Annotated in this window: 49 protein-coding genes (1 of these 49 running past the window's edge); 31 read left to right on the forward strand and 18 right to left on the reverse strand. The window is 65.8% G+C overall.

Going from position 1 to position 57671, the window contains the following annotated elements; all coding sequences use genetic code 11:
• Window positions 1-68: 68 nt before the first annotated feature.
• The 7 genes from CSC94_RS06930 to ppsA all read left to right on the forward strand — a co-directional run bounded on the left by CSC94_RS06930 (window position 69) and on the right by ppsA (window position 8901).
• The gene (locus CSC94_RS06930; RefSeq protein ID WP_099305307.1) at window positions 69-827 is read left to right on the forward strand and encodes a flavoprotein; all 759 of its coding nucleotides are present in this window, start codon (window positions 69-71) and stop codon (window positions 825-827) included.
• Between the two features lie 631 nt (window positions 828-1458).
• Entirely contained in the window at window positions 1459-1668 is a 210-nt protein-coding gene (locus CSC94_RS25240) for a DUF3489 domain-containing protein (protein WP_425356511.1), read from the forward strand.
• 4 nt (window positions 1669-1672) lie between these two features.
• Window positions 1673-2122 (forward strand): DUF2924 domain-containing protein, encoded by a 450-nt coding sequence (locus CSC94_RS06940; RefSeq protein ID WP_133122840.1) that lies wholly within the window; start codon window positions 1673-1675, stop codon window positions 2120-2122.
• Between the two features lie 272 nt (window positions 2123-2394).
• Entirely contained in the window at window positions 2395-2748 is a 354-nt protein-coding gene (locus CSC94_RS06945) for a hypothetical protein (RefSeq protein WP_099305313.1), read from the forward strand.
• Between the two features lie 971 nt (window positions 2749-3719).
• A complete protein-coding gene (locus CSC94_RS06950) occupies window positions 3720-4181 on the forward strand; it encodes a (2Fe-2S)-binding protein (protein ID WP_099305315.1) in 462 nt (153 codons plus the stop codon).
• Window positions 4182-4184: 3 nt separating this feature from the next.
• On the forward strand, window positions 4185-6332 hold the full coding sequence (locus tag CSC94_RS06955; RefSeq protein ID WP_099305317.1) for a xanthine dehydrogenase family protein molybdopterin-binding subunit: 2148 nt from the start codon (window positions 4185-4187) through the stop codon (window positions 6330-6332).
• A 181-nt stretch (window positions 6333-6513) separates the two neighbouring features.
• Entirely contained in the window at window positions 6514-8901 is a 2388-nt protein-coding gene (gene ppsA, locus CSC94_RS06960; RefSeq protein ID WP_099305319.1) for a phosphoenolpyruvate synthase, read from the forward strand.
• An 85-nt stretch (window positions 8902-8986) separates the two neighbouring features.
• Here ppsA and CSC94_RS06965 read toward each other — a convergent pair whose 3' ends face one another.
• Window positions 8987-10774, reverse strand: coding sequence for a sugar transferase (locus tag CSC94_RS06965; RefSeq protein WP_099305321.1), 1788 nt, complete (start codon window positions 10772-10774; stop codon window positions 8987-8989).
• Window positions 10767-11831: a glycosyltransferase gene (locus tag CSC94_RS06970; protein ID WP_099305323.1), complete on the reverse strand. Its 1065-nt coding sequence runs from the start codon at window positions 11829-11831 to the stop codon at window positions 10767-10769. The genes CSC94_RS06965 and CSC94_RS06970 overlap by 8 nt, the downstream gene beginning before the upstream one ends.
• 229 nt (window positions 11832-12060) lie before the next feature.
• Between CSC94_RS06970 and CSC94_RS06975 the strand changes: the two genes are divergently transcribed.
• The 5 genes from CSC94_RS06975 to CSC94_RS06990 are packed head-to-tail and all read left to right on the forward strand — an operon-like array spanning window position 12061 to window position 16557.
• Window positions 12061-12348: an STAS domain-containing protein gene (locus CSC94_RS06975; RefSeq protein WP_099305325.1), complete on the forward strand. Its 288-nt coding sequence runs from the start codon at window positions 12061-12063 to the stop codon at window positions 12346-12348.
• Window positions 12345-12704, forward strand: a complete 360-nt coding sequence (locus CSC94_RS24580; RefSeq protein ID WP_165784356.1) for a hypothetical protein — start codon at window positions 12345-12347, stop codon at window positions 12702-12704. Before CSC94_RS06975 ends, CSC94_RS24580 begins: the two co-directional genes overlap by 4 nt.
• Window positions 12680-14827: an SLBB domain-containing protein gene (locus tag CSC94_RS06980; RefSeq protein WP_165784357.1), complete on the forward strand. Its 2148-nt coding sequence runs from the start codon at window positions 12680-12682 to the stop codon at window positions 14825-14827. Before CSC94_RS24580 ends, CSC94_RS06980 begins: the two co-directional genes overlap by 25 nt.
• 12 nt (window positions 14828-14839) lie before the next feature.
• Window positions 14840-15526, forward strand: a complete 687-nt coding sequence (locus CSC94_RS06985) for a P-loop NTPase family protein (protein WP_099305329.1) — start codon at window positions 14840-14842, stop codon at window positions 15524-15526.
• An 8-nt stretch (window positions 15527-15534) separates the two neighbouring features.
• A complete protein-coding gene (locus CSC94_RS06990) occupies window positions 15535-16557 on the forward strand; it encodes a glycosyltransferase family 4 protein (RefSeq protein WP_099305331.1) in 1023 nt (340 codons plus the stop codon).
• 53 nt (window positions 16558-16610) lie between these two features.
• Here the strand turns inward: CSC94_RS06990 and CSC94_RS06995 are convergent, their stop codons facing one another.
• Window positions 16611-18116 (reverse strand): SpoIIE family protein phosphatase, encoded by a 1506-nt coding sequence (locus CSC94_RS06995; RefSeq protein ID WP_099305334.1) that lies wholly within the window; start codon window positions 18114-18116, stop codon window positions 16611-16613.
• 2 nt (window positions 18117-18118) lie between these two features.
• Window positions 18119-19048, reverse strand: coding sequence for a glycosyltransferase family 2 protein (locus CSC94_RS07000; RefSeq protein ID WP_099305336.1), 930 nt, complete (start codon window positions 19046-19048; stop codon window positions 18119-18121).
• Between the two features lie 95 nt (window positions 19049-19143).
• Here CSC94_RS07000 and CSC94_RS07005 point away from each other — a divergent pair, with 95 nt between their 5' ends.
• From CSC94_RS07005 to CSC94_RS07040, 8 genes are all read left to right on the forward strand, one after another.
• Window positions 19144-20304, forward strand: a complete 1161-nt coding sequence (locus tag CSC94_RS07005; RefSeq protein ID WP_099305338.1) for a glycosyltransferase family 4 protein — start codon at window positions 19144-19146, stop codon at window positions 20302-20304.
• A 3-nt stretch (window positions 20305-20307) separates the two neighbouring features.
• Window positions 20308-21720 carry a lipopolysaccharide biosynthesis protein gene (locus tag CSC94_RS07010; protein WP_099305340.1) on the forward strand — a complete coding sequence of 471 codons (1413 nt, stop codon included), beginning with the start codon at window positions 20308-20310 and terminating at the stop codon, window positions 21718-21720.
• On the forward strand, window positions 21704-23215 hold the full coding sequence (locus tag CSC94_RS07015) for an O-antigen ligase family protein (protein ID WP_133122841.1): 1512 nt from the start codon (window positions 21704-21706) through the stop codon (window positions 23213-23215). The genes CSC94_RS07010 and CSC94_RS07015 overlap by 17 nt, the downstream gene beginning before the upstream one ends.
• A gap of 2 nt (window positions 23216-23217) precedes the next feature.
• Complete coding sequence (glmS, locus tag CSC94_RS07020; RefSeq protein ID WP_165784358.1) at window positions 23218-25029, forward strand: glutamine--fructose-6-phosphate transaminase (isomerizing); 1812 nt, start codon at window positions 23218-23220, stop codon at window positions 25027-25029.
• Between the two features lie 86 nt (window positions 25030-25115).
• Window positions 25116-25748 carry an acyltransferase gene (locus tag CSC94_RS25160; protein WP_280949979.1) on the forward strand — a complete coding sequence of 211 codons (633 nt, stop codon included), beginning with the start codon at window positions 25116-25118 and terminating at the stop codon, window positions 25746-25748.
• Window positions 25738-26871, forward strand: a complete 1134-nt coding sequence (locus CSC94_RS07030; protein ID WP_099305348.1) for a glycosyltransferase family protein — start codon at window positions 25738-25740, stop codon at window positions 26869-26871. Before CSC94_RS25160 ends, CSC94_RS07030 begins: the two co-directional genes overlap by 11 nt.
• A gap of 168 nt (window positions 26872-27039) precedes the next feature.
• Window positions 27040-27801, forward strand: a complete 762-nt coding sequence (locus CSC94_RS07035; protein WP_099305350.1) for a hypothetical protein — start codon at window positions 27040-27042, stop codon at window positions 27799-27801.
• A 2-nt stretch (window positions 27802-27803) separates the two neighbouring features.
• Window positions 27804-29231: a GumC family protein gene (locus CSC94_RS07040; protein ID WP_099305352.1), complete on the forward strand. Its 1428-nt coding sequence runs from the start codon at window positions 27804-27806 to the stop codon at window positions 29229-29231.
• Here CSC94_RS07040 and CSC94_RS07045 read toward each other — a convergent pair.
• The 6 genes from CSC94_RS07045 to CSC94_RS07070 all read right to left on the reverse strand — a co-directional run bounded on the left by CSC94_RS07045 (window position 29219) and on the right by CSC94_RS07070 (window position 35835).
• On the reverse strand, window positions 29219-30730 hold the full coding sequence (locus tag CSC94_RS07045; protein ID WP_099305354.1) for a sigma-54-dependent transcriptional regulator: 1512 nt from the start codon (window positions 30728-30730) through the stop codon (window positions 29219-29221). The two genes, CSC94_RS07040 and CSC94_RS07045, sit on opposite strands and share 13 nt — an antisense overlap.
• 89 nt (window positions 30731-30819) lie before the next feature.
• Window positions 30820-33087, reverse strand: coding sequence for an ATP-binding protein (locus CSC94_RS07050; protein WP_099305356.1), 2268 nt, complete (start codon window positions 33085-33087; stop codon window positions 30820-30822).
• On the reverse strand, window positions 33084-33545 hold the full coding sequence (locus CSC94_RS07055; RefSeq protein ID WP_099305358.1) for a putative pterin-binding protein: 462 nt from the start codon (window positions 33543-33545) through the stop codon (window positions 33084-33086). The genes CSC94_RS07050 and CSC94_RS07055 overlap by 4 nt, the downstream gene beginning before the upstream one ends.
• A gap of 200 nt (window positions 33546-33745) precedes the next feature.
• Window positions 33746-34165 carry a Fur family transcriptional regulator gene (locus CSC94_RS07060; protein ID WP_099305360.1) on the reverse strand — a complete coding sequence of 140 codons (420 nt, stop codon included), beginning with the start codon at window positions 34163-34165 and terminating at the stop codon, window positions 33746-33748.
• Window positions 34166-34169: 4 nt separating this feature from the next.
• Window positions 34170-34994, reverse strand: a complete 825-nt coding sequence (locus tag CSC94_RS07065; RefSeq protein ID WP_099305362.1) for a metal ABC transporter permease — start codon at window positions 34992-34994, stop codon at window positions 34170-34172.
• Window positions 34987-35835, reverse strand: coding sequence for an ATP-binding cassette domain-containing protein (locus CSC94_RS07070; RefSeq protein WP_099305364.1), 849 nt, complete (start codon window positions 35833-35835; stop codon window positions 34987-34989). Before CSC94_RS07070 ends, CSC94_RS07065 begins: the two co-directional genes overlap by 8 nt.
• Window positions 35836-35964: 129 nt before the next feature.
• Between CSC94_RS07070 and CSC94_RS07075 the strand changes: the two genes are divergently transcribed.
• Entirely contained in the window at window positions 35965-36930 is a 966-nt protein-coding gene (locus CSC94_RS07075) for a zinc ABC transporter substrate-binding protein (protein ID WP_099305366.1), read from the forward strand.
• Between the two features lie 34 nt (window positions 36931-36964).
• Window positions 36965-37420: an MgtC/SapB family protein gene (locus CSC94_RS07080; RefSeq protein ID WP_205853244.1), complete on the forward strand. Its 456-nt coding sequence runs from the start codon at window positions 36965-36967 to the stop codon at window positions 37418-37420.
• Between the two features lie 9 nt (window positions 37421-37429).
• On the opposite strand, the gene CSC94_RS07085 is transcribed toward CSC94_RS07080, so the two are convergent.
• Window positions 37430-38224, reverse strand: a complete 795-nt coding sequence (locus tag CSC94_RS07085) for an IclR family transcriptional regulator (RefSeq protein WP_099305368.1) — start codon at window positions 38222-38224, stop codon at window positions 37430-37432.
• Window positions 38225-38323: 99 nt separating this feature from the next.
• Here CSC94_RS07085 and CSC94_RS24855 point away from each other — a divergent pair, with 99 nt between their 5' ends.
• Window positions 38324-39466, forward strand: coding sequence for an FAD-dependent monooxygenase (locus tag CSC94_RS24855; RefSeq protein WP_205853245.1), 1143 nt, complete (start codon window positions 38324-38326; stop codon window positions 39464-39466).
• Entirely contained in the window at window positions 39463-41070 is a 1608-nt protein-coding gene (locus CSC94_RS24860; RefSeq protein WP_205853246.1) for a benzoate-CoA ligase family protein, read from the forward strand. The genes CSC94_RS24855 and CSC94_RS24860 overlap by 4 nt, the downstream gene beginning before the upstream one ends.
• 21 nt (window positions 41071-41091) lie before the next feature.
• Here the strand turns inward: CSC94_RS24860 and CSC94_RS07095 are convergent, their stop codons facing one another.
• The 3 genes from CSC94_RS07095 to CSC94_RS07105 form a co-directional block, all read right to left on the reverse strand.
• Window positions 41092-42234 carry an Mrp/NBP35 family ATP-binding protein gene (locus CSC94_RS07095; protein WP_099305370.1) on the reverse strand — a complete coding sequence of 381 codons (1143 nt, stop codon included), beginning with the start codon at window positions 42232-42234 and terminating at the stop codon, window positions 41092-41094.
• Between the two features lie 125 nt (window positions 42235-42359).
• Window positions 42360-43592 (reverse strand): NAD(P)/FAD-dependent oxidoreductase, encoded by a 1233-nt coding sequence (locus CSC94_RS07100; protein WP_099305372.1) that lies wholly within the window; start codon window positions 43590-43592, stop codon window positions 42360-42362.
• An 89-nt stretch (window positions 43593-43681) separates the two neighbouring features.
• Window positions 43682-44770 (reverse strand): CaiB/BaiF CoA transferase family protein, encoded by a 1089-nt coding sequence (locus tag CSC94_RS07105; RefSeq protein ID WP_099305374.1) that lies wholly within the window; start codon window positions 44768-44770, stop codon window positions 43682-43684.
• A 107-nt stretch (window positions 44771-44877) separates the two neighbouring features.
• Here CSC94_RS07105 and CSC94_RS07110 point away from each other — a divergent pair, with 107 nt between their 5' ends.
• Entirely contained in the window at window positions 44878-45753 is an 876-nt protein-coding gene (locus CSC94_RS07110; RefSeq protein WP_099305376.1) for an alpha/beta fold hydrolase, read from the forward strand.
• A 3-nt stretch (window positions 45754-45756) separates the two neighbouring features.
• Here the strand turns inward: CSC94_RS07110 and CSC94_RS07115 are convergent, their stop codons facing one another.
• Both CSC94_RS07115 and putA read right to left on the reverse strand, forming a co-directional pair.
• Window positions 45757-46491 (reverse strand): sulfite exporter TauE/SafE family protein, encoded by a 735-nt coding sequence (locus CSC94_RS07115; protein WP_099305378.1) that lies wholly within the window; start codon window positions 46489-46491, stop codon window positions 45757-45759.
• Between the two features lie 98 nt (window positions 46492-46589).
• Entirely contained in the window at window positions 46590-50210 is a 3621-nt protein-coding gene (putA, locus tag CSC94_RS07120; RefSeq protein ID WP_099305380.1) for a bifunctional proline dehydrogenase/L-glutamate gamma-semialdehyde dehydrogenase PutA, read from the reverse strand.
• Between the two features lie 130 nt (window positions 50211-50340).
• Here putA and CSC94_RS07125 point away from each other — a divergent pair, with 130 nt between their 5' ends.
• Both CSC94_RS07125 and CSC94_RS07130 read left to right on the forward strand, forming a co-directional pair.
• Window positions 50341-50793, forward strand: coding sequence for an Lrp/AsnC ligand binding domain-containing protein (locus tag CSC94_RS07125; RefSeq protein ID WP_099305382.1), 453 nt, complete (start codon window positions 50341-50343; stop codon window positions 50791-50793).
• A gap of 36 nt (window positions 50794-50829) precedes the next feature.
• On the forward strand, window positions 50830-51603 hold the full coding sequence (locus CSC94_RS07130) for a hypothetical protein (RefSeq protein ID WP_099305384.1): 774 nt from the start codon (window positions 50830-50832) through the stop codon (window positions 51601-51603).
• 4 nt (window positions 51604-51607) lie between these two features.
• Here the strand turns inward: CSC94_RS07130 and CSC94_RS07135 are convergent, their stop codons facing one another.
• A complete protein-coding gene (locus CSC94_RS07135; RefSeq protein WP_099305386.1) occupies window positions 51608-53065 on the reverse strand; it encodes an NAD-dependent succinate-semialdehyde dehydrogenase in 1458 nt (485 codons plus the stop codon).
• A 154-nt stretch (window positions 53066-53219) separates the two neighbouring features.
• Window positions 53220-54167, reverse strand: a complete 948-nt coding sequence (locus tag CSC94_RS07140) for an AEC family transporter (RefSeq protein WP_099305388.1) — start codon at window positions 54165-54167, stop codon at window positions 53220-53222.
• Window positions 54168-54326: 159 nt separating this feature from the next.
• Between CSC94_RS07140 and CSC94_RS07145 the strand changes: the two genes are divergently transcribed.
• The 4 genes from CSC94_RS07145 to CSC94_RS07160 form a co-directional block, all read left to right on the forward strand.
• Entirely contained in the window at window positions 54327-54608 is a 282-nt protein-coding gene (locus CSC94_RS07145; protein WP_099305390.1) for an acyl carrier protein, read from the forward strand.
• Between the two features lie 2 nt (window positions 54609-54610).
• Complete coding sequence (locus CSC94_RS07150; protein ID WP_099305392.1) at window positions 54611-55780, forward strand: beta-ketoacyl-ACP synthase; 1170 nt, start codon at window positions 54611-54613, stop codon at window positions 55778-55780.
• A gap of 12 nt (window positions 55781-55792) precedes the next feature.
• A complete protein-coding gene (locus tag CSC94_RS07155) occupies window positions 55793-57067 on the forward strand; it encodes a beta-ketoacyl-ACP synthase (protein WP_099305393.1) in 1275 nt (424 codons plus the stop codon).
• A gap of 121 nt (window positions 57068-57188) precedes the next feature.
• Window positions 57189-57671: the start of a zinc-binding dehydrogenase gene (locus CSC94_RS07160; RefSeq protein ID WP_099305394.1), read on the forward strand. It continues 546 nt past the right edge of the window; 483 of the gene's 1029 nt are visible here — the first part of the coding sequence; the start codon lies at window positions 57189-57191; the stop codon falls past the right edge of the window.

Below are 57671 nucleotides of genomic sequence, written 5' to 3' on the forward strand. Positions count from 1 at the left end.
GCGAAAGGACCATTGCGCGTCCTACGAAACGACCACGAGCATGGTCAGGTCTACTGCAGCGCCTCGTCATGCCACAGCAGATCGATGAAATCCTTGATAGCCAGATTCTGCACCATGAAGGCGATCACGAGGGGCTCGATGAGTTGATCGCGGCAGACCATTTGCTGGTAGCCGATGATGCGGCATCTCTTCTTGGACTGGCAGAAGTTGCACGGTCTTCGGCTCCCTCGTTTCACTTGCGTCCGGGCCAGCCGCAGTGCGGAAATCTCGTGGTCGGATGCACCGGAAGTGTCGTTACAGGATTAATGGCGCAGACGATTCTCAGCCTGCGTTTCAGCGGCTTCCAGGAGCAGCTTGACGTGATTTTGACGGACACAGCGACACGTTTCGTCACACGCGAATTCATAGAAGCCTACGGCATCCGGGTCTGGCGTGATGGCTTTGAGCAACAGGACAATCTGCGGGTGCCCCATGTAGCGCTGGCCTCGTCAGCCGATCTGATATGCGTAATCCCTGCCACGGCCGACGCCCTTGACCGCATCGCGCGAAGTGCCTGCAACGATTTGCTCTCTCTTACGATCACCGCAAGCAAGGCTCCGGTTGTGCTGGCTCCTGTCATGAACGGAACGATGTGGAACAACGCCGGCGTTCAGCGAAACATTGATCGGTTGCGTGCCGACGGACGCTACATCATCGAGCCGACACTGATATTCGGTGCAGCCGATTTCGGACGCGACGCACCTCCAATGTACGGTGGGCATGGTTTTCTGTGGTCGGGTCCGGCTGGACTCATGGACGCTTTGAGGACGGTTGCTTTAGCCGCCTAGCCATGGGATTTCCGGCGATCACATCTGATTGGCTTCAGCTGAGCGTGCCTGTAATTCTTAACGTGTACGACCAGCAGGTGATCCATCAGAGGAACGGCAGCTTTGGGTCGGCTCAAGACTGATCGCGTATGACCGCTTTGGAGCGCGAAGCGGACATTCGGTGTCACCCCGCCAAGCGGCGGTTTCTGGCTTTCAGCAACTCGCAGGCCGCAAATCCGAATGACCTTCCCCGAACGGCTTTCAGGCGCTTCATTCTCTCCCTGCCAAGGGCCAGCTTCTTTCACTTCCCCGTCTTCGCGACTGGACTTCTTCGCACATGAGAGCATTGCTGTCGGTGCGGCGTGACGCGGCAGAGTGACCGTGGCGGCTCCTGCCCTGCCCGGTCACGGGCTTTCGTCGGTACGTGCACCGGATGGTCCGGTGTCCGAACCGAAGGAGAAAGCCCATGGCAAGGAATGCAAGGAAAAACCAGATCGCCGGCGACACCGTCGCTGAAGGAACGTCCGAACGCCCTGTGTCGGCTCTAAAGGCCCCCCGCCGTGTCTCGGCGCCGCGGCAAAGGCGGATTGGAGGCCGATCCACAGGATCGGCGAAGCCATCCTCGAATGCGCCGTCACCAAAACGCGAACGTCTGGCGACCAAGGCCGACCAGGTGCTTCAAGCCCTGCGCAGCCGCAAGGGCGCATCGGTCGAAGATGTCATGAAGCTGACCGGATGGCAGGCCCATTCCGTGCGCGGGTTCCTGTCCGGGACCGTCAGGAAGAAACATGGTCTGGACCTGGTGAAGCGGACGGACAAGGCTGGGGTTGCCCGCTACTCGATTGCAGCCGAGCCGGTGTGATCCGATGGCCAGGTCAGACAGGATCGAGACGGAGGTGGCCGGGATCAGCCGCCTCCAGCGCGACGAGCTGGTCATGCTCTGGATCACCGCTCATGGCCATCCACCACCCAAGGGGGTGAAGCGGGGCTTGCTGGAACGCTCCGCCGCCTGGCACCTGCAGTCCCGTCGCCTCGGTGGCCATTCGAAAGCCGTGCGCCGGTTTCTGAGACAGGGCATCGCCTCCCTTGCGACGACTGACGCCGCGGTGTTGAAGCACACGGACAGTGGCGTGTCGGGGAACCCGGAACCGGCTGCCTCGGATCCAGTCGCACGCCCTGCACCGTCGGCACTAATGCCGACGCTGGCTTCCGGCACCCGGCTCGTCCGCACATGGAACGGACGACCCCATGTCGTCGATGTGGTCGAAGACGGCGGACACCGGAGTCAGCCGATTCGCGCATGGAGACGGCGCTGAGCCGCGCGAATAATACAGATCCGAAGCAGAGCGGAAAGTGCACTTGATATCCAGTACGTATCACGGCTTCTGGGAGCCGCGGCCGCACGGCGCTTCATGAATACCGGCTGAACATGAGCCTCAGATCCGGTTAACAGCAGAAAGCCCATTTTCGTGTCACGGTTGGCGGGGAATACAAAACAACTGCCGGCTTCCGATCTTGCCAAGTGAATTTGGCAAATCAAAACAGATGATTTCCATCATGGAAATATTAAAACAAAAGGAAAACGGTAATGAAAATTCTATCAGCAACAATGGTTTCCACAATATCCGCAGCACTCGCATTATTCGCCGCCACGGCGCACTCGGCCACTTTCAATCAAACGATCGGAGATCAGTGGAAACAGCAGTGCACAGGCCAAGGCCGATACACGTGCTGCAAGCGAAAGGAAAAGCAGTGCATCAACGATGGCATCAGCGATTCCAATTGCGGACAGCGCTACAAGCAATGCGTCAAGCTGTTCCGTCCGGGCCGTGACGCGTTTCAGAGCAAGGCACCCGGCAATATCGGTGTCATTGAGCCGCGCAGTTTTGCTCCGGGCATTCTGGTGCGCCCCATGCATTCCGGTCGCGTAATCCTGGAATGACGCCATCTGCGCGATCAGACATTCTTTGGTTTTCTAAAATGAATTTTGTGATTTGACAGGAAATAATGTCATGAAAACTCTCAGTATTATTACGATTTGTGCAGCCTTTGCGCTTGCGGGTGTTGCGGACGCCCGGCCCAGAGACCCGCGGCCAACACTGACCAACGGAGCCAAGGCCGTCATGCAATCCTGTATGCTCAAGAAGGATGCCCGGATCACGGAACGAAACGGCCGATGGATGTGCTGTTCGGTCCAGATGCAGGCTTGCCTTGTCTGCGCGCCAGGAGCCGCCGGGCCATGCAAGGTGGTCAAGACCGGCAGGCACCGGCGCTAGCATTATTCCACTTGCGGCGCCCTTTCCGCCGTTCGTGTGAAGTGCAGCGAAGGACAGCTTCCCGCCCTTTGGGGCATTCGAACCAATCGCGGCAAATGGCGGCTTTCAGGATTCTCACATCACCAGGCCAACGACTGTCGCGGGGGCGCAAACCAGCCGTATATCTGTGGGCTTGTGCCGCATTCGTAGCTTCATCGAAGCGAAGGCTGCCCATGTGCAATAGTTAGTCGAAAATCCATGTGGCGAGCGAGCCCGCCTTGCTAAAGTCTGTCGATACATATGGCAAAACACCCCGTCAGGACTTGCCAAATTCCGTCCAGTTCACGCATGTTTTTTCAGCTTCCGTGTGCATAAATTGCACACGCGTCCTTCCATTTAATTGAATAAAATCAACAGTATAGCCAATCCATCATCGGCGCGACGGCAAAGCGATTGGCGAAATAGGCGCGTGGGTCGGTCATGGCGCCCGCCATGCCACGAAACGCGGCGGGCTGCAAACCGGCACCTGTCTCCCCGGCGGTTGCCGGATGGCCGGGCGACCCTAGCTTGGTTGACGGGCGGTATGAAATTCGGCCCCGAACCATCGGTTCGCGGGCCGGAAGATGGGAGAAGCCGCCGCTACGAGGGAGGTAATCTGATGACAATCGATCTCAACATCAACGGCGCGACGGTCAGCGTCGACGCGCCGGATGACATGCCGCTGCTCTGGGTCATACGGGACCTCGCCGGCATGAAGGGCACGAAGTTCGGCTGCGGCGTGGCATCCTGCGGTGCCTGTACCGTCCACGTGGACGGCAAGCCGGTTCGCTCCTGCCAGACCTTCGTCGGCGATGTCGGCGACGCCAAGGTCACCACCATCGAAGGGCTGTCTGGCCCCGTGGCGGAGGCGGTGCAAGGCGCCTGGCACGATCTCGACGTGGTCCAGTGCGGCTATTGCCAGTCCGGCCAGATCATGCAGGCGGTAGGCCTGCTGAGCGGCAACAGCAAGCCGACAGACGATGACATCGACGAACACATGAGCGGCAACGTCTGCCGCTGCGCGACCTATGTCCGCATCCGCGCCGCCATCCACGAAGCCGCGAACCGGATGGAGGGCTGAACCATGACCATCAGCGCCAATCGCCGCTCTTTCCTCAAGGGCGCCGCCACGCTGTCGGCGGCCCTCGTGATCGGACTGGATACCCGTGGCCAGTGGGCGGCTGCCGCGGAAACCGGTTTCATGCCCAATCCCTTCGTGCGGATTGCGCCCGACGGGACCGTCACCGTCATCCTCAAGCATTTCGAGATGGGCCAGGGCACGACCACCGGCCTGGCGACCCTCGTTGTCGAGGAGCTTGATGCCGACTGGGCGACCGTCGTAACCGAATTCGCACCGGCCGATACGAGCAAGTACGTGAACAAGGCCCTGGGCGTTCAGGGAACGGGCGGCTCCACCGCCATCGCCAATTCCTTCCAGCAGTATCGCGAGGCCGGCGCGGCGGCGAAGTCGCTGCTCGTCCAGGCCGCGGCGAAGGAGTGGAATGTGCCGCCGGACGAGATCGTGGTCTCGGGCGGCAGCCTCAGCCATGGCACCAACACCGCCAGGTTCGGCGACCTGGTCGGCAAGGTGCCGGCCGACGCGACGCCCGACGTCAAGCTCAAGACGCCGGACCAGTTCAGTCTGATCGGAAAGGACCGCCTGCCACGCAAGGACACGCCGGCCAAGATCAATGGCACGGCCCAATTCGCGATGGACACGGCGCCCGAAGGCACGGTGTACGCCGTCGTGCTGCATGCGCCGAAATTCGGCGGGACGGTCAAGTCCGTCGACGATGCGGAAGCCCGCAAGGTCCGCGGCGTCCTCGATGTGCGCCAGGTGCCCACGGGTGTCGCCGTGTATGCCGAACATACCTGGGCCGCGATGCAGGGCCGGGATGCGCTGAAGGTCGAGTGGGATTTCTCCAAGGCCGAAACGCGGTCCTCCGACGCCATGGAAGCCGAATATGCCAGGTCGCTGGACGAGGATGGCCTGGTGGCGAGGAATGACGGTGACGTCGCCTCTGCCCTGGCGTCGGCCGACAAGACCATCGAGGCGGAATTCCACTTCCCCTTCCTCGCCCATGCACCGATGGAGCCGCAGAACTGCGTCGTCCAGATCAAGGACGGCAAAACGACGCTTTGGGACGGAAACCAGTTCCAGACGGTGACCCAGGCGGTGGTTGGCGCCATTTCCGGCGTCGGCGCCGAGAACACGGCCATCCACACCCTTTACGCAGGTGGCTCCTTCGGCCGCCGGGCCAACGCCAATGCCGACTACCAGGCCGAGGCAACCATGGTCGCCAAGGCGCTTGGCAGCGACAGTCCGGTCAAGCTGGTCTGGACCCGCGAGGATGACATTCGCGGCGGCTACTATCGCCCGATGACCAGGCACCGCATCCGCGCGGGCGTCGACAAGGACGGCAAGGTCGTGGCCTGGCACTCGAGCCTGGCCAACAAGTCGATCTTCACCGGCACGCCGATGGAGAAAGTCGCCGTGCACGATGGGGTCGACCATTTCTCCGTCGAGGGGGCAGTCGATACGGCCTATGCCATTCCCAACCTCAGGGTCGATGTCCGCAACATGCAGACCGAGGTGCCGGTCCTGTGGTGGCGCTCGGTAGGCCACAGCCACTCCGGCTACGCCATGGAGGTGGCGATGGACATGCTGGCCGAAGCCGCAGGCCGGGACCCGGTCGAACTGCGCGAGGAGCTGCTCGCGGGCGATCTGCGCCGCCTCGGCGTGTTGCGCCTGGCCGCCGACAAGGCCCGTTGGGGCAGTACCCTGCCCGAGGGCTGGGGCCGCGGCATTGCCGTCCACAAGTCGTTCGACACCTGTGTCGCCGAGGTGGCCGAGGTCTCGGTCAAGGATGGCAAGGTGAAGCTGGAACGGGTGGTCGCAGCCGTGGATGTCGGCATTGCCGTCAACCCGGATGTCATCCGCGCGCAGGTCGAAGGCGCCATCGGTTATGGCCTCGGCCATGTCATGCGGGACAAGATCACCTTCACCGACGGTATGGTCGACCAGTCGAATTTCCCCGACTACATGCCGCTGCGCATGTCCGATATGCCGAAGATCGAGGTGCATATCGTCGAGTCGACCGAGGCGCCGACGGGCATCGGCGAACCGGGCCTGCCGCCGGCCGGTCCGGCTGTCGCCAATGCGATCTTTGCCGCCACGGGCAAGCGGGTCATGCACCTGCCCATGATCGACGACGGCATCGATTTCGCCTGACCGGGAAAAATCGCTGGCTTCCAGTCGCAAGGGCGCGCCTCGAACGGCGCGCCCTTTTTCCGTCCTGCCGGTCGCCCGGGTTTCTGGCATTTGCCCCGGCACGATTGATACGAGTCATGGCGCCACGTGGCGGGATCTGCGGATATGATATTGCAACACCGTCCGCAGGAGACCGATTGCCATGCTCAACCAGGAAACTGAACTCGTCCTTCCGCTGGAAGACGTTCGCCGTACAGACGTCGCCCGTGTCGGGGGAAAGAACGCCTCGCTTGGCGAGATGATCGGCACGCTCGCTGAAAAGGGGATTGCCGTTCCGTCCGGCTTTGCAACGACCGCCGATGCGTTTCGCCATTTCATCACCGCCAACGGCCTGAACGAAGCGATTGCCTCGGCCTGTCAGGCCTACGAGGCCGGCGCGGTCAGCCTGGCAGAGACGGGTGCGACGGTACGCACTGCCATCCTGTCGGGCGGCTGGCCCGACGACCTCGCTGCTGCCATCCTGGCCGCCTATGATCGCCTCTGTGCCGCGCGCGGTGGCGAACCGGTCTCCGTCGCCGTGAGATCCAGCGCCACCGCCGAAGACCTGCCGGATGCCAGCTTCGCCGGCCAGCAGGAAACCTTCCTCAACATTTCCGGCCGCGACGCACTGCTCGATGCGTGCAAGCGCTGCTATGCCTCGCTGTTTACCGACCGCGCCATCAGCTACCGTCAGGCCAAGGGCTTTGACCAACTCGCCGTCGCGCTCTCCATCGGTGTCCAGCTCATGGTGCGCTCCGATATCGGCGGCTCCGGTGTCATGTTCTCCATCGACACCGAGACCGGTTTTGACAAGGTGGTGGTCATCAACGCGGCCTGGGGCCTCGGCGAAAATGTCGTGCAGGGCGCCGTCGATCCGGACGAATATGTCGTCTTCAAGCCCTTCCTGGCCGATCCGAAGCTCGTGCCCATCGTCGAGAAGACGCGCGGCGCCAAGACCATCAAGATGATCTACGGCAAGGGCGACCAGCCGACCCGCAACGTGCCGACCTCGAAGGTCGAGCGCGCGGCCTTCGTGCTGTCGCAGGAGCAGATCCTCGCCCTTGGACGCTGGGCCGTCACCATCGAGGACCACTATGGCTGCCCGATGGACATGGAATGGGCACTGGACGGCGAGACCGGCGAACTCTTCATTGTCCAGGCGCGGCCCGAGACGGTGCAGTCGGCCCGCGATCACGGGTCGATCAAGGCCCATGCCATCGCCAGCCATGGCGCGGTGCTGACCAAGGGCCTGAGCATCGGGGATTCGGTCGTCGCCGGACAGGTCTGCCTGATCGAGAGCGCCGCCGACATTGCCGATTTCATCGACGGCTCCATCCTCGTCACCGGCACGACCGATCCGGATTGGGTGCCGGTGATGAAACGGGCGGCCGGCATCATCACCGACCATGGCGGGCGCACGTCCCATGCCGCCATCGTCAGCCGCGAACTCGGGCTGCCGGCCATTGTCGGCACCGGCAACGCGACCGCCATCCTTCACACCGGCCAGGACGTGACGATTTCCTGCGCCGAGGGTGATCAGGGCTTCGTCTACGAAGGCACGGCCGACTATTCCGAGACGACGTTGCGGCTGGAGGATATCCCGGCGACCAGGACGAAGGTCATGCTCAACATGGCCAATCCCTCGGCCGCCTTCCGCTGGAACCAGTTGCCGGCCGATGGTGTCGGCCTGGCGCGGATGGAATTCGTCATCTCCAACCACATCCGCGTCCACCCGATGGCCCTGCTGAAGTTCGACTCGCTGGAGAACCCGGATGACAGGGCCGAGGTCGCTTCCCTGACGGCCGGCTACGACGACAAGGCGGAATATTTCGTCGATCGCCTGTCCCGCGGCCTGTCGCGCATCGCCGCGACGGTCTATCCGAAACCGGTCATCGTCCGCATGAGCGATTTCAAGACCAATGAATACGCCGGCCTTCTCGGCGGCCGCCAGTTCGAGCCGGTCGAGGAGAACCCGATGATCGGGTTCCGTGGCGCCTCGCGCTATTACTCGCCGCAGTACCGTGACGGCTTCGCGCTGGAATGCCGGGCCATCCGCCGCCTGCGCGACGAGATGGGCTTCACCAACGTGATCATGATGATCCCCTTCTGCCGCTCGACGGCCGAGGCAGACCGCGTGCTCGAAGTCATGGCGGAGAACGGCCTGCGGCGCGGCGAGAACGGGCTTCAGGTCTACGTCATGTGCGAGATCCCGGCCAATGTCGTGCTCGCGGGCGCCTTTGCGCAGCGCTTCGACGGGTTTTCCATCGGCTCCAACGACCTGACCCAGCTTACCCTTGGCGTCGATCGCGATTCGGAGGTCCTCTCGGACCTGTTCGACGAGCAGGACGAGGCCGTCAAGTGGATGATCGCCAACGTCATCCGCGAGGCCCACGCGGCGGGCGCCAAGGTCGGCCTGTGCGGCCAGGCACCGAGCGATCACCCGGCGTTTGCCCGCTTCCTGGTCGAATGCGGTATCGACTCCATATCGGTGACGCCCGACAGCTTCATTCGGGTCAAGGAGCAGGTCGCGGCCGCGGAAAAGGCCCGCTGACCGCTCGCGGACTTGAAAGACAACCGGGCCGCCTTCCGGGAGACATGGTCTCCGCATGTGGAAGGCGGCCCGGTGCCGGGGGCAACTATTGACCCTTGCGGCCGGCCATCACGCCGAGCGTTTCCAGGGCAATGGAAAAATCGGTCTTCAACCAGCTCCACAGGGAATCGATCCTGAGCGCGTAGGCATGGTCCCAGCCGACCTTGGAACGGACATCCTCGATGCTTTCATCGTAGCCTTGGCGCACCTGCGCCAGGCCCGTGACGCCTGGAAGGATGCCATAGGTTCGCTCGACATAGAGCGGGATGCTCGTTTCGAGCTTGCCGAAAAAGACCGGGCGTTCCGGCCGCGGCCCGATCAGGGACATGTCGCCACGCAGCACGTTGACGGCCTGCGGCAGTTCGTCCAGGCGCGTGCGTCGCAGGAAGCGGCCGACCCGCGTGATGCGGGGATCGCCCTTGGAAGCCCAGGCGGCGCCGTGGCGTTCGGCATCCTGTCGCATGGTCCGGAACTTGATCAGGTCGAACAGTTCCGTCCGGTCTGACAGTGCCCGGCCGACGCGCAGTTGCCGGTAGAAGATCGGGCCGCGGCCTTCGAGCGCGATGGCGAGAGCCACCGGAACGAACACGATGGCGAGCACCGCCAGCAACACCAGGGAACCGGCGACATCGAAGATCCGCTTGGCGATGCGAACGGAAACCGGCAGCGCATGGCCCGCGAGGTCCTCGGAGCGACGGCTCCATCGTCCGCGAACGTTGAACCGCCCGCAGAGCCACAACAGCGCCCCCAAACCGCTGGCGGCATACCCGGCGAGGACCGTTGCCGCCACGGTCTGGAACCGCGACCGGCGGTCTTCCGCCACCGAGAGGCTGCTCAGCGCGAACAGCATGCCAGCCCATGCGAGGGCCGCGGGCGCGATGTAGGCCGGTCGTGTCAGGCCCAGCAAGGTTGCCGAAACGAACGCGATGCATAGCAGCAGCGGCATGATCGCCCGCAGGCCCTTGCCTGAGAGGAAAGCAAAGGCCAGCCCGGGCCGCCGCGGATCGGCCAGCCGGAAGAGCCGGACCGCCTGCTGCAGGTTGCCCGCACCGATGCGCAAGCGCCTTGCCATTTCCTGCCCGGGCCGTGTCCGTTCCCGCTCCCGCACGGAAATGGCCGGGTGAAGCACCCCGCGATATCCTTGCGCGATGATCGCCATCGGCAGCACGAAATCGTCGTTGATGGTGTCCGCCGGCAACGGCCGGAAGGCACTGCGGCGAAAGACGTGGAAAGCGCCCGAAAATCCGACGGGCGATCCCAGCGCCGCCTCGGCTGCCCGCAACCGGTTCTGCGTCATCCAGTAGCGCCGTTCGCCCGGCGTACCGTTCTCCGCGCAATCGTAGAGACCGCCGACGACACCCACGCCGCCATCCGCCATCGCCCTCGCGGCCGCTTGCAGCGCGTTGGCCGACAGGTCCGCCGAGGCGTCCGACAAGGCCACCAGTGGCGTCTCCGCTTCCGCGATGGCCTCGTTCAGCACCGCTATCTTTCCCCGGTTGGCCGGATGAACGATCACGCGGGCATCGATGCCGCGATCCGTCAGAAGGCTCAGCGCCTGCCGGGCAACCGCGTCCGTCCCGTCGGTCGAGCCGTCGCAGTGCACCCGCACGCGCAGCCGGTCGGCCGGATAGTCGAGCGCGGCGATGTTGGCGATCTTCTCCGCCATCATGCGCGCCTCCTGGTAGGCGGCCACGATTAGCGTGACCGCCGGCCATTCGGCCGGATCCGGGTCTCGCCCGCCGGCCGGTCCGGGCATGGACAGCAGGCTGAGCGGATAGAGCAGGTGATGGTGAACGACCGCCAGCGAGGACGTCCAGAAGAGGGCCTCAAGCATGGCTCACCTCCAGCGCCCGGTAGGCGTCGCGGGTTTCCGAGAACGAGAGGTTGGCCTGGATGAAAGGCCGCGGATCGCCGGCAGGCAGGCCTTCGAGGTGGCGCAGAAGGGCATCGGCCAGCCGCCACGGTTCGCGGTCGCTGAGTGTCAGCGCCAGTCCGGTATCCGGGCACAATCCGTCGCGCACGCCACCGACATCGCTGGCGACGACGGGAACACCGCAGGCCTGCGCCTCCAGCATCGACAGCGGCAATCCCTCGGAGCGGGATGGCAGGCAGAAGAGGTCCAGCGCCGGGTAGATCGCGTTCGAACGGTCGGTCCGCCCGGGCATGATCACCCGCTCCGACAGTCCGAGCTCGCAGATCCGCTCGGTCAGCCGCCATCGTTCGCTCCCCTCGCCCCAGATGACCACCATCACGTCTTCGGGAAGGTAGCGTGCTGCCTCGACCATGCGATCGAAGCCCTTGACGTGTTCAAGGCGGCCGAGACAGCCGATGAGCCGCTTGTCTGTCGGCAGTCCGAGCCGCATGCGTGCCTCGTCCTTGCGGACCGGGCGAAACGCGTCGCAATCGACGCCGTTGGGAATGACGCGGAACGAAAAGCCGGTTCGCTTGCGCGCCGCATTCGCAACGACACGCGACACGGCCACCCTGTGGGGCCGGTAGAGCGCAAGGGCGCCGCGCACGAGGAGGCGCCGGCGCCACTGGTCAAGGTGCCAGGCATCGTGCTCCACGTGCGCATAGGTGTTGATGCCGGCAAGGCGTGTTGCGGCACCGCCATAGACCAGCGGGCCGGCGTGATGGGTCACGACGCTGCTGGCCTTGATCTGGCGAAGCCGCCTGGCAAGCCGGAACGGAAGCCTGACATCGACGCCGGGGCACTTGCCGAACGCATCGAGACGGGTCGCCACCGCCCCGATCTTCGGCCAGGCATCGGCGAGCGTGCCGATCGTGCCCTCGAGGCTGAAGACATGGATATCGGGCGCTTCCGCCAGCGCGAGGACGAGGTGCTCGATTCCCCCTGGCGCGAAATTCTGGATGATGTGGACCTGCGTCACTCAACGCTCCCTTGCGCAACTGCTTCGCCCTCCGGTTGGCAAGGAGCGTGCCAGTTGCCGGTGCCCGGAAATGCCGCGTCCTGCCCGCAAATTGCGATAACCGGCGGCCGATTGCGATTGCAGATTGCAAAGCGCTTCCATTTTTGCGCAGCCTGGGCGCCCCTTTTGACGGGAAACGCACTGGCATGGGGCTTGCTGATCGGCAGCCAGACAAAAACGGAGATCTGCCATGCCGACGACAATCACCATTGAAGGCGACCTCGACGCCGCCCGTATCGCCACCATGCGTCCGGAAATGGATTTCATTGCCGGCAGCGACGCCGACGTCCTGTTCGACATGACCCGCTGCCGCTTCATCGACTCGTCGGGCGTCGGTGCCATCGTCTACCTGCACAAGCGCATGCGCGCCCGCGGTTACCGCATCCGTCTCGAAGGCCTGCAGGGTCAGCCGCTCAAGCTCCTGCGCCACCTTGGCATAGCCGGCCTTCTCTCCGGCGATGCACGCACGGCAGCGTGACCGCGATGCGCATCATCCGCCCGACCGCTCTTCTGGCCCTCATGGCGGCTGTCGCAGGATGCGCGTCACCCTGGCCGCCGGAGGCCCGCGGTGGCGCTGCCGATCGTCTCGGCACGGCGCCGCGCGACTACGAGCAGACGCGGCAGACCCTCGACCGGGCAGTCCGGACCGGAACCATCGCGCCGGCCAGGGCCGCCTTAGCCCGCGAGCGCCTGTCGCTGGCGATCCGCGAACAGGCCGCCGGCCTCGCCGCCGACGCGGATGCCGATGTGCTGGCGGTCTCGATCTCGCTCGGCGGCGCCGACATCCCGTCCGCCAGCGGACACCAGACATGCCTGAAGGCACCCTGCAACTGAACGGAAGACCCGCCATGTCCATCCTGTCGACCATCCGCACCCTGCTGCTGTTCCTGGCCCTGTTCGCGGTCATGCCGGCAACGGCCGGCGAACCGGTGACACTGCGCATCGGTGATACGCTCGCCCTTCAATTGCCCGGCGAAGAGACGCTGACCGGTGATTTCCCGGTCGACCGGCAAGGCGAGATCACGCTGCCCGAGATCGGGCCGCTGAAGGTCGCCGGCCTGGAACTGGACAAGGCAGGAGCGCTGATAAGGAGCCGGCTCGCGGCGGTCTTCCGCGACATCGAGCGATTGTCCGTGCGCATCGGGGAGCGCAAGCTCTTCGTCGCTGTCGCCGGACAGGTCAGGAAGCCCGGCACGCTGGAACTGCCCGGCGACGCCACGGTCGAGGTTGCCATTGCCGAGGCTGGCGGCATTTCCGCCGGGGCCCAACTCGACCGGATGAAAGTCGTTCGCGGCAGGAAGGAAATCGTCTTCGACTACAAGAAATACATGGATACGGGCGACCGCTCGATCCTGCCGAAGCTCCAGCCGCTCGATATCGTCTTCGTCCCCATCTCGCCCCTCACCGGCAACGTCTTCATGGATTTTGACGCCGAGACCCTGTCGCGCGCCGGCGACGGAGCCGAAAACGGCGGCTCGGTGCGAATTTTCGGAGAGGTGCAGCATCCGGCGCAGTTCGCCTACAAGCCGGAAATGTCGATCGTCGACCTGATCATGCGGGCCGGCGGCGTCACCCGCTATGCATCGGTGGAACAGATCCGGGTGATCACCGACAAGGGACCGGTGCTGTTCAACCTCCAGGCCTACCTGGACAGTGGCGATTCCAAGCTTCTGCCGGAGTTGAAGAAGGGGGCGACGGTCTTCGTTCCCATCGTTGCCGAACAGATCAGGCGCGGCAAGCACACGGTCTATGTCATGGGCGAAGTGGCCAAGCCCGGGGCGTTCGAAGCCCAGGACGGCGCAACCTTCATCGATATCCTCGCCAATTCGGGCGGCCCGACCCGCTTTGCGGAGACACGCCAGCTCCGGATCATCCGTGCCGGCGGAAAGGTGGAAATGTTCGACCTTGTCGCCTTCACCGAGGGCAAGGTGACCGACATTCCGCTGGTCAGGCCCGGCGATGCGATCCTCGTTCCGGAAAAGACGGAAACGCAGGAACCCTCCTGGCTCAGGATCCCCACCACCCGGGCCGTGCAGCTGATCGGCGCGGTCAACAAGCCCGGCCGCTACGAATGGTCCGACGATATGAGCCTCTTCGATCTCATCTCCAATGCTGGCGGACCGACCGGCCAGGGTGATCTCTCCGCCATCCGCATTCTCCAGCGCGCCGGCGATACGGCTAGACCGGTCCTGTTCGACATGAGGGCCTACCTTGAGAACGGCGGCCGCGAGGACACCGTGCCCGCCATCCACGCTGGCTACATCATCGAGGTGCCCGAACTGCCGGTCGATCCATCCGACAACAAGTCGCTATGGGTCCGCCAGGGCGCCGACCGGTCCATTTACATCATGGGGGCAGTCGGCGCGCCGGGCCGCTACGCGTTCAACGCATCGCTTGGCTTTCTGGACATTCTGGCTGCCGCCAACGGACCGGCCGGCAATGCCGACCTTCGCCATATCCGTGTCTCCCTGCGCGGAGAGACCGACGCGGAACCCGTTCACGTCGATCTCTCCCGCTACATGGAAACCGGCGACGAGCGCCTGCTCCCCCGTCTTCAGCCGGGCGACATGATTTATGTTCCGGCGCAGGATCGCGACTGGATCGATGTCGATACCGCCGAGACCGTCCGCGTCCTCGGCGCCGTGGCCAAGCCCGGCCGCTATACCTTTTCCAGCCGGATGAACATTCTCGACCTGCTGGCCCAGGCGGGCGGCCCGTCCGACAGCGCGTTGCAGGACCGGATCGTCGTGGTCAACATGGGTCGCGAGGTCCGCGCCTTTCACTTCGACCTTCTGGCCTTCACGCGGACCGGCGACGCCCGCAAGCTCCCGGTCGTCCGTCCCGGCGACACCGTCTACGTGCCCGACAAGACCCAGAGCCAGTGGGCGAGAGTGATGACCACGGTCAAGGACGCGGCCCAGATCGTCGGCCTCGTGGCCGCCGTCGCCGCACTTTGAGGAGACAGGCCCATGATTTCCAAGAGCCGGGACCTTGCCGCCCAGCGCGCCTATTCCGCCACGCTCGGCCGTGGCGCCCGAAGCCTCGCCGTGACCGGTTCGCAGCCCGATGCAGGGTCCTGCGGCCTGGCCGAGGATATTGCCGCCGCCGGCGCTGCCTTCGGCAAGCGCGTCCTCCTCGTTCGCGCGCGGCTCCGCCACTCCGGCGAACCGATGGGCGAGGATATCGCCACGAGCACCGAAGCCATATGGAAGACCTGCCGTACAGCCGGCAACATGCTCTGGACCATCGATGTCCCGGCCGGCACCGAACTGCACGCACTGCTGAACGACGGACAGCGGCTGGCGCTGGCTGTCGCGGACTGGCTGGAACGGTTTGATGCCGTTGTCTTCGATTGCCCGCCCTTCGAAACCGCGCAGCCGGCGATCTACACGCCCCTGACGGCCTCGGCCGCCGAGGCGGTCGTGCTGGTCACGCTGCCCGGCACCGTGCCCCGTGCCGGCATGGAGGAAGTTCTGAAATGGCTGACGGAATCCGGCGCGGTCGTTTCCGCGCTGGTTCTCAATGACAGGCTCAACCCGACGCTCGCCCAGGAGATGATACGCGAGGTCCGGCGGTTCCAGCGGTTCCTGCCCCATCTTGTCGCCTGGATGACCCGCAAGGTCGAGGGCTGGCCGGCCCTGAACATGCACCATTGAGGTTCGCGATGATCCTGCACTACCTCGACGCCCGTTATGTCGGCGGCATCGAAACCCATGTCGAAACGATTGTCCGCGAGCAGCGCCGGACGGGTCACGATGCCCGCGTTCTCCTGCACGACGTCTACGAGGCCAGTCCTGCCCACGAGCGCTTTCTCGCCTCCGGACTGCCCGTGATCGTTGCCGGCGGATTCGCCGGCCTGTGCCGGTGGCTGCGCGTCATGGCCCCCGGCCTGCTCCACACCCATGGCTACAAGGCCGGCATCCTCGGCCGCCTCGGCGCCCGCGTCTCCGGTGTCCCGGTCGTGTCGACCTTTCATGCCGGCGAGCGGGCACCGGGCATGGTCGGCCTCTACCAGGCGATCGACGAGCAGACGTCGTTCCTGGGAACCCGGCTGGCGGTATCCCGCGACATCGCACTCAATCTGCCGGGGCCCTCCACCCTGATCCGCAATTTCGTCACCCCGGCAGAAAGCCCCAGGCCGGAACCGCTGGAACCGGTCTTCCTGTTCGCTGGCCGCCTGTCGCCCGAAAAGGGGCCGGACCTGTTCCTGAAACTCGCGCAGATGCGCAGCGAGGCCGGCGACTGGCGCCTTCTGGGGGACGGCCCGATGCGCGAGGAACTGGTCCTGTCGCTCTCCAGCCCGGCGGTGATGGAGGGTTTCGCCATGAACATCACCCCTTGGCTGGAAAAGACGACCGCCCTGGTCATGACAAGCCGGAAGGAAGGCCTGCCCATGGCTGCCCTTGAAGCCATGGGGCTCGGCGTCCCCGTCATCGCGCCCGCCATCGGAGCACTGCCGGGCCTGATCCGCGACGGTGTGAACGGCTTTCTTTACCCGGCCGGCGACATGGATGCCGCGGCACGATGCCTGGATCGGCTGACGGCCTTGCCGCGGGACCGGCGCCAGGCCATGAGCGAAGACGCCATCGCGACAATTCGCGCGCACTACTCCCCGAAAACCGCCCTGCCCGCCATCATGCAGGCTTATCTCGACGCGGGCTATCGTCCGCGCGACAAGGCCGCCTGACGGGTTTCCGGCTCAGCGGCGCGCTGTCTCGCCTTGTCTTGCCTCGGCCGGCATCAGTCCGCCTCGAAGAGCGCGAAGGTCCAGTCGTCCGCGGGCCGGGATCCGAAAGCCAGCCTTGCGGCCGCCTCGATGGTGTTCGCTGCGGCATCGAGGGGCATGGCACACGACCGCAACAGGGCGGTCGCAACCGCATCCGGCATGCCTTCGAGCGTGGCGCTGCTGGCCGGCGCGAGGCCGTCGGTCGCCACGAACAGACGCTCGCCCGGCTTCAGCCGAAGCACGCGCGGACGGGCATTGCATTCCGGCGTCAATCCGGGAAGGTTGCCCTCCAGCATGAACGGTGCGGCGCCATCGCTGGCAAGCAGAAGCGGCGACGGATGCCCGCCCGAGGCCAGTTCCAGCACGCCCCTGCCGACGACATCAATGACGATCACGGTCGCCACGACCTTGCCGACAGCCGGATGGCTCAGCATCGCTTCGGACAGATCGTCCAGGCACTGGTCGGGACCGCGCCATTGCTCGCGCTTCTGGCCCGAGAGAAGACCGCCCAGCATGGCGGACTGGAGCCGCGCGGGCATGCCATGCCCGGCGCAATCGGCCAGGACAAGGCGCTGGCGCGATCCGCATGCGAGGGTCTGTCGGCCAAGGTCGAGAAACGTGTCGCCGCCGCCGGCGCTGGCGCTGGCGCCGCGGGCAACGACGCGGCAGCCGGTCAGGCTCAACGGCTCCAGCGCCGCGATCATCGGCTCCACCTCCCCGGTCAACTGGCGCACGGCCCTGACCGTATGGCCGCGATGCGCGGCGATGGCTTCCGATGCCCGCGCCCGCAGTTCCAGCGGGCGCACCGGTTTCTGCATCACCGAGTGTATGCCGTGCCTCAGGCCGGTCTCGCGCGCCGCGCCGCTGTCATCTGCCGTGATGAAGATCACCGGCGTGTTGAGGTCCGGCACGGTATCCAGCAACGTCGCGACGTCACCGTCGCCAAGGTTGTAGTCGGCGACGATCAGGTCGAACTGGCTGTCTGCGATGATCGCCCGGGCTTCGGCCAGCGATCCCGCCGCGCTCACTTCGGCGATCTTGGACAGCAGCGCGATGTAGAGCCCGCGCGTCGCATCATCGTCCTCGATGACGAGAATGGCCGGCCGCCCGTGAGCGCCGAGCGACCGCGTGAATGTCCAGAGATTGCCATGGCGGCAGTCATAGGCCAGGTCGTCGGTGGACTGGCGCACCAGCCAGAGGCCACGCCCGCCTTCGGCCATCGGGTCCATCGGCCCGATGCCGCAGGTCGTCCAGGCCCGCTCGAAACCGCTGAACGGCGATCCGTCGTCACGGAACTCGACCCTGAAGCGTCCGCCCTCCAGGTGAAGCTGGACGTCCATTTCTGTCGGCTTGCGCGATGCATGGCGAACCGCGTTGGTCGCGATCTCGGCAAATGCCAGCTCCAGCTCCTCCAGCGCCTGGCGGGCCTCGGTCTGCCGGAACGCCTCGCAATTGAACACCTGGCGCATGCGTGCGACCGTTTCCAGCGTTCCCTGCCCTTCCATCCGCGCGATCAGCATGCTCACGCCCTCCCCGGGTATCCGCCGGCCCTCAGCGCGGCGGCGAGCATTTCGTGCATGTTTCGGCGCGTCGGGTCCTGCAGCAGCGCGCCAAGGCGCCAGGACAGGGCCTTACCACGGCGACCGCATATCTGCGCCTGTTCCGCCTTTACGGCAGCCAGCCGGGCACGCGCCTGGCGCCGGGCGCCATGCGTCATGCCGGGATGATCGTAGCGGCGAAGGATACGCTCCATCGCGTCGATACGCGCACGCCGGTTCGAGGTCTCGCTTCCGGACCGGACCAGGTAGTTCGCGCCGATGCGCGTCGAGACGCCGACCGCTCCGCGTTCCGCCAGGCGCAACCACAGGTCCCAATCCTCCGCCGACGGCAGATCTTCCGCAAATCCGTTTGCATTTCGCAAGATTTCGCGTTTCGCAACGACGGTGGACGTCCCCGCCAGGTTGCAGCCGAGCAGGCGCGGGAGCGGATCTTCCAGCAAGTGGAACGCTGTATCGGACCGGGCCATGAACGCCGGCTTCCAGTATTCGAAGGCCGTTCCGAGCGACCGCCCGGTCACATCGAGATGGCGGTAATCGGTAAAGGTGAACGCGACCTCCGGATGAGCACGATGGAAAGCGATATCCCGATCGAGCTTGCCGTCGAGCCATTGATCGTCGGCATCGAGAAAACCGATCAGGTCCGATTGTGCCTTTTCAATCAGGAGGTTGCGTGCACGCGCTGGCCCAAGGCCTCCCCCTTGGAAAACCCGAAGCCAGGGGCGGGTCCGCTGCGCGGTCGCGAGCCACTCAGCCGTTCCGTCGGTCGATCCGTCGTCCAGGAGCAGCACCTCGACCGGCTCGACCGCCTGCGCCTCCACCGAAGCGATGGCAGCCGGCAGGAAGGCCGCCGCGTTGTAGGCGGGAATGACGACCGAGCAGAGCGGCTTGGACATTTTCGATATCTCCACGGTTTGAAATTGGCAATGCCGCAGGCGGCATTTGGCATCGCCCTTGCAAAGCGGGTGCCGAGTGCAAACCGGGGAACCCCATGAAGACGATCGCCTACGTCCTGACCGATTTTCCGGTCCTGTCCGAAACCTTTGTCGGAAACGAAATCCGCGCCATGCAGGCCCACGGCCATCGCGTCGTCCCCTTCGTCTTCCACTTGCGGGATGGGCCGGCCCAGCCGGCGGACCGGGAGATCGCGGCCAGGGCTCACACGATAGGGCGCATTGCCGTTTCGGCCGCCTTCCGCGTGGCCCCTCTGGCCTGGCGCAGCCTGTCGCTCGTCTGCCGGCAGAAACGCCTGCCCCGCCGGTCCCTTCTTTGGACCGGCATGAAACTGGCCGGCGCGATCCGCGACGCGAAATGCGATCATATCCACGCTCATTTCGCCGGCGGCGCCGCGGCCCATGCACTCGTTGCCGGGCGGATCACGGACCTGCCCGTCAGCTTCACCTGCCATGGCCACGACATTTATGCCGAGCCGGAAGACCTGGAAATCAAGCTCGCCGAGGCCGACCGGGTGGTCGCCGTGTGCCGGGACATGGAAGACGACCTGAAACAGATCGCTCCGAACGCCGCTATCAGCGGGATTCCCTGCGGAACCGATACCACCCGTTTCGAACCGCGCCCCGAGACCGAGCACGACAACGGGCGGTTTCTCTTCATCGGCCGCCTCGTCGGCCAGAAGGGCATCGACGACCTGTTGCGCGCGCTCCGGCTGCTGGAACGCACGGTTCCCATCCGCCTCGACATCGTCGGTGAAGGCCCCCTGCACGAGACGGTATCGCGCGAGACGGAGTTCATCAACCAGCGCGGATTTCACGAAATCCGGCTGCTGGGACAACGCAACGCGGACTGGCTTCAGGCCGAGGGACCGCGCTATCGCGGTGTCGTCCTTCCCTTCAAGACCGCTGCCGACGGCAGCCGGGACACCGGCCCGCTGGTGGTCAAGGAGGCCATGGCCCTGGGCCTGCCGGTGGTCTCCACGGCCTTCATGGGGGTCAAGGAAACGGTTACGGAAGAAACGGGATTCCTCGTGCCGCCGGCCAGCCCGGACGCCCTCGCCTGCGCCATGGCGCAACTGGCGACCATGCCGGACGAACACCGTCGCCAGATGGGCCAGGCCGGCCGGAAGCGCGTTTGCGAACACTTCACGCTGGCCGCGCAGGCCCGCGCCCTGTCGGGTATGGTCGAGGCCGCCTGAGCCATGCGCCTCACCGGTCCGCTCGCCAGCTTTTTCGTCTACGGGATTGCCATCGTCCTGATGAAGGGCTTCTCGCTGATCACCATACCGCTTCTCGCCTGGAAGCTCCCGCCAGCTGACTTCGGCGAACTCGACCTGTCAGCAAGCATTGTCGAGTTCGTCGCTCTTTTCTCCGCGCTCGGCATGACCGAACTTGTCTACCGCTTCTGCGCCGGCGAAACGCCGGAAGAGCGCCGCTCCCTGTCGGAACTGGCGGGGACAGGCGCGATTGCCATCGCAATCCTGTTGCTGCTGGTGCAGGCGCTGGCGGACCCGCTGCGCCAATGGTCGTCCCTGTCCGTTTCGCCCGTGGCGTTTCGCCTGGCGCTCGCCGGCGCCGGCATCACCGCTCTCATCGAGACACCGCTTGCCTGGCTGCGCCTGCGTGACCGGCCGCTGGCCTTCCTCGGCTTCATCCTGCTGCGCGCCGTGGCGCAGATCGCGCTCGTCTGGACGGTTCTCGGGCTTGGAATGGGGGCCTCCGGGGTTCTTGCCGCCAACGCGTCGATCGACCTCCTGGTGGCCATGGTTCTGGTCACCGCTTTCCTCCGCGAAAACGGCATGGCAATGTCCCCGGTGATGCTGCGCCGCATTGCCGCTTATGGCCTGCCCATCGTCCTGTCCGGCCTGTGCATGTTTGCCCTTGGCGCGGCAGACCGCTGGTTCATCGCCGGTGCCGTGACCCGCGCTGACATGGCGCAATACGCCATCGCCGCCAAGCTCGCCCTCGCCACGGCCCTCGTCGTCCAGCCCTTCGGCCTGTGGTGGTACCCGCGCCGGCTTGCCATGCTTGCCCGCCCGGGTGGGCAGGAGGCCAATGCCAACGCCTGGCTGGCCGGCCTGGCCATACTGTCGGGTGGCGCGGTCGCGGTTCACCTCGCCATGCCCGCCTTCGTGCGGATGGCCTTGCCGCACTCCTACGCCGCCTCCCTCCATTGGCTCCCCTGGCTGATCGGCGTGATCGCCTTGAACGAACTGGTCAGCCTGTCCAACGCCGGCGCCTACATGCGCGCGAACACGCTGGCCGTGCTTGCCGTCAACGGGGCGGCGGCGGCGCTGGCCATTGCCGCCTATGCCCTGCTCATCCCGGCCTGGGGTCTCGCCGGCGCGATCGCCGCGACCTGGATCGCGCAGGCTTTCCGGCTGGCGGCCTTCATCGTCCTGTCGCGCCGCGAAGCGCCGGTCCCGCTGGTCTCGAAATCCGCCGTCATGATCGTGTCCGCCGCGGCATGGCCGGCCATCCTGCTTCCCGCCGACGCCGGACTGGCATTGACCGCGACCGCCGTCCTCGCTGCACCGACACTGGCTTTCCTGGCCCTTGCCGTCTCGAGGCCCGGCCTGCTTCGCCGGGTGCATGTCCATGCGCTCCGTGCATGACCTGCGCCCGCGGGTGCACCTGCCGGACGGCCTGAGCGCCAGGGGCCTGGCGGTCGGCCTGGGCCTGGCGTTCGTTTCCGTGCTGCCGACCCTGGCGATATCGCACCCCGCGCTGGTGCTTCCGCTGGCCGCCGCGCCGCTCGGCCTCATCATCATGATGCGCATTCCGGTCTGGCTGGTCCTGGGCTTTGTCGCCTTCACCTTCTTCCGGCTTCACGAGGCTTTTCCCTTCCTGCTTCCGTTCCGTATCCCGCAACTTCTGGCGCTGCCGACGCTGCTGGTGCTCGTCTGGCATATCGGCGTCATGAAGAAGATCCGGCCCTTCTGGGGCGGACAACTGACCGCCTTCGCCATCTTCTTCGCCCTCGTCACCATCGGCCTGCCCTTCGCCTCGAACCCTGGCATCGCCATCGCCTACTGGAGCGGCGCCTATGTGAAGATCGCCATCATGACGATTTCCATCGCCTGGTTGTTGCGCAACCCGTCCGATTTCCAGCTTGCTGCCCGCGTCATCGTCGTTTCCGGAGTGGCCGTTTCCATCGTCGCCATCTCCAACAAGCTGGCCGGCATCGGTCTTGTCGAAGGCTCCCGCGTCACCATCGGACGCGAGATCGGCTCCGTGCTGGGCGACCCGAACGACCTGTCCCTGGTTCTCACCTTTCCGCTTTCCTTCGCCGTTTCCATGGCAACGGCCCGTGGCGGCTGGGTGAACAGGATCCTCGGCGGCCTTGGCAGCGCCCTGATCATCTGGGCGGTAATCTGCACCCAGAGCCGGGGCGGTCTTCTCGGCATCGTCGCCGTCTTCGGGGTTACCGGCCTGCGCATCATCCGCTCCAAGGTCGTCCTCGGCGGAATTGGCGGCCTCGGCCTGCTGGTGCTGTTCGCAGCCGCCGGCATATCCGACCGGTCGTCGGGCGGCGCGGCCGAGGACGGCATCGATGAAAGCGCCATGGGGCGCATCTGGGCCTGGACGGCAGCCTTCAACATGTCCATGGCACGGCCGCTGAACGGCGTCGGCCTCGACAATTTCATTCCCAATTTCTGGCTCTATACGCCCCACTGGACCGGGTTCAACAAGGCCGTCCACTCCACATGGTTCGGTGTTCTCGCCGAAACCGGCTGGCCTGGCTTCTTCACCTTCGTCGCCATGATCATCGCCACGGCCCGCGTCGCATTCCGCGCCTCCCGCATCCTTCGGCGCGAGAATGCGCCCATGCCGGTACAGGTCGCGGCCTTCTCCGTCACCTCCGGGATTGCAGGCTTCTGCGTGTCGGGCACCTTCCTGACCCAGGGCTTCACCTGGCCGGTCTACATCCTGCTGGCGATCGCCTCGGCCGCTTCCCACTTTGCGAAAACCTTTGCAGATGGCGAAGAGCAACCGGCCCCCAAGCCGCAAATCCGCATCGTCAACCGGCTTCCGGAGCCCGTTTCGGCTGGCACGCTTCCTGCTCGTCACCCGGAAGACAGAGCGACCGAACCCGGGAAAGGATCCTGACCATGTGTGGAATTTTCGCCGTCGCCGGGACCGCCGACGCGGCCCCCCTCCTGATGGAAGGGCTGACGCGTCTCGAGTATCGCGGCTATGATTCCGCCGGCCTTGCCGTCCAGCAGGGAAGCGAAATCGTGGTGCGCAAGGAAGCCGGCAAGGTGTCGTCGCTGCAGGGCCTGCTTGCCAGCGACCCGGTATCGGGCGTCACCGGCATTGCCCACACGCGCTGGGCCACGCACGGCGCGCCAGCGACGGTCAATTCCCATCCCCACGTTGCCGACGGCATCGCGATCGTGCACAACGGCATCGTCGAGAACCATGCCGCGCTGCGCGCCGAGCTGGCGGCCCGCGGCGCCCGTTTCGTCAGCCAGACCGACACCGAGGTCATTCCCTGGCTCGTCCGCATGGCCATGGACAAAGGCGCTCACCCCTTCAAGGCACTGAACCAGGCCGTTGCGCGGCTGGAAGGATCCTATGCCATCGCGATGATGGCGCGCGAAACGCCGGGCGAGATCTATGCGACGCGCAACGGCAGCCCCCTCGTCGCCGGCCTCGGGGACGGCTGTACCTGCCTGTCCTCCGATCTCAATGCCATGGCCGGGCTCGCCGATCGGGCCGTGGCCCTGGAAGACGGCGACTCCGCCCGCATCTCCGCGAATGAAATCGATATCCGCGACAGGGCCGGGCGGCCGGTCAACCGCCCCCTGCTCGAAGTGCCACGCGCCAGCCATGCGTTCGACACCGGCGGCCACAGCCACTTCATGGCCAAGGAAATCTACGAGCAGCCCGCGGTCATCGACCAGATCAACCGCCTCTACAGGGACCGGTCGCTGCTCGACCAGCTCTTCTCGCTCGACGCCGCTCGGATCCGCCGCATCAATTTCGTCGCCTGCGGCTCTTCCTTTCATGCCGCCTCGGTCGCCCGGCACTGGATCCAGTCCATGTCCGGCATCGAGTGTACCGTCCATGTCGCATCGGAATACCGCTACGAGGCCCTGCCGCGGATATACCCTGGCGAAGTGGCGATCCTTGTCTCGCAGTCCGGCGAAACCGCCGACACGCTCGCCGCCCTCGAACGGCTTCGCCGCCTCGGAATGCCGGTCATCGCCATCGTCAATGAATCCGGGTCGACCATGGCCAGGCTGGCCGACATCACGCTTCCGCTCGCCGCCGGGCCCGAGATCGGCGTCGCGTCCACAAAGGCATTCATGGCTCAGCTCGTGGTCATGGCGCACCTGTCGCTTCACCTCGCGCTCCGCCAGGCCTCTCCGACGATCACGGGCCGTCTGCGCGACCATCTCCTGCGCCTGCCGGCGCTCATCGACGCCGCGCTGCACAACGAGCCGGCCGTCATCGAGGCCGCCAGCGGCCTGGCCGGAGTATCGAGCGCCCTCTTCCTCGGGCGTGGCCCTTTCCAGGCCCTCGCCGCCGAAGGCGCGCTGAAGCTGAAGGAGACCAGCTACATCCACGCCGAGGCCTTCCCCGCCGGCGAACTCAAGCATGGGCCGCTCGCCCTCGTCGACGACGCCATGCCGGTCTTTGCCCTGGCTGGCAGCGACGACCTGCGGCCGAAGCTCGCGTCGAACCTGCGCGAGGTCACCGCCCGTGGCGGCCAGGTCCACGTGATCGGGGACCGCGAATCCATGCTGTCCATGGCCGATGTCGCCAGCGGCATGATGACCGTGCCGCGCGCACCGGAATTCATCCGGCCGATGGTCGCTGCCGTCCCCTTGCAGCTCCTGGCATACCATGCCGCCTGCGTGCGCGGTCTCGACGTCGACCGGCCGCGCAACCTGGCCAAGTCGGTGACGGTCGAATGAACGGCCTGCGCCAATGGGCCAAACAGGGTCGTTCGCCGTTGGCGCGCGCCGCCCGGTCACTGGCACAACGGGCACGCACATGCTCCATGCCGGTTGTTCCGGCCATTCACAGGCGTCTCTACGAAGTGCGGCGCCTGGTCCTTGCTGGCTGGCAAGCAGCCTGGCGCGCCGCCTGGACCACACCGCTGCTCAAGGCACGCTTCGATGGCGATGCGCCAGGGCTTTTCGTCTATGGCGGCATACCGCTGATCATGGGGCCGGTGCGCATCCGCTGTGCCCGGGACGTGCGCATGTCCGGCCAGACCACCATTACCGGGCGGACCGGATCGGCATATCCGCCTGAACTCCTCGTCGGCTCCAATGTCGACATCGGCTGGCAGACGACCATCGCTGTCTCGGGAAAGGTCGTCATCGGCGACAATGTCCGCATTGCCGGACGCGCTTTCCTGGCAGGCTATCCGGGCCATCCGCTGGATGCGGAGGACCGGGCGGCGGGCCTGCCGGACACGCCGGACCAGTGCGGCGACATCGTGCTCGAACGCGATGTCTGGCTTGCCACCGGCGTGACGGTTCTGGCCGGCGTCACCATCGGGCGGGGAACGGTGGTCGGCGCCGGCAGCGTCGTGACCAGGGACCTGCCGCCCTTCGTGCTCGCGGCCGGCTCGCCGGCCCGTGTCATCAGGCATCTGGGCCCCGCCGGGAACCGCGATGCCGCATGATCTCGTCGTCTTTGGCGAGGACTGGGGCCGTCACCCCTCCTCGACCCAGCACCTGGTCCGCCGCCTCGCCGGCGACCGGAACACGCTCTGGATCAATTCGCTGGGCCTGCGCCGGCCGCGGCTGACCCGGCGCGATGCCACCCGGCTCGCAACGAAGGCCGTCAGCCTGCTACGCACGCCACCGGTCCCGGCTGGCAGGACGGATCGCAGCGATCATCCGTTTCGCGCCATCATCGAGCCGCGCGCCGTGTCCTGGCCCGGCTCCCGCGTGGCCGCCGCGATCAATCGCCGGCTCGTCGGGACACAGGTCAACGCGGCGCTCGAACGAAACGGCATGAAGGCGCCCGTCCTTTGGACGTCCCTGCCGACCGCGCTGCCGCTCGTCGGCACCCTGGGCGAACGCGCCGTCGTCTACTATGCCGGCGATGATTTCGCGGCCCTCCACGGGGTCGATCATGGTCCGGTCGCAGCCATGGAACGGGCGCTCGCCGACAGGGCCGATCTCATCCTGGCGGCAAGTCCGGAAATCGCCGAACGGTTCGATCCCGCCCGGACTGTTCACCTGCCCCACGGCGTCGACTTCGGGCTCTTCTCCGGTCCCGCGTCACGGAACGCCGCCTTGCCGGAGGGCAAGACCGCCGGTTTCTACGGCTCGCTCAACGGCTGGATCGATCTGCCGGCGATCGCCGATGCCGCTCGCCGCCTGCCGGGCTGGACCTTCGTGCTGATCGGCCGCATCGAGGCGGACCTCGCCCCGATCGAAGGCCTGGCAAACATCCGCCTGGCACCGCCGGTATCCCATGACAGCCTGCCGTCCTGGTCGCAGCACTGGACCGTGTCCCTCCTGCCCTTCGTGCGAAATCGCCAGATCGACGCGTCGAATCCGCTGAAACTGCGCGAATACCTGGCGGCGGGCCGCCCCGTCGCCGCAACCTATGCCTTTCCGGCAATCCGGGACCTTCAGGCGCCGGTCTCGACACCCGGAACCGGCAAGACCCTGGCCGACGCCATCCTCGAGGCCGAGACAAGAACCGGCGAGGCCCGCGCCTTCGTATCCCGCCTGGCAAACCAGGGCTGGGATGCGCGCGCTGCCCATGTTGCAAGCCTGATCGACGCCCTGTGATCGCGCCGTCATGCATCTTGCCGCACCGGCGGTCCGCCATGGCACGGAACTTGAAACGCACAGGGCGTATCGAGTCAGGAGTTGCCGACCATGAGGTTGAAATCGCTTTTTCCGGTCGCTGTTTTGCTATCTGCAAACACGCTTGCCGGCTGTGCTTCGCAAAACGCGATGACCATGCTGCCCGACGAGGTGAAGCTTGCTGTCGCCGCCGATGCCGCGCGCGCCTCCGTAGCCCCGTCCGACACGGGGATGGCGCCAGCCGGAAGGCCGGCCGCGGCGCAACAGGCCGGCCTGTCTCCGGTCGAAATGGAATACCGGCGGCGCCAGGCCGCAGGCCAGACACTGGCCGCGGCACAGCCGGCCGACGGGCGCCCCGATCCGGTGGCGCTGTTCAATCGGGCCCGCGAAATGCAGGCCCTCAATGTCATGGCGAGCGCACCGGCAGCTTCCCCCCTGCCAACGGCTGCCGAAATGCCTGGCCAGGCACCCGCCGCGGAGGACCGGGCAAACGGTCCAACGCCGCAGGATACCTGGCAGGCAGCGCTCGCCATGAACCAGGCCCGGTCACGGTCCGGCACGCCATCGACAATGCCACCGCAGGAACCGGACCGGGAAGCCGTGACCGCTGCCGTCAAGGACGGGCCAGCCCCCGGCGACATCCTGGAATTCGTCCTTTCCGGTGACGCCCTGACGATCACGGAGGAAGACCGGATGCAATTGCGTCTCAGGGCGCTCGGCGGCCGGAAGGCGCGGCGCATCGTGGTCGGTCGCCTGGATGGAAAGGGGTTCGAAATCCTCTCGCGGGCCCAGGACATCGCCCGGCATGTCGCCGAGGTCACAGGAGGCCAACCGGGCATGGGCTATGACCCGGCCATGAGCGCCGGCGCGGTGCGCGTCGAGTACGAGCCCTTTGCCAGCGGGAGCCGGTAATCTTGGCACGCGATATCCCGAGCCTGCTGCTCCAGGTCGCCGACATCGCCTGGCGCCGGCGCTACCTGATCGTCGTCCCGATGCTGGCATTGCCGCCGGTGGCCTTCGTTGCCGGCGGCTTCGCGCCCAAGGCCTACGTCGCGCGGTCAACCATCCTCGTGCAGGAAACAGCCAAGCTCAACCCGTTCCTGAACGATCTCGCCGTCGGTCCCAACCTGAAGGAGCGCATGCCGGCCCTCAGGACGCTGGTTCATTCCGCCCACATCCTCGAAGCCGTGCTCGAGGACACCGGCGTCATCGCGCCAGACGCCTCGCAGGCCGAACGGGCGACAGCCGTGCGCAGCCTCTCTTCCGCCATCTCCGTGGATCTTGCCGGCAACGATCTGGTCGCATTTTCCATCCGTGGCAGTTCGCCTGCGGGCATGGCCGACACGCTCAGGGCCCTCACCCATCACTTCGTTGACAAGCTGCTTGCGCCGGAGCGCAGTTCGATCATCGACAGCCAGGTCTTCCTCCAGCAGGAACTGAAGTCCCGCGCCATGCGGCTGAAGGACGCCGAAGAAGCCTATGCCCAGTTCAAGCACCGCAACCGTGACCGACTTCCCACGCTGGAAAGCACCCTGGTGACGCGCCTGTCGGCGCTGGAGGAAAAGCTGTCGGAAAACCGGATGGCGATGAAGGCGGCGGAGGCCCAGTTGTCCGATGTCCGCGAGCGGCTGATCGGCACCAACCCCGTGATCGGCCGTATCGAGGACGACATCATGAAGTCCACCCGCCGGCTCGGCGAACTGGAAGTCCGTTACACCAAGGAGCATTCAGCGGTTCAGGCCGAACTGCGCAACCTGCGCCGCCTGAAGGAAGAGCGCGAGGCCCTGATGAACAGCGCCGACGCCATCCAGGGCGCCGACATAGACCGCCTGTGGAACCTGGCCGCGGGCTCGCTCAGCCAGGACGACGGCAAGATCCCGCCGCTGCTGATTTCCCAGATGACGCGGCTGCAGGAAAGCAACTCGCAATACCTCCGCCTGAAGGAGGAAACCGCTGCCATAGAGAAGGAGATCGACACCATTCACACGGCGATCGCCGAAACCGGTCCCGTGCTCCAGGAACAGAAACGCCTGGAAGAGGAAATCCGCCTCGCGCAGGAAAGCCACGACGCGATTTCCAAGCGTTTCGACAACGCGCAGATCACCGGCGCTCTCGGCAAGTTCGAGGCGCCCGAACGCATCAAGGTCATCGATGCGCCGATGGACCCGGTCGTCCCCGTGACACCGGGTCGAATCCTGTTCCTTCTGGCCGGGATCGTTGCGGGGCTGCTGGCGGGCGCCGGCCTGGCCCTTTCCGCCGAACTGCTGGACACACGCCTGCGCCGGCAGCCTGAATTCGAGGCCGTGTGCGATGCGCCGGTGGTCGCACGCTATTGCAACTGACGCGGAGAACCGTCTGCGCGCACCGGCGAGGACGGGCGGTCGATCCCGGCCCGGTCCTTTTCCTCGTCTGTCTTCCAGGTTTCCATTCGCCGGTAGATGGTCGAAGGGCTGACTTCCAGGGCCGCCGCCGCGCGCGGGATCGAGCCGTTGCATGCCTCGATGGCCGTTTCGATGGCGGTGCGGATCACCTCTTCCAGCGGACGGATCGGCCCCGCGGCCTTTTTCTCCGGTTCCATCAGGCGCGCCTTCGCCAGGATGCCGCTCAGCGGCTCGGACAGGGACGGCACGGCCGTTGCGGTCGCCGCCGGCGCCTCCGCGCTACTGCCGAGCATGTCCAGCGGCAGCATGTCGGCGTTCACCGTGTCACCGTCGTTGAGCACGACAACCGACCGGATCACGTTCTGGAGCTGGCGCACGTTGCCCGGCCAGCCATGGGCCATGAGAATGGCCGCCGCGTCGGGCGAGAAGTCCCTGAAGGCCTTTCCGTCTTCCTGCGAGAAACGGCGCAGGAACGAGCGGGCAATCTCGACGACATCCTCTCCGCGCTGGCGAAGCGGCGGCAGTTCGACCGGGATCACGTGAAGGCGGTAGAACAGGTCCTCGCGGAATCGCCCTGCGCGCACCTCCTCGACCGGGTTGCGGTTCGTCGCGCAGACGACGCGCACGTCGCTGACCCTGACCTTGTCCTCTCCCAGCCGCTGCACCTGGCGGCTCTGCAGGAACCGCAGCAGCTTGGCCTGCAGCGCGAGGTCCATTTCACAGATCTCGTCGAGGAAGAGCGTGCCGCCATCGGCAGTCAGGCAGGCGCCGAGCCGGTCCGCTGTCGCGCCGGAGAACGCGCCCTTGATGTGGCCGAACATCTCGCTTTCGAGGAGGTCCTTGGGTATGGCGGCGGCGTTGATGGTCACGAACGGCCCCGAGGCCCGCTTGGATAGCTTGTGCAGCGCTTCGGCACAGACCTCCTTGCCGGTGCCGCTCTCGCCGGTCACGAAGACGGTCGCATTGGAAGGCGCGGCCCGGTGCAGGATGCGATAGACCGGCTGCATCGCCAGAGAACTGCCGATGAAACCGCTCGGTTCCGCTTGGCTGCCGGCGTCGCCCGGCGTCGCCGGGACGGGTGCCGGCGCCGGTGCCGCGGCATCGATCGCATTGCAGACCGTGGTTGTCAGGCGCTCCGCATTGAAAGGCTTGACGATGAAGTCGAAGGCGCCGAGTCGCATAACGTCGACCGCCGTCTTGATCGAGGCGTTGGCCGTGATGATCACCACCGGCGTGTCGTTGCCGCGGTCGCGCAGGCTCTGCATGATGTCGAGCCCGCTCATGTCGGGAAGGTTCACGTCCAGGACAATACAGTCGTAGGCGCGCGCTTCGCATTTCGAGAGCGCTTCCTTGCCGGTTCCGGCAAGATCGCATTGCGACGACGTACGGCGCAGGAAGCCGCGGTAGGTCTCCGCGAGGGCAGCGCTGTCCTCGACCACCAGGATTGCCGGTTCATTCATTTCTCTATCCCCCGATAGGTCACCGCAACGTCAGGTTTAACATCGAGCCGTTAACCTCGTGCTAATGGGTCTCCGGCGCAGCCCTTCCCTCATGCCACCCGTTCAGTTTCATTGAGCCGTTCGCAGTGCAGATACATGCGCAGCGCGCGCAAACCCCGGCGGGCCATGTCCGCCGCGGCCTGCACCTGCTCGGTCCGCAGCGCTTCGTCCGGCGCGTTCTCGATCTGCCGCGCCAGGTTCGCGGCCCGTTCGATGGCGAATTGCCCGAGCAGACCCGCCATCCGGTGCGCCGCCTTGACGGCCTGCACCCGGTCGCCGTTCGCGGCCGCTTCTTCCAGCCGGTTGATGCTGGCCTCGACTTCCGCTTCCACCTGGTTGAGAAGGATCCGCATGGTCGCCTCCCCCACATCCTCGGTCATGACGGTGAGAAATTCCGCGTCCAGCAGATCGTCTTTCTCCGGCACGGCCGCGGGATCGGCGGATCGCTTCGCCTGCACAGGGATGCTTCCCAGGAACGGCACCAGCGCGGCCTCGATATCCCGCATGCGAACCGGTTTGCTGATATAGGCATCGAAGCCCGCCTTCATCAGGCGTGCCTTGTCCCGCGGGAAACTCTGGGCGGTCAGGGCGACATAGATCGCGCCGCCGCAGGCCCCGGCCGCCTTCATCGCCTTCATGGTGGACGGACCGTCCATTCCGGGCATCTGGACATCAAGGACCACCAGGTCGAAAGCCCGGTCGCGGCCGATCTCGATGGCCTCCTCGCCGCAACTGGCCGTTTCCACGTCGGCGCCGAACTTGCGGAACATCGTTTCGGCAACCAGCAGGCTCGTCGAGGTATCGTCGACGACAAGAACGGTCTTGCCCGCAAGATCAAACGCCCCTGAAACCGCGGTACCCCCGGACTTGAGCGCGCCGTGGTCGCCCACCGCCAGTTCCAGTTGGAACGAGAACTCCGACCCTTCTCCCGGCGCGCTCTCCAGGTCGATGGTGCCGCCCATGAGGCGGACAAGACGTTGCGAGATCGCCAGGCCGAGGCCGCTTGATCCACCCTGTACCGCCCGTGAGTTCTCTCCCTGCTCGAAAGGCTGGAAAAGCCGCTTGCGCAACGATTCCGAGATCCCCTGGCCATTGTCGGAAACCGAGAAGCGCACCCGTGTGTTGCCATTGGACTGAGGCGCACAATCGATCCGCACAAGAACGTCACCGTTCTTGGTGAACTTGTTGGCGTTTCCGACCAGGTTCATCAGCACCTGGCGTATCCGGTCGCGGTCGCCGATGAGCGTATCGGGCAGATGGTCGTCGATCCGAACGGAAATGCGGTTCCTGTTCCTGCTGGCCAGGACGGCCGTCACATCCACGATTTCGCGCAGCAGGTCGGCAGGGGAAAACTCCCTCGGCTCCAGCCGCAGCTTGCCCACTTCCAGACGCGTCAGGTCGAGAATGTCGTTGATGAGCGAGAGCAGCCCTTCCGAGGCGCGCAGCACGGTGGCGAGCCGCTGGCTCTTCTCCGGGTCGCGTTCTTCCCGCTCCATGATCTCCGACAGTCCGATGATGGCATTGAGCGGCGTGCGGATGTCATGGCTCATCATGGCGAGAAATTCGGATTTTGCCTGTGAGGCCGTGGTCGCCTTGCGCGCCAGGATGCGCATCTGTTCGGCCTGCTTTTCCGCCCGCAAACGGATTTCCTCAAGGTTTTCACGTACCTTGGTCGAGTCGATAAGCAGCAGCCGGGCCCTCCTCTCGCCAAGGATGAGATAGGCCAGCATCAGGACAAGCAGGATCGCCGCCGCCGTGCCGAAGCGCGAGACCTGCTGCTCGATCAGGTCATGGTTTCGGGACAGGGTTTCGCGTTCCAGCCGATCGCTTTTCAGGCTTGCCATGGTCAGCTTGCGGATGGAGTCCCTGTAGGGAGCCAGCAGTCCCAGCATGCGCCCGGCGGCAGCGCCATCGCCGTTTCCCGCGGCGTTCACGTCGCGGTCCGCCGCCTCCAGGTCCTTGAAATACCGGTCGAAGATCGCGGCAAGGTCCGGGTCATCGCGAACCGTCGCGGCCAGGTCGCCGACCTGGAACAACCGGGCCCGGCTCCACAGCAGGTCGAACTGGAGCGAAAGGGGCATGGCGCTGTCCACCTCGCTCCCGTTGGCGATTTCGGCCAGTTGCGTCAGGGTCCGGTTGAGTTCGATTTCACCCTGTGCCGCTGCCCAGATCGTGTTTTCCGGAATCCGGTAGCGCGACTGGTCCTCGATCTTCTGCAGTTCGACATAGGCGTGGGCCGCCGAACCGACGAGGATGACGAGAAAGAGCAGGAGAAGGGCACGGACCGCCGCATGGATGCGTCGCGATCCGGCCATCATTGGAACCGCAGTTCCTTGACCTGCCACACCCACTTGAAATTGTGGCGCTCGTCCGCGAATTCCGGAAATTCATCGCGCGGGTAGATGATCCAGAAAGGCCCCTTGTCGCGCACCGACATCCGCTCGCCGTTCATCCTGGTTGCCAGGAGAACCGGGAATGCAAGGATTTCCGAGACTGGAATTTCCGCTTGGTAGTCGTTGATGGCGGTAACCATCACGGTTCCGCCGGCAATCCCGTGAGCCTTGGCGATGTCCGACATCAGCACGCCCTCGAAGACGGGTGTACCGTCCGTCCAGGTCGTCGAGGTCCGAACCGTGCTCAGACCGAGTTTTTCCAGCTCTTCGACGGAATAGACGGTTTCGACGCCCTTGGCCTCAACCGTCAGTGGAAGTGACTGCGCTGCCGCCGCCATCGTAGACGCCAGCATGGCAAGCAGGATCAGCAAGATCCGTTTCATGTGAATGCCCCCTCGTAACCGCTGCACACGTTACGGCATACCAACAATTCCTAACAATCGGATTGATTCGACAAAATGGATTTTATCTTTTCTGCGCGGGGCAGTGATGGCGGGTCCCTGCGGCGCCCGGACAGCGAATTTGGCCACTTGCAGCTTCCCTCGCAGCCCAGGGACTGCGCTGTCCGTCTGACGCCGGCCTCTCAGGACGCTTCGATGGCCTGGCAGGCCTGGCACAGGCCCCGCAGTTCGACGATCGATTTCGATGCCCTGAAACCGGCCTGGCCGGCGACGTGCTTCAGCCGCGCAGCCAGGGTCTCGTCGGCGATTTCCGAAACGTGGCCGCAACGCTCGCAGATGGCGAAGGCAACCGTTTCGTGGTTGTCGCAGGCCGGGTGCCGGCAGGCGACGAAGGCGTTCAGGCTTTCGAGGCGATGGACCATGCCAAGTTCGAGCAGCTTCTCCAGCGCCCGGTAGACCTGCAACGGGGCACGGACTCCCTCGGCCCGGAGCTGGTCCAGGATCGCGTAAGCGCTCAGCGGCCCCTCGGCGTCGTTGAGCGCGCCCATGACGAGGCTCTGGTTGCGCGTCAGATCCCCGTTGTCCGGTCCTTGACGGGTCATCGGCTCAGCCCCTCCCTGCCCGGCGCGCCCGGACAATGTCCGCAAGCCCGGCAAGCGGTGTCAGCGAGAGCACGAAGAGACAAAGGGCCGCGACGACGATCGAGGGCCCGGACGGCGTATCCCAGTTGAGCGACGCGGACAGCCCGCCGGAAACGGCAGCCGCCCCGATCGCGGCCGCCAGAATGGCCATCAGTTCCGGGCCGCCGGCAAACCGGCGCGCCGTGGCAGCCGGGATGATCAGCATCGCGGTGATGAGCAGAACACCGATGATCTTCATGGCGATCGCGATCACGCCTGCCATGAGCAGCATGAAGACGAGGTTGGCGCGATCCGGCTGCATACCCTCCGCCTCGGCGATTTCGGGATTGACCGTGGCGGCGAACAGCGGCCGCCAGATCGCCGCGAGGACACCGAGCACCACGGCGCCGCCGCCCCAGATCAGCGCGATATCGGTTTTCGAAACCGCCAGGATATCCCCGAAGAGCAGGCCCATCAGGTCGATCCGCACCCAGGTCATGAAGGCGAGAACCACGAGTCCCAGCGCCAGTGCCGAATGCGACAGCAGCCCGAGCAACGCGTCGGAGGAGAGGCTTGCGCGGCGTTGCAGCGTGAGGAGTGCCAGCGAGACGAGCGCCGACACGACGAAAACCGCGATCGTCAGGTCGATCTCGAACAGCAGGCCGAGCGCCACGCCGAGAAGCGCGCCATGGGAGAGCGTGTCGCCGAAATAGGCCAGCCGCCGCCAGACGATGAAGCAGCCCAGCGGCCCGGCGATCAGGGCGACACCGCAACCGGCGACGAGCGCGCGCACGAAGAAATCGTCAAGCATCGCGGCCCTCCCGGCTGGAGCCATGCCCATGCGCATCGCCGTGATGATGGTGATGCCCGTCTTCGGCATGGCAATGGTCGGTCACGCTGCCGTCGGCATGGCGCACCCGGCCGTCCGGCAGGTGCGTGTGATCGTGGTGGTGCTCGTAGACGGCCAGCGCCTGGGCAGCCGGCGCACCGAACATGCGCCGGTATTCGGGACTGGAAGCCACCGCCGTCGGCGTGCCCGAACAGCAGACATGGCCGTTGAGGCAGATCACGCGGTCGGTGGCAGCCATGACGATGTGCAGATCATGCGAAATCAGCAGCACCCCGCAGTCGAGTTCGCCGCGTATGCGCCCGATCAGCTCGTAGAGCGCGATCTCGCCGCTGAAATCCACGCCCTGGACGGGTTCGTCCAGCACCAGCAGATCCGGCTTTCGCGCAACCGCGCGGGCCAGCATCACGCGCTGGAACTCGCCGCCGGACAGGTTGCGCACCTCGGCGTCGCGAAGATGGGTCACGCCCGTGGCTTCCATCGCCCGCAGGGCATCGCCGCTGCTGACCCGGCCGGTCAGATGCATGAAGCGGTCGACACTGAGCGGCAAGGTCCAGTCGACGGAAACCTTTTGGGGGACGTAGGAGACCACGAGCCCCTTGTGCCGGATCGCTTCGCCCTCGTCCGGCCGCACGATGCCTAGGGCCATCTTCGCGGTGGTCGATTTTCCCGACCCGTTCGGTCCGATCAGTGTCACGATTTCACCACGTCCGACCGAGAGACTGACGCCACGCACCAGCCAGCGTCCGGCGCGCGAGACACCGGCCTGGTTCAGCGAGACGAGCGGAGCGGTTTGTGATGCCATGGTCCGACGGCGGCTCCGGTTCCCGGGATTGGAAAGGACGACTTGTCAGACCATATCGCACACGTTATACAATTACACAATAATGTAATCTAATAACATTACACACCCCACGATTTTCCGGAGACGATCATGCGCCGCCTTGCTCCTGCCCTGCTTGCATGCGGGTTCCTCCTGTCCACGGCGGCATCGGCCCTGGCCGGCATCGAGGTTGCGGCTTCCATCAAGCCGGTGCACTCCCTCGTGGCTGCCGTCATGCAGGGAGTTGGCAAGCCCGAACTCCTCATCGAGGGTGCGGGATCGCCGCACACCTATGCCCTCAAGCCGTCGCAGGCCCGCATGCTCGAGGGAGCAGACCTGGTGTTCTGGGTCGGCCCGCAGCTTGAAACCTTCCTGGAAAAGCCGCTCAAGACGATCGCCAGGGAGGATGCGTCCGTGAGCCTCTTTGCCGCCGGCGGCGTGGTCCGCCTTGCGTTCAGGGAAGGCGCGACATTCGAGATGGAGACGCATGACGGTCACGACGAACCCGGCAACGACGATCACGCGGCCGGGACGGATCACGGGCACGGCGATGAAGGCTTTGACCCGCATGTCTGGCTCGACCCGGTCAATGCCAAGGCCCTAGTCTACGAGATCAGCCAGCGCCTGGTCCAGGCTGACCCCGACAACGCGGCCACCTACGAGGCGAACGCGAAAAAGGAGCTGGAACGTCTGGATGCCCTGACGCGCGACGTCCAGGCAATGATCGAACCGGTCAAGGACAGGCCTTTCATCGTCTTTCACGACGCCTACCAGTATTTCGAGAACCGGTTTGGCCTACATGCCGCCGGGTCGGTCACGATCTCGCCGGATCATGTGCCCGGAGCGGAGCGCATTGCCGCCATCCGCCACAAGATCAGCGACCTGGGCGCAACCTGCGTCTTTTCCGAGCCGCAGTTCGAATCCAGGCTGATCGCCACGGTCACCGAGGCCAGCGCGACCCGCGTCGGCATCCTCGATCCGCTCGGAGCCGGGCTCGCCGCTGGCCCTGACCTCTATTTCGGGTTAATCGAGAACATGGCCCGGTCATTTGCCGATTGCCTGTCGGGACAATCCTGACCGCCCCGCGCCGACCAATGCGAAAGGAGCCGGATTGGACACTCTGCCCGAAGCCCTTCGCGACACCATGACCCTGCCGCTGGACACGGCGCTGGTACGCCTTGTGGTGGCCGTTTTGCTCGGTGCCGTCATCGGCTATGACCGCGAAGCCGGGTCCCACAGCGCAGGGCTGCGCACCCACATCCTCGTGTCGCTGGCCGCCTGCCTCTTCACCCTGATCGCCATGGAGATGTTCGAGCGCTTCAACGTCGAGGGCGGCCGTGCCGATCCGATCCGTGTCATCGAGGCCGTCACCGCCGGAGTGGCCTTTCTCGCCGCCGGATCAATTCTCCATTCCCGCGGCGCCGTCCACGGTCTGACCACCGGCGCGGCCATGTGGCTGGCCGGGGCTGTCGGCCTGGCTGTCGGTGCAGGTCTCTACATTCTCGCCGTCGCGGCCACGGTCCTGGCGCTGATCATTCTCGTGCTGATCAAGCGCATGGAGCACTGAGCTTCGTGCTCACCGGTCGAGCGACAGGTCCCTGCAGACGCCATGAAGACGCGCCAGTACGGGCGAACCGGGCCGGATGGCTGCCGGCGCCGTTCCGATCAGCGTGATCACCGCCTGCGCCTCGCCCTGCCAGTCGAGGATTGGCGCTGCCGCCGCCACCAGGCCGGGAATGTAGCGGCTGTCGACGGTGGCCCCGCCCGCCGCACGCACTCGCCCAACGAGGCCGCTGATCCCCTCGCCGGTCATGGGGAAATCGAGCGGCCGCCCCCCCGCCGCGTCCACCGCGTCCATTTCACGGGCAAGCAGCGTTGCCGTCACCGCGCGCGGAAGCCAGGCCAGGAAGACCCGCCCGGTGGCCGACGTCAGCAACGGAAGCGTCGTGCCGAGCCCCAGAGACGCCGCGACCAGCGTGGCCGCCCGCTCCCACCGCACGACGGTCGGGCCGTGATCACCCCAGACCGAAAGCATGGCGGTCATCCCGGTTTCCCGGGTCAGACCTGCCAGGTCATCGGCTGCCGCATTGACGAAATCATGCCGGTTGAGCGCGGCAAGCCCGAGCCGTATGGCGCCCGGACCAAGGTCATATTTGCCAGAGCGGCCGGCCTGCCGCACCAGGCCGGCATGCAGGAAGGACGCAAGATAGCGGTGCGCCTTTGAAGCGGGCATGGCGCATTCGCGCGCCAGGTCCGAAACGCCGATGGGCCCGTCATGGCGCACCATCGTTATCAGCACGCGAAGGGCCGCATCCAGCGACTGGAGGCCGCCGCCGCGCTCGATGCCGTCACGCTCTTCGTCACTGGTCATGGGTCGCTCCGGGTTCGGTATTCTTTTCCATACTACAAAATGCTTTACGCATAATGGAAAAATGCGTAGCATGCTTCTCATCAAGGGAGGAACAGCATCATGGCCCATCTCGACCGCGTGGAAATCGTTGGCGGTGGCCCCGCCGGCCTTTACACATCCATCCTGGTCAGGCAGCACTGGCCAGAGGCACAGGTGATTGTTCACGAGCAGAACGGTCCCGACGACACGTTCGGTTTCGGCGTCGTCTTCTCCGACCAGGCGTTGGACTTTCTCAAGGCCGACGACCCGGAAACCCATGAACTGATCACGCCGCGCATGGAACGCTGGCGCAACATGACGCTGAACATCAAGGGCGAACGCGTCATTCTCGACGGGATCGGTTTTGCCGCCATCGGCCGCCTTGACCTGCTCAAGATCCTCAAGGCCCGCGCCCTGGCGCTCGGGGTCGACGTCCGCTTCAATACGCCCCTGCCCTCGCTGGACGGGATCAAGGCCGATGTCATTGTCGGTGCCGATGGCCTGAACTCGTTGATGCGCCGCTCGGACGAAGCCGCCTTCGGCGTGACGGTGGAGCATTTCACAAATCATTTCGCCTGGTTCGGTGTCCGCAAACCCTTCGACACGCTGACCCAGACCTTCGTACAGACGGACCGGGGCACGCTGAATGCCCACCATTACCGCTATACCCCCGACATGAGCACCTTCATCGTTGAATGTGATGATGCAACCTTTGGCGCCTATGGCTTTGACTCGATGGACGAAACGGCGACCGCGCGTGTCTGCGAGGATATCTTCGCGGAAACGCTGGAAGGGCAACCCCTCATCGCCAACCGTTCGATCTGGCGCCAGTTCCCCCGCCTCTGGTGCGATCGCTGGACCGCCGGCAATCGCGCCCTGATGGGCGACGCAGTGCATACCGCGCATTTTTCCATCGGCTCGGGCACACGCATCGCGATGGAAGACGCCATCGCGCTCGTTCGGGCATTGCGCGAGGCCCCCTCGGTTGCTGCTGCCCTGGAGACCTACCAGGCGGTACGCCCGCCGATCGCCCGCAAGATCGTCGATGCCGCCAACACTTCGGCCACGTGGTATGAGAGCTTCCCGGAGAAGATGAAACTCGATCCGCTCGACTTCGCCTTCGACTACATCCAGCGGTCCGGCCGCGTCGACCTGGAACGCCTGCGCAGGCTGTCGCCGGAATTCGTCGCGCGCTACGAAGCTGCCAGGGGAGGTGCGGCATGAACCAGGATACGTTGATCGTTGACCCGGTGAGCGACACCGCCGGGGCTCGCGAGATCGGCTTCGACAAGTCGGCCCACGCCAATTGTTCGGTCATCCTCTTCGACAACCTGCAACGCAACCCGGAGAAGACCGCCATCACCGGGCCGCTCGGTTCGATGACCTACCGCGAGCTTTGTGCCGAGGCTGCCCGCTGGGGCCATGCGCTTGCTGCCTTCGGCCTGGAGCGCGGCGCCCGTATTGCCTTCTTCCTCGACGATACGCCGGCCTATCCCGCCGCCTTTTTCGGCGCAGTCCGGGCCGGGTTCGTGCCGGTTCTGCTCAACACGCTGACAACGCCCGATCTGCTGAACTATTTTCTCGCCGATACCGGCGCCCGGATCGCCGTCTGCGAAGCAGGCTTTGCCGCCGCCTTCGATGCGCAGAGCATGAAGGATACGGCGCTGGAACGTGTCGTTATCGTCAACGGCAACGCTCCGGCTGACGCCACGTTCCAGCCCTCTGCCGCTTTCCTGGTTGGCCAGCCGGACACCCTGCCCTGCGCCGATACCGGGCCGGACGACATGGCCTTCTGGATGTATTCGTCCGGTTCCACCGGGCGTCCGAAGGGCATCGTCCACCTGCACCATGACATGGCCTATACGCAGCAGAGTTTCGCCGCCCATGTCCTGAAACTCAGGACCGATGATATCTGCTTCTCGGTCCCGAAGATCTTCTTCGCCTACGGCTTCGGCAATGCCTTCACCTTCCCGTTCTCGATCGGTGCAACGACCCTGCTGATGTCCGGCCGTCCCGACCCGGAGAGCGTCGTGTCCACCATCGAGCGCTTCCATCCCACCGTGCTGTACGGCCTGCCGACGCTCTACACGGCGATCTGCCGCATGGATGGCGCCGCGAGGCGCGACTTCTCTTCGCTGCGCCAATGCATGTCGGCGGCCGAGATCCTGTCGGAGGATGTTTTCCGCGCATGGGAGGACCTGACCGGCCTGAAGCCGGTGGAAGGGCTCGGCTCCACCGAGGTCCTGCATGTCTACCTTTCGAACACGGTGGAAGAACAGCGCCTTGGCTCCGCCGGCAAGCGGGTTCCGGGCTACGAGGTGGAACTGCGGGACCGGGACGGCAACCTGTCCGGTCCCGGCGAGGAAGGCGTCATGTGGGTGCGCGGGACGTCAACGGCGCCCTGTTACTGGAACCGGCCGGACAAGACAGCCGAGACCATGCGCGGCGACTGGATCTACACCGGTGACCGCTTCACCGAGCAGGACGGCTACTATTTCTTCCAGGGCCGTGCCGACGACCTGATCAAGGTGTCCGGCCAATGGGTCTGGCCAATGGAAGTGGAGCGCTGTCTCAACGAGCATCCGCACGTCCATGAATGCGCGGTGCTGGCGCATCAGTTGCCGGACAAGCGCATGACCCTGCGGGCCGTCGTCTGCCTGCGTCCCGGCCATGCCGGTGACGAGGCCGAGGTGCGCGCGCTGCAGGATCACGTCAAGAAGGCGCTGCTGCCCTTCAAATACCCCCGGATCGTGGAATTCGTCGACGAATTGCCGAAAACCGGCACCGGCAAGCTGGATCGCCAGGCGCTCGTCAAGGGCTCGGGCTGAAGCGCCCGGGCCCGCACGCGCTCACTCGAACACGATGTTGGGCGCCTTCGATGCGCCCTGGCGGGCTTGAAGCTCCTCCCAGACCCGTGCCGCGATCTCACGGTAGATCTTCGCGTGCGGCCCGTCCGGCGCGGAGACGACGACCGGCGCACCGGAATCCGAGGTCTCGCGGATCGCCATTTCCAGCGGCACCTCGCCGAGGAACGGAACGCCGATCCGGTCCGCCTCCTCATGCGCTCCGCCGTGGCCGAAAATGTCGTGCCGCTCGCCGCAGTTGGAGCAGATGAAGTAGCTCATGTTCTCGATCAGGCCGAGAACGGGCACTTCCACGCGGTTGAACATGTTCAGGCCCTTGCGGGCATCGATCAGCGCGAGGTCCTGCGGTGTCGACACGATCACGGCGCCGGCCAGTGGCACCGACTGCGCCATGGTCAGCTGCGCGTCGCCCGTGCCGGGCGGCATGTCCACCACCAGAACGTCGAGTTCGCCCCATTCCACCTCGTTGAGCATCTGCTTCAGCGCCGACATGACCATCGGTCCGCGCCAGATCACGGGCGTGTCTTCCTCTACCATAAAGCCCATCGACATGACCTTGAGGCCGTAGCGCTCCATCGGTTTGAGCTTCTTGGCCGAGGCCATTTCCGGGTTGCCCGACAGCCCGAGCAGGCGCGGCATGGAGGGTCCGTAGATGTCCGCGTCCAGGATGCCGACCGCCAGGCCGAGCTCCTTCAGGCCGAGCGCGAGGTTGACCGTGGTGGTCGACTTGCCGACGCCCCCCTTGCCCGAGGCCACCGCGATGATGGTCTTGATGCCCGGCACGCCGGCCGGCTTCGGTGCCGGGGCGGCCTTGGCCGGCTGGCGCGGCGCCTGCGGCTCCGGCGGCATTTTCGGCGGCTGCGACGGGGCGGCGCCAGGCTTCCGTTCAGCCGTCAGTACCGCCATGGCGGATGTAATGCCGTCGACCTGCAGCGCCGCCGTCTCGGCTGCTGCACGCAACGGCTCCAGTTGTTCCGCCTTCTCGGCCGGAACGGAAATCGAGAAGAACGCCTTGCCGTCGATGATGACGACCTGCGACGTCATGCCGAGATCAACGATGTTGCCGGTCCCGTCAGGTCCGGCGACCCGCTTGAGCTGCTCGACGACTTGCGCTTTGAGATCGGACACGGAACTTCCCCATCGCTCGTTTCAGTGCCATGGACATAGGTCAATCCCGCCGCCTTGCCAATGGGACGAAAGCAACCCTCCAAGACAATTTATGGAAGATATTTCTAATAGATAACCGCCGGACCTCAAGCAGCCTGGTGCGCCTGCAGGCCGGCTTTCAGCGCCGCGGCCCCTTCCGCGATCTCCGCCTCGCCCGGATTGTAGCCGGCGGCGAGGATGCGCCGCGCCAGCATGTGGTCGCCCGGCTTGTTGACGCTGTCGACGGCAAGCAGCCGCTCCCCGGCGAAGTGGTAGACCGAAAAGGCGCCATTATCCGGCTCGCCGGAAACGATGCGCCGATCCGCGCCGATCGAGATCCCGGCCATCTGCAGCTTGCGCTCGCCCTGGTCGGACCAGAACCACGCCACCGCGTCGTAAGCCTCTGCGGCGCCCAGCATGGTCTTGGCCACGTGGCGGGCCTGGTCGGTGGCGTTCTGGACCGATTCCAGGCGCAGCCTCTGCCCGCTGGCCACATGCGGGAAGGACACGCAATCGCCGATGGCGAAAATGTCCGGGTCGGCCGTCGCCAGGCGCCCGTCCACGACGATGCCATTTTCGGTTTCCAGACCGGCCGCGACCGCCAGCCCGGTTTCAGGCATCGCGCCGATGCCGACGATGACCATGTCCGCCGGAACGGTTCTGCCATCGGCGACCCGCACGCCGGTCACGTCGCTCCCGGACCACTCGACGGCTTCCAGGCCCGTTCCGGTCAGCACACTTATGCCAAGGCTCTCGTGGTAGGCCTTCATGTGGGCCGACACTTCCGGCGACACCGCGCGGCCGAGCAGCCGGTCCGCCATTTCCACCACGGTCACCGCTGCGCCGGCTTGCGCGAAAGTCGCCGCGGCTTCCAGCCCGATGAAGCCGCCGCCGATCACGGCGACGTTCTTCGCCTTCGCCTTGGCCTCACGCAGCGCCCGTGCATCATTGGCATTGCGCAGGTAGAACACTCCGCGCGCGTCATGGCCGGGACAGGTCAGCCGCCGCGGACCGGCACCGGTGGCCAGCAACAGCTTGGAATAGGAGAGCACGCTGCCATCTTCCAGCGTCACCGTGCGCGCGCTCCGGTCGATGGACATGGCCGTGAGCCCGAGCTTCAGGTCGATCCCGCCGTCGTTGTAGAAGCCCTCGCCTTTCAGCAGTTGCAGGCCCGCATCCGGCGCCTTCAGAAAGGCCTTTGACAGCGGCGGCTTGTGATAGGGCAGATCGGCGTCTTCCGAGATCATGACGATATCGCCTTCCCACCCCTCCTGCTTGAGGCTGGCCGCCGCCTGCACGCCGCCATGACCTGCGCCGACGATGATGATCCGATCCGTCACGCTGCCCTCTCCTTCACGATGAAAAGCCGATGAAATCGTTCCATGGTTTTGAAGCGCCGGCGCGACGATGGCAAGCCCTTCCTGGCGGCCTAGCCGCGCCCGGTCTCCGCCAGGATGGCGGCACGGTCGCCGTCGCGCACCGGCGAAGGCCGCATGTCGGTGGCCGGCCGGCCGTCGAACCGCGGCGCCGCGGCAGCCTGCAGCACGCCGCCAGGCGCCTGCCACACGCCGCGGGCAGCCATGTGCGGGTCGTCCATCGCCTCGTTTGGCGCATGCACCGGCGCCGCGCAGGCGTCCGAACCGGCGAAGACCTCCGTCCATTGCGCCTTCGTCCGGCTGGCAAACAGGGTCTCCAGCCTTTGCGTCAGTTTGGGCCAGAGCCTTTTGTCGAACTGGTGGCGAAACTCGGGGTCCTCGGCAAGATCGAGCTTTTCCAGCAGGATGGCGTAGAATTTCGGCTCCAGGCTCTGCACCGAGAAATAGCCGCCGTCGCTCGTTCGATAGGTCCGGCTCCAATGCGGACCGTCGAGCAGGCTGCGCCCGCGCTCCATCGCAAGGCCGCCGGCCTGCTTCAGCGACATCAGCAGGTTCATCATGTGCGCCGATCCGTCGACGATCGCCGCATCGACGACGGTACCCTGCCCGCTGGCCCTCGCCTGCAGAATGCCGGACAGCAGCCCGATGGCGAGGTAGAGCGCGCCGCCCCCGATGTCGCCGACGACGGTTGGCGGCGTGAACGGGCACGCGCCGGCCGGCGAAGCGTACCAGGCCGCCCCCGACAGCGAGGCATAGTTGAGGTCATGGCCGGCCTGCATGGCCCGGGGTCCCGCCTGCCCCCAGCCGGTCATGCGGCCATAGACGAGCGCCGGGCGCACGGCATGACATTCCGCCGGCCCGACGCCGAGACGTTCCATGACGCCTGGCCGGAAACCCTCGATCAGCCCGTCGGCGGTCTTCACCAGGTCGAAAAAGATCGCCCGGTCATCGTCCTTCTTGAGATCCAGGGCGATGGATCTCTTGCCCCGGTCGAGCAGGCTCTGTTTGGGTGCTCCCGGCGCAGTCGATCCGTCAGGACGGTGCACGACGATCACGTCGGCGCCGAGATCGGCCATCAGCATGCCGCAGAACGGCCCGGGCCCGAGCCCCTCCACTTCGATGATTCGCACGCCTGCCAGCATTCCCGTCCTCCCGCGTTCAGGTCGATGAAGGAAAGACTGCCCGACCTTGCCCGTCAACATGGCGCGGACTAGTTTCGCTGCCCTGAGGAGAAGGAGGGACCATTTTCATGTATGAAGGCTTCCGGCACGGCCGCCATCAAACCGGCATGGCCAACATCGCCTATGTGACCGGTGGCGAAGGTCCGCCCCTCCTGCTTTTGCACGGTTTCCCGCAAACCAAGGCGATGTGGGCGAAAATCGCGCCGCGGCTTGCCGAACGCTTCACTGTCGTCGCGGCCGACCTGCGTGGCTATGGCGACTCCTCCAAGCCGGGCAATGGCCCGGACAGCGGCAACTACTGCTTTCGCGCCATGGCCGACGACATGGTCTCCCTGATGCGCTCGCTCGGCCATGAAACGTTTCATCTCGTCGGACACGATCGCGGCGGGCGCACCGCCCATCGCCTGACGCTCGACCACCCCGACGCGGTGCGGACCCTGACCGTCATGGACATCATTCCCACCCGAACCGTCTTCGCCGAGGGTGGGCCGAAGACCGCCCATGCCTACTACCACTGGTTTTTTCTCTCCCAGCCGCATCCCTTTCCCGAAACGCTGATCGGTCACGATCCCGATCTCTTCTTCGAGAACTGCCTGTCGGGGTGGGGGCCGGACGGCATCGCCGCCTTCGATACCGGCCAGTTGGCCGAGTACCGCCGCTGCTGGCGCGATCCGGAGGCGATCCGCGCCATGTGCGCCGACTACCGCGCCGCCTGGCTGGTTGACTGGCCGATGGACGAGGCGGAACGCGACCGGCGCGTCACCTGCCCGGTTCAGGTGCTCTACGGTTCCGAAGGACTGATGGCCCGCCAGTTCGACGTTCCGGCCGAATGGCGGCGCTGCTGCGACCATGTGACAGGTCATGGCATGCCGGGCGGCCACTTCTTCCCTGATACCGCGCCCGACCAGACCGCAAGCGCGATCCTCGACTTCCTGGCGGCGTGACTGTCAGGAAAGCCCCTGCATCAGCAGGCGGATGGCGATCAGGGTGAGAACCGCCAGGATGATCCTGTCGAACGCCTCGCGGGAGATATGCCGCGCCAGCCAGGCGCCCAGCGGCATGCCGGCGAAGATCGGCAGGATCGCCGCCGCGCTCAGCAGGAAGCGCTGCCCGGTCATGATGCCATAGGCAAACAGCATCGGGATCTGCACCACGCCCATCATCACGAAGAACACGGTGACGGTCGCAACGAAGGTGCGCCGCTCCAGCTTCATGGTATTGAGGAAGCTGAGCGATACCGGGGCCGAAAGCCCCGAGGCACCGAACAGCACACCGGCCAGCGTGCCGATGAATGGCGACAGCTTCTCGGCCAGCGGATAGACGAGGACCCAGCCCGGACGCGCCAGCCGGAAGCCGACATAGATGAAGACCGCAAGCGCCACCGTGATGGTCAGCGCGTGACCCGGAAGGTTGGCCAGCAGCACCGTGCCGATGAAGGTGCCGAGCGCCCCGCCGCCAGCAAAGGAAATCATGAACCGCGGCGGCAATTGCTGCCGGCGGTAGGTCCAGGCCTGCCAGACATTTGCCAGCAGGTTCGGCACCGCGAAAATGGCGACCGCCAGCGGTACGTTGAAATAGATCGCCATGATCGGCACGGCGAGAATGGGCGCGCCGGCGCCCGTCGCTCCCTTGAGCAGCCCGCCAAGGGCCAGTCCGATGATGGCAAGAATGACGCCGGTCATGCCCTGCCTATCGTCCACGCGGACAAGGAATGCAAGATGGCTTTCCGGTGAATCCGGTTTTCAGGCGGCCGCTCCAACCGCCTGAAACCTTGTGGTCTTTACCCGGCTGCCGCGAGAAGCGACGCGTTGCCGCCAGCCGCCGTGGTGTCGACGCAGAGCGCACGTTCATGCACGTAGGCCGATGGGGCCAGGCGCTCGTCGATCAGCCGCACGATCGGCCCGGCGCGCGCCGCCAGGTCGCGGCGAACCCGGCGCAGGTCGTCGTCGCCGGCATGCAGCGCCACGGCGTCCACCGGCGCCTTTCCAAGAAGGGCATCGGTCGCGGTACCCTCGGCAATCGCCAGCGGCAGCCCCTGCCCGGTGAGCGGCTTCAGTGCCTCTTCGGCGCCAGGCGCAATGGCGGCAACGGCGTTGCCGAAGGCCAGGGCCTGCACCACCTGGTCCAGCAGCACCTCGGGCGCCGGTCCGAGACACAGGACAAGTCCGCGCGCGGCGAGCGTCAGGCTGTTGCCCTCGCCTGTCGGTCCCGGCAGGTCGACAGGCCCCTGATCGACGCCTGCGGCCGCGGCCACTGCAGAACCGGCCCGTCCGCGCAACACCTTGCGCAGATGGTTGATCCGGTCATGGCGGCCGGCCCATTGCAGTGCGGCCTCCGCGTCGGGCACAGGCAGGTCTGATACGGCCGCGCCGCCCAGCGAACCGGTCTCGCCATCGGCGAGCACCTTGCGGAAACGACGCAGATACAGCGGCCCGCCTGCCTTCGGTCCGGTGCCCGACAGCCCTTCGCCGCCAAACGGTTGCGAGCCGACGATGGCGCCGATCTGGTTGCGATTGACGTAAACATTGCCGGCGTGAATCCGGTCGACCACATGCTGCACCCTGTCATCGATGCGCGTGTGCAGGCCGAAGGTCAGGCCATAGCCGCGGCCGTTCACCGCCGCGATCACCTTGTCGAGGTCTTCTGCCCTGAAGGTCGCCAGGTGCAGGACCGGGCCGAAAATTTCCCGCTCCATCTCCTCGATCCCGCGAACCCGGAGGATGTGCGGCCCCACGAACAGGCCGTCCGCCGGCGCGTCGAGGCGCGCGACGAGGCGTCCCTCGCCGGCCTTCTCCTCGCAATAGGCTGTTATCGAGGCGCGCGCCTCCTCGTCGATGACCGGCCCCACGTCCGTGGCGATATCCGATGGATCGCCGACGGAGAGCGCTTCCATGGCGCCCGTCAGCATGGTGGTCACCTTGTCGGCCACGTCCTCCTGGACATAGAGCACCCGCAACGCGGAACAGCGCTGGCCGGCGCTCTGGAAGGCCGATGCCACGGCATCGCGCACCGCCTGCTCCGGCAGTGCCGTTGAATCGACGATCATGGCATTCAGGCCGCCCGTCTCGGCGATCAGCATCGCGTCGGCCGCGCCGGTCTTGGCCAGTTGGCGCTCGATGATTCGCGCCACCTCGGTCGACCCGGTGAAGCAGACCCCGTTGAGACCGGCAAGCGAGGTCAGCGCCGCACCGACCGTCTCGCCGTTCCCCGGCAACAGGTGCAGCACGCGGTCCGGCACGCCGGCCTGGTGGAGAAGCGCCACTGCCCTTGCCGCGATCAGGGGCGTCTGCTCGGCCGGCTTGGCCAGCACGGCATTGCCGGTCACCAGGCCAGCGGCCACCTGGCCGGTGAAGATCGCCAGCGGGAAGTTCCACGGCGAGATGCAGGCGATGACGCCCCGCGCTTTCGTGGCACTCTCCGTCTTCACCGCTTCCGCGGCGTAATAGTGCAGGAAGTCGATGGCCTCGCGCACCTCGGCGATCGCATCGGCCAGCGTCTTGCCGGCCTCCCGGGCGCACAGCGCGTAGAATTCTTCCGCGTGCTTCTCGTAGAGCGCCGCGGCATTCGACAGGACGACGGCGCGCTGGCGCGCGCCTAGCCCGTCCCACTCCCCCTGAGCGGCGCGGGCCTGGTCGAAGGCGGCCGCGACGTCCACCGAGGTCGCATCGCGGCAATGGCCCACCACGTCGGAAGGTACAGCGGGATTCACCACCGCGTGGGTCTCCCCGGACTGCGGACGGCCCGGAACAGTGGGATGCGCCTGCCACTGGTACGGCGCCATGAAAGGTGCGCGTGCCGCTTCCAGCTTGGACAGGTCAAGCGGATCGGTGAAGTCGCGCCCGCGCGAATTGGCCCGGTCGGGCTTGAACACGTCGGCGGGCCGGCGGATGGCAGGGTTGGGCTGCGCGCCGTCGGCCAGCACCGCGGCGATCGGGTCGCGCGCGATTTCCTCCGGCGGCACATCCTCGTCGACGATCTGGTGCACGAAGGACGAATTGGCGCCGTTTTCCAGCAGCCGGCGCACGAGGTAGGCGAGCAGGTCGGAATGCTGGCCGACCGGCGCATAGATCCGGCAGCGGGTGCCCTCGCCCTTGCGGATGGCCTCGTGCAGCGTTTCTCCCATGCCATGCAGGCGCTGGAACTCGAAGCAGTCCCGGTCGGGTGCCATGGCAAGGATCGCAGCGGCCGTATGCGCATTGTGCGTGGCGAATTGCGGGTAGATGCGGTCCGTCATGGCCAGCAGCTTGCGCGCGCAGGCGAGGTAGGAAACGTCCGTATGTGTCTTTCGGGTGAACACCGGGTAGCCGGCCAGGCCCATCACCTGCGCCCGCTTGATCTCGCTGTCCCAGTAGGCGCCCTTGACGAGACGGACCATGATCCTGCGGTCATGCTTTTCTGCCAGCCCGTGCAGCCAGTCGAGCACGAAGGGCGCACGCGGCCCGTAGGCCTGCACCACCACGCCGAACCCGTCCCAGCCCTCCAGTGAAGGATCGGCCAGAACGCGCTCGATCACGTCCAGCGAGATATCCAGCCGGTCGACCTCCTCGGCATCGATGTTGAGGCCCATGCGCGCATCCCGGGCCGCCTGCGCCAGCGTCAGCAGGCGAGCGGCCATGTCGGGCAGCATGGTCTCGCTCTTGATGGCCTCGTAGCGCGGGTGCAACGCCGACAGCTTCACCGAAATGCCGGGGTTCTGGCGGATATCAGGCTTGTTGGACGAGCGCGCCAGGTCGGCGATCGCCCGGGCATAGGCCTGGAAATAGCGCTCGGCATCTTCGGCGGTGCGCGCGGCCTCGCCCAGCATGTCATAGGAATAGAGGTAGCCCTTGGCGGACAGGTCGCGTCCGCGCTTCACCGCTTCCGAGATCGTGCGGCCGAGTACGAACTGGTCGCCCATCTCGCGCATGGCCGCCCCCACCGCGCGGCGGATCACGGGTTCGCCAAGGCGGCGGACCAGCGACAGCAGCGTGCCCTCGATTCCGCGCTCCTCCTCGTCGTCCAGCACCCGGCCGGTCAGCATCAGCGCCCACGTCGAGGCATTGACCATGACCGAGGAGGAATGGCCCTGGTGCGCGGACCAGTCGTGCGGCGTGATCTTGTCGCGGATGAGGTCATCGACGGTCTCGGCGTCCGGCACCCGCAGCAGCGCCTCTGCCAGGCACATCAGCGCCACGCCCTCGCCCGTCGACAGCCCGTATTCGCCGAGGAAGCTTTCCATCATCGTCGGGGCAGAGGACCCGCGAACCGTCTTCACGAGGCCGGCCGCGCTGGCGGAAATCGCGGCACGTTCGCCGTCCGGCAGGTCGGCCGTTTCGATCAGCCGCATCACGGCGGCGGTTTCGTCGGTCAGCATGTGCGCCCGCATGGCGGCGCGAATGGTGTCGAGATCAGGCGTGGTCATGGCAGGGCTCCACAATCGGTTTCTCGCAGCTTATCATGAGGGCACAGACCTTTCGGCTTGCCAAGATGCGCATGATAGTCGATACGACCAAAATAATAACAACTCTCAATTCAATTGAACTGGGTTAGCCATGACCGTGGACCAACTGGACCGTATCGACCGGACCATCCTGAAAATCCTGGCCCGCGACGGCCGCATTTCCATGGCGGCGCTCGCCGAGCACGCAGGCCTTTCAAAGACGCCGGTGCAGGCCCGCGTGAAGCGGCTGGAAAACGACGGCTACATCCGCGGCTACGTCGCGCTTGTCGATGCCGAACGCATGGGCCAGGGCCATATCGCTTTCGTCCAGGTCTCCCTCACCGACACGCGCAGCCATGCGCTGGACGCGTTCAACCGCGCGGTCCAGAACGTCGCGGAAATCGAGCAATGCCACATGATCGCCGGCAGCTTCGACTATCTCCTCAAGGTCCGCACCACCGATATCGCGGCCTATCGCCTCGTCCTGGGCGAAAGGATTTCCGCCCTGCCGCATGTGGCCAAGACCTCGACGTTCGTGGCCATGGAAGCGGTGAAGGAGCGATGATAGCCTGCGGCCGATGAACTCGGGCAAGGCGAATCCATGACACCAGCAAACCTCGCGGCCGCTGCTGCCGGCGGAATTGCCGTCTACGGGCTGGTCAACGGTGCCCTCGGCGTTCTTCGACTGACGCCGCCGGTGGTGAAGCTCCTGCCAGGAACCGGAGGCGGTCCAGCCGGCCGGACAGAAACCGTTCTCTTCGCACTGATCAACGGCCTGATCGGCCCCAGGACATCCTTCCGGCAGTTTCTCAAGTCCGCGGCGGTGGGCACGGTCCTGTCGACGGCCATCGCGGCCATTGCCTTCATCGCCAGCCTGCCCTTCTTCCTGACCGCGCTGGGCGCCAGCGGAGGCCTCTGGGCGTTCCTGAGCCGTTTCGTGCTCAGCCAGGCCATCATCGCCTTCGTGGTGACCTACCTGTCCTATACCGCGCTCGGCCTCGCTGCAGCACGCATTGCCATGGCGGGTCCGGCAAGGCTTTTCGCCTTCGTCCTGATCGACATGGCGGTCAAGGCATTGCTGTTTGCCGCCATTTCAGCCGGCATTTACGCCGCCTACGCCCGCCTGGCCGGCAGTTTCGGCGGCTCCTGGCGGACCGCCATCGCCGTCGTGCCCGACACCATGCTGAGCGCCGCGCATTTCGACAACTTCACCGGCGTCGTGCTCTATGGCGTCCTGGCCAGCGGCTTCCCGCTGTTCCTCGCACTGGGCATGCGCGCCGGCGAGCCGGGCGAACCCATGGCCGCCACGTTCAGGCGCATCGCGGCCACGTTCGCCATGCTGGCCGCGACGCTGTCCCTCTTGGCTGCCGGCTGACCGCCTAGAGGCCCAGGCCGCCGATGCAGACGTACTTGGTGTCGAGGTAATCCTCGATGCCCTGATGCCCGCCTTCCTTGCCGAGCCCGCTTTCCTTCAGCCCGCCAAACGGTGCTTCGACCGTGGTGATGATGCCTTCGTTGACACCGACGAGCCCGTATTTCAGCCCTTCCATCACGCGGAAGGCGCGGCCCATGTCACGCGTGTAGAAATAACAGGCCAGGCCGAAATCCGTGTCGTTGGCCATGGCGACGGCCTCATCCTCGGACGTGAAGCGGTAGACGGGAGCGACGGGGCCGAAGATTTCCTCCTTCATGAACTTCATCTCGGTGGTCGCATTGGCGATCACCGTCGGGCAGAAGAACGTGCCGCCGAGCGCGTGGCGCTTGCCGCCGGTCGTCACCTTGCCGCCCTTCGCCTCGGCATCGGCGATGAATTCCTCGACCTTCTCGACCGCGCCCATGTCGATCAGCGGCCCCTGGTTGACGCCCTCGTCCTGGCCCGGACCGACCTTGAGCTTCTCGGTCGCCGCCGTCAGCTTTTCCACGAACTGGTCGTAGATGCCGTCCTGAACGAAGAACCGGTTGGTGCACACGCAGGTCTGGCCGGAATTGCGGTACTTGGCGGCAATGGCGCCTTCCACCGCGCGATCGACGTCGGCATCGTCGAAGATCAGGAACGGGGCATTGCCGCCCAGTTCCATCGACACCTTCTTGACGGTCGAGGCAGCCTGCTTGAGCAGGATCTTGCCGACGTCTGTCGAACCGGTAAACGTGATCTTCTTGATCAGCGGGTTCTCGCAGATTTCCTGGCCGATCTCGCTCGCAGAACCGGTAACGACGTTCACGACGCCCTTCGGAAAACCGACCTGCTTCGCCAGGACACCCCAGGCGATCCCCGAATAGGGCGTCTGCGAGGCGGGCTTCACCACCGCCGTGCAACCCGCGGCGAGTGCCGGGCCGATCTTGCGCGCCAGCATGGACGACGGGAAATTCCAAGGCGTAATGGCACCGATGACGCCCGTCGCCTCCTTGGTTACCAGGATGCGCCGGTCGGCCCATGGCGACGGCACCACGTCACCGTAGACGCGGCGTCCTTCTTCCGCGTACCAGAGCACGTAGGCGGCCGACATGCCTACCTCGCCCTTGGCCTCGGCAAACGGCTTGCCCTGCTCCATCGTCAGCAGTTCGGCCAGTTCGTCCTGGTTGTCCATGATCGCGTCATGCAGCTTGCGCAGCAGTTGCGAGCGATGTAGCGCGGAGGTCTTCTTCCACGACTTGAAGGCTTCTTCCGCCGCCTCGATGGCCCGGCGCGTCTCCGCCTGACCGGCTTTCGGAACACCGCCGATGCGCTGCCCGGTCGCCGGATTGGTCACGTCGATCATCGCGCCGCTGTCGGCCTGAACCCATGCGCCGCCGATGAAATTGGCTTCCCGCAGGAACGAGTTGGATTTCTGAAGCATGATCTGGTCTCCCTGGTACTGAAGGCGGCCTGGAGGCCGTATGAGAACGAATTCGTATGGCGGCCAACGCATCCGCCGGCCCGATCGATCCTTTTGTGCCCGACCTTGCGGCGAAACCGGGCGCCTATCAAGCAAGCACGCATACCGCCGGCCACTAGCCGAAGATCCCCAGCACCACGGCGTGCCAGAAAGTCGCCGAAACCAGCGCGACCGCCGTTCCGATCGTCATGGCGCTCGCCGCCAGCGCCTGGCCGGTGCCGAATCGCGTGGCGATCAGGTAGGAATTGACGCCGGCGGGCAGCGCCGCCGCCATCACCGCCACTTCCGCGACCGGGCCCGGAAGGCCGGCCGCGAGCGCGAGCCCCAGCGCGACGGACGGCATCAGGAAAAGCTTCAGCCCGGCCAGCACGGCCGCAGCCCTCAGGTTGCCGGCCAGGCCGTAATCGTTGAGCGACATGCCCATGGCGAAAAGCGCGACCGGGCCGGCCACGCCGGCCAGCGCATCGACCATGCGCGGCAGGGGCGCCGGCAGGTCAAGCCCGGTAAGCCGCCATGCAAGCCCGGCGACGATGCCGAGAATCAGCGGGTTGGAGAACAGCCGGCGCAGGAAGTCGCGGACCACCTTTGCAAAATCCACGCCCGCCCCGTCCCGGTCCGCCCATTCGAACAGGATGATCGAGGCCGACATCATGATCGGCAGGTGGACGGCGATGATCAGCGACAGCGTCTCGAACCCGGTCTGACCCAGCAGGCTGAGGGTCAGCGGGATGCCGAGCAGCACGAGATTGGAAAAGGCGGACGAAACGCCGGCGACCACGCCGGCCCGCCTGTCGCGTCCGAACAGGCCGCGAATGGCGCCGTGCCCGGCCGTCCACGTCAGCGCAATGGCCCCGAAATAGACCGCCCAGAGCAGCCACGGCGCCGATCCGCAGAAATCGGCGCGCGCCATGGTCCTGAACAGCAGCACGGGGGCCGCAATCGTCACCGCGAAATCCGCCAGGCCATCGCCCGTTCCCTTTTTCAGGATGGCGAAACGCGCCGTGAGGTAGCCCAGGCCCACGAGGCCGAAGACAAAGATGATGGTCGCAGCGGAGTCGGTCATGCCCCGCGAGTATCCCTCGACGGGGGCGCTGGCAAGCACCGATGCCCGGCGTGTAACGGTCTCCGGGCCGCGTTTTCAGCCTTTGCCCTTTTCCCGGCGCAAAAAACCGTTTAATGCCACGCCTCGAAGAAATGAGAATCCATCAAGAGGACTTTTTCCGTGTCATCCACTTTCGACAAGGTTGCCGACATCATCGCCGAAACGAGCGAGATCGAGCGCGACACGATCACGCCGGAAAGCCACACGATCGATGATCTGGGCATCGACAGCCTCGACTTCCTCGACATCGTCTTTGCCATCGACAAGGAATTCGGCATCAAGATTCCGCTCGAAACCTGGACCCAGGAAGTCAACGACGGCAAGGTCTCGACCGACGAGTATTTCGTCATGAAGAACCTCTGCGCCAAGATCGATTCCCTGGTGGCCGCCAAGTCGGCCTGACGATGAGCCCGCGCGACGCCGTCATCACCGGAATCGGCATCGTCTCCTGCCTCGGCGAGGGCGTTGACGCCCATCGCGCTGCCCTCTCGGCAGGCCCGCAGGCGGCAGTGCTCGAGACCGAAGCCTTCGCGCCCTACACGGTGCATCCGCTGCCCGAGATCGACTGGAGCCAGCAGATCCCGAAGCGGGGCGACCAGCGCCAGATGGAAACCTGGCAGCGCATCGGTACCTATGCCGCAGGGCTGGCGCTGGACGATGCCGGCATGAAGGGTGATGAGCAGCTCTGCGCGACCATGGACATGATTGTCGCCGCCGGCGGCGGTGAACGCGACGAGGCGGCCGATTCGCTGATCATCGAGGCGGCCGCGGAACGGAACGATCGCGACGTCCTTCTCAACGAGAAGCTGACGACCGAACTTCGGCCGACCCTGTTCCTGGCGCAATTGTCCAACCTGCTTGCCGGCAACATCTCGATTGTTCACAAGGTGACCGGTTCGTCGCGCACCTTTATGGGCGAGGAAGGCTCCGGCGTATCGGCCGTGGACACGGCGGTGGCGCGCATTCGCGCCGGCCAGTCCACCCATGCGCTGGTCGGCGGGTCTTACAATTGCGAACATCCCGACATGCTGCTCGCCTACGAACTGGGCGGTTATCTCCATCACGGCTCCTGGGCGCCGGTCTGGAACCGGGGCGGCACCGACGGCGGCGGGATCATCCCCGGATCTGGCGGCGCATTCCTGGTGCTTGAATCCCGCGAGCATGCGGAACAGCGCGGCGCCCGCATCTATGCCGTTCTGGGCGACGTGAAGGCCGACCGCACACGCCGCGACCGAGACGACCTCGCTTCCGCCATCGCAGCCATGGCCCGTGACGCCGCGCCAGGTGCGCGTCTGGCCATATCCTCGGCATCCGGGGTACCGGACGTGACGGCCGCGGAAGCATCGGCCCTTTCCGGCGTGGCGCTTCGCGCCTTTTCCAGCCTGACCGGCCACTTCAAGGAAGCCCAGTTTCCCTTCGCCATCGCCCTGGCGGCCCTGGCAATCGAAGCGGGTATCGCGGTCCTGCCGTTCAGTGATGACGAAGCCGCTGTCGACGGCCCGGTCGAGGAAATTCTCGCGACAGCCATTGGCTTCATATCGGGCGAAGGCATGGTTTCGGTCCGGAAAGCCTGAGGGGAACGTGCAATGACGAAATTCACGGATCATCTCGGTCGTCCGGTCGTTGCCGTGATCGGCATCGGCATCATCACGTCGCTCGGCGTCGGTCGTGACGAGAACTGGCGGGCGCTGGCATCGGGCCGCTCCGGCATCAAGGCCATCACGCGGTTTCCGACCAACGATCTCAAGACCCGCATTTCGGGCATGGTAGATTTCCTCGCCTCGTCCAGTGACGGCCCTGGCCCGCTGACCCACGAGATGGCCGAGACCACGGCCCGGGAAGCCATCGCCCAGGCCGGACTGGCCGAAGACGATTTCGGCGGACCGCTGTTCCTGGCCGCGCCGCCCGTCGAAACCGAGTGGCGCCATCGCTTCGAACTGGCCGCAGCCGGCGGCACTGGGGGAACCCCGTACCAGCGCATGCTGGCCGCCGCCCGCGCCGGCAAGCGCCCCGACCTGTTTTCGCGCGCCATGTTCGGCACGGTCGCCGAAAGACTGGCCGACCGTTTCGGCACCCGCGGCCTGCCCGTCACGCTCTCCACCGCCTGCGCATCCGGTGCCACCGCGATCCAGTGCGGCGTCGAGGCAATCCGCCGTGGCGAGGCCGACCGGGCGCTGGCTATCGGCTCCGACGGATCGGCCACCGCCGAAGCCCTGATCCGTTTCTCGCTCCTCTCCGCCCTGTCGATCCAGAACGACGAGCCGGAAAAGGCTTCCAAACCGTTCTCCAGGGATCGCGACGGTTTCGTTCTGGCCGAAGGTTCGGCGACGCTGGTGCTGGAATCGCTGGAAAGCGCGTTGGCGCGCGGCGCGAGGGTGCTGGGTATTGTCAGCGGCTGCGGCGAGAAGGCCGATGATTTCCATCGCACCCGCTCCAAGCCCGACGCTTCGCCGGCCATTGGCGCGGTCCGCGCGGCCCTCGCCGACGCGGGCATGGGCGAGCGGCCGGTGGATTACATCAACGCGCACGGCACGTCGACGCCCGAAAACGACAAGATGGAATTCCTGGCCCTGTCCACGGTGTTTGCCGATCGCATGGAGTCGATCCCGGTCTCGTCGAACAAGTCGATGATCGGCCACACGCTGTCGGCCGCCGGCGCCATCGAGGCCGCCTTCTCCATCCTGACCATGCAGCAAGGCTTCCTCCCGCCGACGATCAACTACGACAATCCGGACCCGGCCATACCAGTCGATTGCGTTCCGAATGCCGGGCGCAAGGGCGATGTGGCATCCGTCCTGTCCAACTCCTTTGGCTTCGGCGGTCAGAACACCTGCCTTGTCATGGCGCGCGAACCGGTCTAGACGCCCCTCTCATCGCTGTTTGGACACGGCTGCCCTTTGCAGGAGGCCGCGGGCCACGCCATGGCCGGGCAGCAAACGGAACTCGCAGCCGCGCCGGCTGCGCCATGCAGGAACGTCACCCATGCGCGCATTGCAACTCGTCGAAGACCGCAAGCTGGAGATCGTCGACCTGCCCGCGCCGCCGCCGCCCGGTCCCGGTGAAGCCACGATCCGCGTCAAGGTCGTCGCGCTCAACCACATCGACGTCTGGGGATGGCGCGGCATGGCCTTTGCGAAGCGCAAGATGCCGCTTGTGATCGGCGCCGAGGCCTCCGGTGAAGTCGAGGCCATCGGCCCCGGTGTCGCCAACGTCCTGCCAGGCCAGTTGGTCTCCGTCTACGGCGCCCGGACCTGCGGCCATTGCCACCATTGCCGTGAGGGCCGCGACAACCTTTGCGAACACGTCGGCGGCGTGCATGGCTTCCATCTCGACGGCTTTGCCCAGGAACGGATGAACATTCCCGCCCGCCTGCTCGTTCCCGCCCCGCCCGGGGTCAGCGATGTCGGCGCAGCACTCGCTCCCGTCACCTTCGGCACGGTCGAGCACATGCTGTTCGACAATGCG

The sequence above is a fragment of the Zhengella mangrovi genome, assembly GCF_002727065.1.
In the GTDB taxonomy this organism is placed as follows: domain Bacteria; phylum Pseudomonadota; class Alphaproteobacteria; order Rhizobiales; family Rhizobiaceae; genus Zhengella; species Zhengella mangrovi.

Coding starts and splice junctions, on each gene's coding strand:
- CSC94_RS06930 (WP_099305307.1), top strand. CDS start 69: ATGCCACAGCAGATCGATGAAATCCTTGATAGCCAGATTCTGCACCAT.
- CSC94_RS06940 (WP_133122840.1), top strand. CDS start 1,673: ATGGCCAGGTCAGACAGGATCGAGACGGAGGTGGCCGGGATCAGCCGC.
- CSC94_RS06945 (WP_099305313.1), top strand. CDS start 2,395: ATGAAAATTCTATCAGCAACAATGGTTTCCACAATATCCGCAGCACTC.
- CSC94_RS06950 (WP_099305315.1), top strand. CDS start 3,720: ATGACAATCGATCTCAACATCAACGGCGCGACGGTCAGCGTCGACGCG.
- CSC94_RS06955 (WP_099305317.1), top strand. CDS start 4,185: ATGACCATCAGCGCCAATCGCCGCTCTTTCCTCAAGGGCGCCGCCACG.
- ppsA (WP_099305319.1), top strand. CDS start 6,514: ATGCTCAACCAGGAAACTGAACTCGTCCTTCCGCTGGAAGACGTTCGC.
- CSC94_RS06965 (WP_099305321.1), bottom strand. CDS start 10,774: ATGCTTGAGGCCCTCTTCTGGACGTCCTCGCTGGCGGTCGTTCACCAT.
- CSC94_RS06975 (WP_099305325.1), top strand. CDS start 12,061: ATGCCGACGACAATCACCATTGAAGGCGACCTCGACGCCGCCCGTATC.
- CSC94_RS06980 (WP_165784357.1), top strand. CDS start 12,680: ATGCCTGAAGGCACCCTGCAACTGAACGGAAGACCCGCCATGTCCATC.
- CSC94_RS06985 (WP_099305329.1), top strand. CDS start 14,840: ATGATTTCCAAGAGCCGGGACCTTGCCGCCCAGCGCGCCTATTCCGCC.
- CSC94_RS06990 (WP_099305331.1), top strand. CDS start 15,535: ATGATCCTGCACTACCTCGACGCCCGTTATGTCGGCGGCATCGAAACC.
- CSC94_RS06995 (WP_099305334.1), bottom strand. CDS start 18,116: ATGCTGATCGCGCGGATGGAAGGGCAGGGAACGCTGGAAACGGTCGCA.
- CSC94_RS07000 (WP_099305336.1), bottom strand. CDS start 19,048: ATGTCCAAGCCGCTCTGCTCGGTCGTCATTCCCGCCTACAACGCGGCG.
- CSC94_RS07005 (WP_099305338.1), top strand. CDS start 19,144: ATGAAGACGATCGCCTACGTCCTGACCGATTTTCCGGTCCTGTCCGAA.
- CSC94_RS07010 (WP_099305340.1), top strand. CDS start 20,308: ATGCGCCTCACCGGTCCGCTCGCCAGCTTTTTCGTCTACGGGATTGCC.
- CSC94_RS07015 (WP_133122841.1), top strand. CDS start 21,704: ATGCGCTCCGTGCATGACCTGCGCCCGCGGGTGCACCTGCCGGACGGC.
- glmS (WP_165784358.1), top strand. CDS start 23,218: ATGTGTGGAATTTTCGCCGTCGCCGGGACCGCCGACGCGGCCCCCCTC.
- CSC94_RS25160 (WP_280949979.1), top strand. CDS start 25,116: ATGCCGGTTGTTCCGGCCATTCACAGGCGTCTCTACGAAGTGCGGCGC.
- CSC94_RS07030 (WP_099305348.1), top strand. CDS start 25,738: ATGCCGCATGATCTCGTCGTCTTTGGCGAGGACTGGGGCCGTCACCCC.
- CSC94_RS07035 (WP_099305350.1), top strand. CDS start 27,040: ATGACCATGCTGCCCGACGAGGTGAAGCTTGCTGTCGCCGCCGATGCC.
- CSC94_RS07045 (WP_099305354.1), bottom strand. CDS start 30,730: ATGAATGAACCGGCAATCCTGGTGGTCGAGGACAGCGCTGCCCTCGCG.
- CSC94_RS07050 (WP_099305356.1), bottom strand. CDS start 33,087: ATGATGGCCGGATCGCGACGCATCCATGCGGCGGTCCGTGCCCTTCTC.
- CSC94_RS07055 (WP_099305358.1), bottom strand. CDS start 33,545: ATGAAACGGATCTTGCTGATCCTGCTTGCCATGCTGGCGTCTACGATG.
- CSC94_RS07060 (WP_099305360.1), bottom strand. CDS start 34,165: ATGACCCGTCAAGGACCGGACAACGGGGATCTGACGCGCAACCAGAGC.
- CSC94_RS07065 (WP_099305362.1), bottom strand. CDS start 34,994: ATGCTTGACGATTTCTTCGTGCGCGCGCTCGTCGCCGGTTGCGGTGTC.
- CSC94_RS07070 (WP_099305364.1), bottom strand. CDS start 35,835: ATGGCATCACAAACCGCTCCGCTCGTCTCGCTGAACCAGGCCGGTGTC.
- CSC94_RS07075 (WP_099305366.1), top strand. CDS start 35,965: ATGCGCCGCCTTGCTCCTGCCCTGCTTGCATGCGGGTTCCTCCTGTCC.
- CSC94_RS07085 (WP_099305368.1), bottom strand. CDS start 38,224: ATGACCAGTGACGAAGAGCGTGACGGCATCGAGCGCGGCGGCGGCCTC.
- CSC94_RS24855 (WP_205853245.1), top strand. CDS start 38,324: ATGGCCCATCTCGACCGCGTGGAAATCGTTGGCGGTGGCCCCGCCGGC.
- CSC94_RS24860 (WP_205853246.1), top strand. CDS start 39,463: ATGAACCAGGATACGTTGATCGTTGACCCGGTGAGCGACACCGCCGGG.
- CSC94_RS07105 (WP_099305374.1), bottom strand. CDS start 44,770: ATGCTGGCAGGCGTGCGAATCATCGAAGTGGAGGGGCTCGGGCCCGGG.
- CSC94_RS07110 (WP_099305376.1), top strand. CDS start 44,878: ATGTATGAAGGCTTCCGGCACGGCCGCCATCAAACCGGCATGGCCAAC.
- CSC94_RS07115 (WP_099305378.1), bottom strand. CDS start 46,491: ATGACCGGCGTCATTCTTGCCATCATCGGACTGGCCCTTGGCGGGCTG.
- putA (WP_099305380.1), bottom strand. CDS start 50,210: ATGACCACGCCTGATCTCGACACCATTCGCGCCGCCATGCGGGCGCAC.
- CSC94_RS07125 (WP_099305382.1), top strand. CDS start 50,341: ATGACCGTGGACCAACTGGACCGTATCGACCGGACCATCCTGAAAATC.
- CSC94_RS07130 (WP_099305384.1), top strand. CDS start 50,830: ATGACACCAGCAAACCTCGCGGCCGCTGCTGCCGGCGGAATTGCCGTC.
- CSC94_RS07135 (WP_099305386.1), bottom strand. CDS start 53,065: ATGCTTCAGAAATCCAACTCGTTCCTGCGGGAAGCCAATTTCATCGGC.
- CSC94_RS07140 (WP_099305388.1), bottom strand. CDS start 54,167: ATGACCGACTCCGCTGCGACCATCATCTTTGTCTTCGGCCTCGTGGGC.
- CSC94_RS07150 (WP_099305392.1), top strand. CDS start 54,611: ATGAGCCCGCGCGACGCCGTCATCACCGGAATCGGCATCGTCTCCTGC.
- CSC94_RS07155 (WP_099305393.1), top strand. CDS start 55,793: ATGACGAAATTCACGGATCATCTCGGTCGTCCGGTCGTTGCCGTGATC.